This window comes from Exiguobacterium sp. AB2 (assembly GCF_000696055.1).
Lineage (GTDB): Bacteria > Bacillota > Bacilli > Exiguobacteriales > Exiguobacteriaceae > Exiguobacterium > Exiguobacterium alkaliphilum.
This window is the reverse complement of sequence record NZ_JNAA01000019.1, coordinates 1-57671: the sequence shown is the minus strand read 5'-3', so window position 1 is coordinate 57671 and position 57671 is coordinate 1. Positions and strand designations below refer to the sequence as shown.

The window sequence follows — 57671 nt, the reverse complement described above, 5'->3', positions numbered from 1 at the left end:
CTCGTAATAGCCGTCCCCGGTCGTACGTGGACCGTCAAGTCGCTCATAGCCGTCGTCGACGAGACGTCGCGTCATCACATCGACCGCTTCTTTGCTACCGAGACTGATGGCGAGGTGGGCATAACCGAGCGTCTGTTGCCCTAGGTCTTGAATATCTGACCGACGCATCAGTTCAAGTCGGCAGTCTGACTGTGGGAACGTCAAAAAGTACGAAGCGAACTGTTTTTGTTCATTCTGATAAAGGTCATTCGCCTTCGCCTCAAAATATGTTTCATAAAAACGACGCATGACGTCGAGGTCGTTCACCCAGATGGCGAGATGGTCAATTTTCATACGGTTTCCTCCTTATGTTTAGCTAAGATCCGGTTGAGTCGTTCCGTGTTCAGCAGCATGAAGAGCATGATGAACAAGAGGACGATTGGGAAGATGCCGAGTGACAACTTCGTGGCGATCAAGCCGAATAGTGGAGGCAAGAACGTGCTCCCGATATAGGCGAACGCCATTTGGTAACCCATCAAGTGTTTCGCCCGCTGTCTACCGAATCGAACGGGCGTCTCATGCAACATACTCGGATAGATCGGGGCAAGGCCGAGACCGACTAGAATGAGACCGACAATCATCGCACCGTTGAGCGGAAGGACGAATACGAGACTTCCTATTAAGGCGAGGCATTGACCGAGACGAATCATCTGACGATTCGTAAAACGGAACGACAAAAACCCGCTCAACAATCGTCCGACTGTGATACTGCCGTAGTAAATCGACACCCACGTCGCGGCCGTTGCAATCGAGAACTGCTTCATTTGGACGAGATAGCTGCTCGCCCACAAACCGACGAGCGCCTCGACGCCGCAGTATAAGAGAAACGTGACGAGCGCATAAGACAAGCCGCGCGGAAGCGTGTGGTCCAGTTTGGTCACGGCCGCCTCATCCTGATGATTGGATTTGTCGCGTTTTACTTCCTGACGCCACAAAGGAAAGGATAGTAACAGTAAGAATGCCAGACCGAATTGAATCAAAGCGACGACGAGATAGCCGTCGCGCCATCCGTTCTCATCCAACAAGGAAGCCATGATGAGCGGGCCACCGGTCGCCCCGACTCCCCAAAAACAGTGGAGCCAGTTCATATGATGTGCCGCGTAATGCTCGGCCACATAATGATTCAACGCGGCATCGACGGCACCGGCGCCAAGGCCGAGCGGAATCGACAGGGCGAATAACCACGGGAGCGACGGGGCGGTAGAGAAACCGAATAGACAAAGGGCCGTCAAGACGCCTGAACCAAACGTGACTTGTTTCGTGTCGAACCGCTCGAGCAGTTTCCCGCTGAACAAACTCGATATAATCGTTCCTGCCGCGATGGTCATGAAAATCCAGCCCGCCATCGCCAGAGGCGCATCCAATTCTACACGCATCGATGGCCAACCAACTCCGAGTAACGCATCGGGGAGGCCTAAGCTAATAAAGGCGATATAAATCACCGTCAATAATAAAAAGCCGCTCATGTGTCACCTCATTCAAATCGTTTCAAGTAGTGTCTCGACACAAAAGGTGATGAGACCTTGGAAGTAATGTTCTTCCCATAGACCGCGTGTCAAATCGGGCAAATGTGTCGCCGCGATGTAGCGTTCACTTCGTTTACGAACCCGGCGGATATCTTCCTCAGTCACATCGATATCCGAAAAGACGATCGTATGCGGATTGAGCGTCGCAGTGAACGTCGTGACGAGCCGGGCAAGCGCATCGCATGCTTGATCCGTCAGCGGCGTTCCGCGTTGGTGATTGCGAATGCGATCGTAAAACGTGTGATGCGCATAAAACGGTAGAAACGAAATCTCCCCCGTGAAATTCGTCTTTCCACGAAGTAAACGACCGTTAAGGAGAATGCCCGACCCCGGCCCGTTCTTGCCTAAATAGACGTAAACGATCGTTTCATCTGCATACGTCGGTACAGACCGACCGTAGCCGTATACAGCTGCGTTCATGTCGTTCTCGACTACAACGGGCACATCGAACGTCGACTCAAGTAACGTGGTCAGCGCAACGTCAGAAAGGGTCGGGTAATCCGGTGCATAGATAATCTCACCGTCTGCGACGGCGGCAGCGACGCCGATCGTGATGGCTTGTATCGAATGTGACGCCAGTTGGCTAGCCAACAAGTCGAACAGCGTCTGTAGATGATTTCCGTGTCGGATCGCCATCCGGCCCTTTTCGAGCGTCGTACCGATCGCGTCAATGCGACGGTAGGCGATGACATCTTGCTCGATGTAGGCACATAGTCCGTTCGCCGCAGACGGATTGAATACATAGCGTGTGGCGGGTCTCCCTCCTGTTGACGGGGTAAGCCCTTGTTCGTTGACTTCTCCAGCCGTGCGCATCCGTTCCAAATGTTTTTTTACCGTCGGAAAACTATGGCCGGTCGCTTCGCTAATATCCGCGACTGTCTGGCGGTCATGAAAGACGAGTTCGCGTCGAATCGCAATCGACAACGACGTCGCATTTGGTTTCATCTTTGTCGTCCCTTCTAACTTTTTAAACATTTTTAATAAGTCATTGTCAGTTTAGCAAATTATTTTATTTCCAGCAAATTAAGTTCCAAAACGATCGCAAGATTCTGTACAAAAAACGGTCACAAAAAAGCTATAAAAAAATGAAGTCAGACGTCTTCACAACGGTTTACATAAGTGATATGATGTAAGCGTATTCAGGTGTAAACGAGAAAGGAGGGGGATGTCATGCGTTCGCAAGTCGAGTCTTTTCTGCAGTATATGACCGTTGAGAAACGGATGTCTTCGAACACGAGGCAAGCCTATGCGAGCGATTTGACGCAATACTTATCGACATTGACACAGCTCGATGTCACCAATTGGAACGACGTGTCACGCGCCCATATTGTCAAACATATGGAAGAGTTATCTCAAGCGGGACGGGCGGCTTCGTCGCTTCGGCGCGCCGTCAGCTCGATTCGCACGTTCCATCACTACTTGAAGATGACGAATGAAACGTCGACAGACCCGTCACTCTACCTTGAGTCGCCGAAAGCAGAGCGGCAATTGCCGGACACGTGGTCGCAAGAGGAAGTCGAGCGGCTGCTCGATAGCGTCCCGACGTCCGATCCGCTCGCGCTTCGTGACCGGGCCATGCTCGAACTGTTGTATGGGACCGGGATGCGGGTCAGCGAACTTCTTGGTCTTGATTTGGATGATTTACAGTTCGAATTGGGGTATTTACAGTGTGAAGGCAAAGGGGAGAGCGCTCGAATCATCCCGGTTTCTTCTGTCGCCCAAGGATTCGTCGAACGGTATATCCAACAAGCCCGTAACGGGATTGGTGGTCGGGAGACGGAAGCACTGTTTTTGAATGGACGGGGTGGTCGCCTCAGCCGTCAAGGATTTTGGAAGATGATCAAGCGACGCGCGAAAGAGGCCGGCATCCAAAAAGAAATTACGCCGCACGTGCTCCGTCATTCGTTCGCCACGCACCTTCTCGAGAACGGTGCCGATTTGCGTGCGATTCAACAGATGCTCGGTCATGCAGACCTCTCTACGACTCAAGTTTACACCCATGTCAATAAGTCCCGGCTTCACGATGTATATCGGAAACATCATCCCCGGGCGTAACACCTTTAAAGGAGGAACTTTTTGTGAAGAAATTTAAACGTATTTTCCTAGTCGTCATGGACTCGGTCGGGATTGGCGAAGCGCCAGATGCCGAACAGTTCGGGGACGCAGGCTCAGACACGCTCGGTCATATCGCCCGTGAGCAAGGTGGGTTGGCGATGCCGCACATGGGCCGTCTCGGTCTAGCGAACATCAAACCGATTGAAGGAATCGAGGCGTCAGACGCACCGAGCGCTTACGGACGGATGCAAGAAATCTCGGCTGGGAAAGATACGATGACCGGACACTGGGAAATCATGGGACTTCATATCGAGACACCGTTCCGTGTATTCGAGGAGTTCCCTGACGACTTGATCAATCGATTGAAAGAGTTCAGCGGGCGTGACATCATCGGCAACAAACCGGCTTCAGGGACCGAGATTTTGGATGAGCTCGGTGAAGAACACGTCAACACTGGCGCGCTCATCGTTTATACATCAGCCGATTCGGTACTCCAAATCGCAGCACATGAAGAAGTCGTTCCGCTCGACGAGTTGTATCGCATCTGTGAGTACGCGCGTGAAATCACACGCGAAGATCCGTATATGCTTGGCCGTATCATCGCGCGTCCGTTCCTCGGCACGCCGGGGGCATGGGTCCGCACTTCGAACCGTCACGACTATGCGCTCAAGCCGTTCGGAAAGACAGTCATGAACACGCTTCAAGCAGCCGGGAAAGATGTGATCGCACTTGGGAAGATAAGTGATATCTATGATGGCGAAGGGGTGACGAAAGCCGTTCGCACGAAGTCGAACATGGACGGCATGGATAAGCTTGTCGAATCGCTCGATGAAACGTTCGAAGGACTTTGCTTCTTGAATCTCGTCGACTTTGACGCGCTCTTCGGTCATCGCCGTGACCCGGCAGGTTATGCGCAAGCGCTCGAAGAATACGATGCGCGTCTACCGGAAGTGTTTGCCAAGTTACGTGAAGACGACCTTTTAATCATCACGGCAGACCACGGGAACGACCCGACGCATCCGGGGACGGATCATACACGTGAATACGTCCCGCTCATCGTGCATCACCACGGAGCGACAGCAATCGACCTCGGCATTCGAGGCACGTTCGCGGATATCGGCGCAACGGTCGCGGATAACTTTGACGTCGACGCACCAGCAATCGGAAAAAGTTTCTTAAACGAAATTTGAGGAGGCCACTTACATGGTAAATTGGAACGAGACAAAAGCATTTTTACAGGAACGCATGAACGGCACACCGGAAATCGGATTAATTTTAGGGTCAGGACTCGGCGTTCTCGCCGACGAGATTGAAAACCCTGTCGCCATCCCTTACGAAGACATCCCACACTTCCCGGTATCGACGGTCGAAGGCCATGCTGGCCAACTCGTATTCGGAGACCTTGAAGGTAAACGCGTCGTCGCGATGCAAGGTCGTTTCCACTTCTACGAAGGCTATTCGATGGAGCAAGTGACGTTCCCGGTACGTGTCCTCAAATTGATTGGTGTCGAGACGCTCATCGTCACAAACGCTGCCGGCGCATGTAATGAGAACTTCAACCCGGGAGATTTGATGATCATCACGGATCACATCAACTTCTTCGGGACGAGCCCGCTCATCGGAAAAAACGCGAACGAATTCGGAACGCGTTTCCCGGATATGTCGGAAGCTTATGACAAACAGCTCGTGAAATTGACGGAACAAGTCGCTTCAGACCTCGGTCTCAACGTCCAAAAAGGGGTGTACTTCGGGAACACCGGCCCGACGTATGAGACGCCTGCCGAAGTGAGAATGGCTCGCCTGCTCGGAGGAGACGTCGTCGGGATGTCGACGGTCCCAGAAGTCATCGTCGCACGTCACTCGGATATGCGCGTTCTTGGCATTTCTTGCGTCTCGAACATGGCGGCCGGTATTTTGGATCAGCCGCTCAATCACGAGGAAGTCATCGAGACGACAGAACGCGTCCGTCAAGACTTCTTGTCACTCGTGCGCGGCACGATTAAAAGCATCTAATTAAATCCCACTTACATCCAACTAGGAGGACGAAACTTATGCGTATGGTCGACTTGATTTTGAAGAAACGTAACGGTGGCGAATTGAACGAGGAAGAGATTCGCTTCGTCGTCGAAGGGTTCACGAACGAATCGATTCCAGATTATCAAATGTCTGCCCTCTCGATGGCGATTTACTTCAACGGGATGACAGAGAAAGAGACAGCTGCCCTCACGATGGAGATGGTGAAGTCTGGGGACGTCATCGACCTCTCGAACATCGAAGGCAAAAAAGTCGATAAACACTCGACAGGAGGCGTCGGCGACAAGATCAGTCTCATCGTCGCGCCACTCGTCGCGTCAATCGGGATTCCGGTCGCGAAGATGAGTGGCCGTGGCCTCGGCCACACGGGCGGCACGATTGACAAGTTGGAGTCGTTCCCTGGTTTTAACGTCGAATTGACGGAAGAACAGTTCACGAAACAAGTGAACGACATCAAGATGTCGATTATCGGCCAGACGGGGAACTTGACGCCGGCTGATAAGCGCCTGTATGCGCTACGTGATGTCACGGCGACAGTTGATTCAATCCCGCTCATCGCGAGCTCGATTATGTCGAAGAAGATTGCGGCCGGTGCCGACAGCATCGTCCTCGACGTGAAGACGGGGTCTGGCGCGTTCATGAAATCGTTCGATGATGCGAAAGCGCTCGCCGAGGAGATGGTCGCGATTGGGAAGAACGTTGGCCGCCAAACGGTCGCTGTCATTACCGACATGGACCAACCGCTCGGTTTTGAGGTCGGGAACGCGAACGAAGTGAAGGAAGCGATTGAAGTATTGTCTGGAAAAGACGTCGAGGACTTGAAGACGATCGCGTTGACGATTGCTGGCCACATGGCCGTTCTCGGCGGGTTCTATCCGACGTTCGATGAAGCGTACGCTGACCTCGAGAAACGGATTGCCGATGGGCACGCCCTCGAGGTGTTCCGTCAGTTCGTAGCGGCACAAGGTGGCGACGCGTCGCTCGTCGATGACTTGTCGAAACTTCCGCAAGCAAAATATGAGACGACGTTCGTCGCGAAGCAGGCGGGCTACGTCGAGTCAATCATCGCCGATGAAGTCGGTGTCGCCGCGATGCTCCTCGGGGCAGGTCGGGCAACAAAAGATGATCAGCTCGACTTCGCGGCCGGCATCACGCTCGAGAAGAAAGTCGGCGACCGGGTCGAAGAAGGCGACGTCATCGCCGTCTTGCGCGCGAACATTGAAGATATGTCTTCGGCGCTCGAACGGATGGATCACGCCTACACAATCGGTGAGGCGAAGCCTGAGGCGCGTCCGCTCATTCACGCGGTCATTCAGTAAGTCAGAACGCCTGTTTCCACAAAACAGTGGAGACAGGCGTCTTTTTTTGATAGAATGGGCAATGTGAGTGATGATAACTATATGAACATAAAGGGGTTTTTGTACATGAAAAAAGGATCGATGAAACTTGAGAACGGTGAAATGATCGAATTCGACTTGTTCCATGACGCAGCACCAATCACGGTAGAAAACTTCGAAAAACTTGCGAACAGCGGCTTCTACAACGGCTTGACGTTCCACCGTGTCATCCCTGGCTTCGTGAGCCAAGGCGGATGCCCACAAGGAACGGGTATGGGCGGCGCAGGCTATACGATTCCTTGCGAGACGTCGACATCGTTCCCATATAAACATGAGGCAGGCTCGCTCTCGATGGCACACGCTGGACGCAACACAGGTTCGTCACAGTTCTTCATCGTCCACGAGCCACAGCCGCACTTGGACGGCGTGCACACCGTATTCGGGAAAGTGACGTCTGGTCTCGAGCATGCAGTCAAGCTCCGTCAAGGCACGAAGATGGCCGAAGTCAAGGTGTGGGACGAGAATTGATTTTTGTATGACCGTTATGGCACAATGAGCCATGTCTCTCACGTGTTCACTTCGTGAAACTTGAATGACTAAAGGTGGTGAAACCAGCAATGCTGGTGAAATATAAACAATCGTACGAAAAGACAGCGATGGGCCTCTTGGCGTTCTCGTGTAGCGACAAGTCCCCGCTCGCGCTGTTAGAGCTCGTCCGCTCTTACGAGGAAGACCCTGCCCGTTTCCTTTATCTATGGAAAGTCGGGGAAGACTTCGTCGGAATCATCGGGATGGAACAACAAGATACGACGATGCATATTTTGCATATCGCCTTGTCGCCATCGTTCCGGGGCGAGAAACGCTCTTATGAACTGCTCGATGAGACTCGAAATTTGTTGCCGCTTGACTTGACGCTAACGGGTCAAGGCAAGACAGGTGAACTGCTTGATAAATGGAATCAAGTGGCCATATAAAAAGCTAGGCAGCGTGCCTAGCTACTTGACTGCAGACAACGATGTCTGCAGTTTTTTTGTCCGATCGGGCACAGCTCGCTTTTCTGGGGCCAAGCAGGGAGCAACGCTGCCGGGTCTCACTACTTGCTATTCGCCTAGAAGTCTCGCCGTGCCCTCGATCGGTCTACGCATCAATCCCTCTTCCTCGTACCTTCATTCTTTTTTATAATGAGAGGTGGAGAACCTTCGGTTGCAGACAACGTTGTCTCATTTATTCTCCTTGTTTCGTGCTTCGAGCGCACGAAGCCGTTCTTCGACGACCGGGTTCCGGTCGCGATACAGGTGCTTGTGCACGAGCTCTTCAAAAGAGAGGTCGGTCGGTGCGAACGCGTGTTTCAATCGTTCGATGCGGGCCCTCGTCGTCGGCTCGAGCGGGAGTACGGTCGACAAAGGCCATATAGTCAGGTCGCGTTTGAATTGTGGGATGTCGACGCCGAGCGACTGGAGTTCGTCTGCGGCGAAATCGAGTTTACGGTGCAACGCGGCGATACTCTTTCGTGCACCGATCTCATTGCCGCGTCGGGCGTGATAGTGGGCGACCGCATATTGGATGAGCACCGCATAGCCGAGTGATGCCCGGTTTCCGGCTTGCCATGCCTCTTCGAGCACTTCGTGGCATTCAAAATAATCGGCATGGCACTCGAACAAGAGCGTATACTGGGTAAAAGGGGTAGTCAAATCAAATTTCTCCTTTCGTGGTCGCAGTCCTATAAAACATGTTATACTAAAGCGCAAAAATGTAAAATGGCAGGTGTCTCTATGGAAGCGTATAACGTCAAAATTGATACGTTCGAAGGGCCGCTCGATTTGTTGCTCCACTTGATTGGGAAGATGGAGCTCGACATCGTCGATATTTCTGTTGCGGAAGTCACGGACCAGTATGTCGCCTTCATCCGTACAATGCAAAATTTTGAGCTCGACGTCGCGAGCGAATATTTGGTCATGGCGGCGACGCTCCTACAATTGAAGAGTAAGCAGCTATTGCCCCCTGTACCCGTCGAGGAAGACGACATCCCTGACTTTTCGGATGAACCTACACGCGAAGGGTTGATTCGTCAATTGATTGAATATAAAGCGTACAAAGAAGCGGTCGTCTTCATGCGTGAACAAGAGGAGCAACGGCTCGAACTGTATAGCCGTCCCGGTGACGATTTATCGCGTTATACGTCTGAACATGAGCCGTATGACGGGCCGCTGAACTTTTCTGATTTACTTCACGCCTACTCGAAGATGGTCGAGCGAAAGCGTTGGAAAGAACGGCGTAAGAAAACGATCAAACGTGAAACGCGCACGCTTGAAGAGCAGATGACGCGGCTGCATGAACACGTCGCATCGAAACGGAAGACGTCGTTCTTCGCTTTCTTTGAGGAACGGCCGGACGTGTCCGACCTCGTCGTGACGTTCATGGCGCTCCTCGAGTTGATCAAGTTGCGCGTCGTGACGACTTCGCAAGTCGAGCGTGATATCGAGATCTCGTTCATCGAGACGTCAAAGGAAAGGGATGAAGCCGTTGTTGTCCTATGAAACTATCATTGAAAGTTTACTGTTCGTCGTCGGGGAGGAAGGGATGGAAGTCCGAGCACTCGCCGAGACGCTCGACATCTCGGAAGCCGCCGCCCGTGAACAGTTAACGAAACTCGAGATCTCGTTCAAAGACTCGGGTCGTCCGTTTCAACTGATTGAATCGGCCGGTGTCTATAAGCTCGTGACAATCCCGGACGTGTCGCCTTACATTCAGCGATACGTCGGGACGATGGCGGAACAGGCGCTCTCGCGTGCGGCGATGGAGACGCTCGTCATCATCGCGTATAAGCAACCGGTGACGCGGGCAGACATCGAGGAAGTGCGCGGTGTGAAAGTGGAACGTGTCATTCACACGCTACTCTCAAAAGGCCTCATCGAATCGGCCGGTCGCGCGAAAACGCTCGGTCGCGCAAAGCTTTACCGGACGACCGAGCATTTCCTTGATCATTTCGGGTTTAACTCGCTCGACGAGTTACCACCATTAACATTTGAAGACGAGCTCTCGGACGAAGGCGATTTGTTCTTCGCAGAGCCGGCACGTCATTCGCAAGACAGATTGGAGAAGGATTAATTCATGGAACGTTTACAAAAAGTAATTGCCCAAGCAGGTGTCGCTTCACGGCGAAAAGCAGAAGAAATGATTTTAGACGGCCGCGTCCGTGTCAACGGGAAAGTCGTCCGTGAACTCGGTACGAAAGTTGGACCGAAATCAGAAGTTGAAGTCGATGGTGTCAAAATCGAACAAGAAGAGCACGTCTATTACGTCGTCTACAAACCGAGCGGCTACGTCTCGACGGTCGATGACGATAAAGGACGAAAAGTCGTCACGGACCTCGTCCCACCAGGCTCGCGCGTTTTCCCGGTCGGTCGTCTCGACTACAATACGACAGGGTTGATTCTACTCACGAACGACGGCGAGTTCTCGAACTTGATGACGCACCCGAAGTTCAAGATTCCGAAGCGCTATGTCGCGAAAGTGAAAAATGTCCCGTCGTACATCGCCATCAAAGAACTCGAGTCGGGCGTCAAGCTTGACGACGGCTTCAAGACGGGTGGTGCGAAAGTCCGGATGAAATCGGTCGACCATAAGAAAAACACGGCGATCGTCGAGCTCGTCATCTCCGAAGGTCATAATCGCCAAGTCCGTCGCATGTTCGAAGCGGTCGGCTCGGAAGTGATTAAACTGAAACGTGAACAGTTCGGTTTCTTGACGCTTGACGGGTTGACGACAGGAGAATGGCGTGAACTTTCACGCAAAGAAGTGTCGAAACTTCGCGAACTCGCGAACCCGACCGTCCCGCTCGAAAAACGAGGCAAGAAAAAGAAGAAATGACAATAAAAAAATCGTCCTTTGTAGGATGATTTTTTTGATTGTGGAGATTGTGTGACAAAACAATGAAAAAAGTCTGTTAATGTGCGTTTTTATTGTTTTTTCAGTACAATAGCAACTGAAGGAAGGTGTGATCAATCATGAAGAAAGAGAAGACGGGTGACCGCATGGAGCAAGCGATGGCCCATAAGAAGAAACGGTCGTTTTGGCGGCTCATGGTCATGACGATGGTGCTGTTCGCAGGTGCGGTCGTCATCATGCAACTGATTGAACAAGCAGGAAACGACGGCCGGGTCGAAGCCGGAGATACGGCACCGAATTTCAAGCTTGTCAGCCTCGATGGGGCGACGATGCTCGAACGTGAGAACTACAAGGGCAAGGGACTGCTTTTAAACTTCTGGGGTACGTTCTGTGAGCCGTGCAAGAAAGAGATGCCGGTCGTCCAAGAAAACTATGCGACGCTACAAGACATGGGGGTCGACTTCTGGGCGGTCAACGTCGGGGAGACGCCACTTCGCGTCGACAATTTTGTAAACGGTCTCGGCGTCAAGCTCGACTATCCGATTTTGATGGATACGCGTAGCGAGGTCGAGAAGGCATACGGCATTTATAACTTGCCGGTCACGTTCGTCATCGATGAGGACGGGAACGTGATTGAGAAATATGAAGGTGAACTCACAAAAGAGAAATTGATGGAGTTGGCCGAGAAGTCATTGTAAGGGAACGGGGGGCGCACACATGCTAGATATGAAATATGACGGCGCTGATTTGCGGTCGAAACGACGTCCGAGATCATGGATTGATCGCGTCTGGAGCTTCTTTGCATCGGTAAAGGTCGGGCTCTGGTTGATTGCTGTGATTATCGTCGGTTCCGCTGTCGGTACGATTTTCCCGCAGGAAATGTACATCCCGCAACAATTGCCGGCGAGCCAGTATTACACGCAAGAGTACGGTTCGGCCGGAACGCTCTACTACACGCTTGGATTCCATAATCTTTATACGTCATGGTGGTACATCGGGCTCATCGTCATGTTGACACTGTCGCTCATCGTCGTGTCAATCGATCGGTTCTTCCCGTTGTACAAAGCGTTGAAAAACCAGCCGGTGCGACGTACCGACCGTTTCATGCGTGGGCAACGTCTAACTGGAGAAGGAAAAGGCTCGGACGCACAAATCGATGCGTTCGGTGACGCTTTAAAAGCGAAACGCTATCAAGTGAAGCGTGACGGTGACGCACTGCTCGCCGAGAAACATCGCTTCGGGCGCTGGGGCCCTTACGTCAACCACGTCGGTCTCGTCATCTTCTTCATCGGGGCGATGCTCCGCGTCTTCCCTGCCTTCTATACAGACACGCTCGAATGGGTGCGGGAAGGGGACACGGTCGCGCTCGAGGCGACCGAAGACGAGTATTATTTGCGCAACGACCAATTCATTCTCGAGATGTACGACCCAGAGAACAATGAGGAAGATGCAAAGTTCGCCGATGCGATTGAGAAGGCGGGTGCCGTCCCGAAAAACTATGAGACGGAATTGACGCTCTTCAAGAAGACCGGGACGAACGATGACGGATCGCCTGTTCTCGAAGAAGTCGAGGTCGGTTCGACGAAAGTGAACCATCCGTTCAAGTTTGATAAGTATGAAGTCTATCAAGAGCAGTACTCGAGCCGTCCCGAATTCTTATCGATGTCGTTTAGCGTCGGTGATAAAGAGACGGGCGAACTGTACGGCCCGTTCACGGTCGACTTGGACAACCCGGAGACGACGTATGCGCTCGGAGACGTGACGGTCTCGTTGAAAGACTTATATCCTGACTTTGAAGTGCGAAACGGGGTGCCGGATACGAAATCGCCGCGCGCATTGAACCCGGCGTTCTTCTTCACAATCGATACGCCGGAAGGGACGAGCGAGACGAACTTGATTGGAATCCGGATGAACGTGGCCGACGAAGAGAATCGGTATGCCGTTCAATTCGCAGGGACCGAGATGGCGAGTACGAGTGGTCTCCGGGTGAAGAGCGACTCGACGTACCCGATTTTAATCGTCGGTGGGACGATCTTTATGATTGGGATCGTGATGGGGATGTATTGGCCACACCGTCGCGTCTGGATACGTCGTCACGGTGAGACGGACGTCCTCGTCGCGGGCTTCACGAATAAAAACCCGTCGTCGCTTCGTCGTGAAGTGTCGCCGCTTCTCGAGAAGGCAGGGCTGCCGATTTGGGAAGATCAGGCGATGTTCGAAAAAGAGACAAACGCCAACTCAACAACTGAAAGAGGGGAATCTTAATGGAATGGATTCAATGGAGCAGTCGTCTGCTCCTCATCGCGTTCATTTTATACGCCGTCGCGACCGTGTTGTTCACGATCGCGGTCAGCGGGATGCGTAAAGACCGAAACGTCAACCGTGTCCCATACGGCAAAATCGCGTTCATCTTGGCTGTGATCGGCTTTATCGCCCAGACAGGCTACTTTATTTTACGCTGGGCCGGTGTCGGTTATGCGCCTGTGTCGAACTTGTACGAATATACGACGTTCTTTGGAATGATGATAGTGCTCGGTTTCCTCGTCGTCTATGGGATTTATAAAAATGATGTGCTCGGCTTGTTCGCGATGCCGGTGGCGCTACTCGTCATCGCCTTCGCTTCGATGTTCTCAAGCGACGTGGCACCACTTATCCCGGCACTCAACAGTGTCTGGTTGAAGATTCACGTCACGACGGCCGCCCTCGGGCAAGGCATTCTCGCAATCAGTTTCGCGTCAGGACTCATCTTCTTGTTAAATGAGACATCGATGCGAGAACAATCGAAGTCGCGCACGTGGCTCGAAGTGACGATGTTCGTCCTCGTCTGTACGCTCGGCTTCATCCTCATCTCGATGCTCTTCAAAGGGATTGGTGCCGGTGGTGTCGTCGAGTTCACGAACGACCGAGGCGGCCAAGAGACGTACGAGTACTTCATGCCGATCTTGTTCGCACCAGAAGGCGCACAACTCCTATCTGGGTCGAGCGGCTTGTCACTTGAGCTTCCGAACTTCATCAACACGTTGAAGTTGAATACGCTCGTCTGGTCGGTCATCGCGGGACTCGTGCTCTACGTCTTGCTCCGCTTCGTCATTCTCCGTAAGCGGATCGCAGAGTCGTTGCAGCCGCTCGCGAAGAAGGTCAGCCTCGACCTCGCCGATGAGATCAGTTATCGCTCGGTCGCCATCGGGCTACCGGTCTTCATCCTCGGCGGCCTCATCTTCGCCATGATTTGGGCACAAATCGCCTGGAACCGATTCTGGGGCTGGGATCCGAAAGAAGTGTGGGCGCTCATCACGATGCTCATCTATATCTATTATCTCCATATGCGAATTCAGCGCGGGTGGACGGGAACGAAAGCGGCCTGGCTATGTGTCGGCGGTTTCGCTGTCATCATGTTCAACCTCGTCTTCGTCAACCTCGTCATCGCCGGGTTGCATTCGTACGCGTAATGAAAGAAGTCACTTCGGTGGCTTCTTTTTTCGTAAGGGCATACAACTCACCGTTGTGAAGCCAAATAATAGAGTGGTATAGTTATGAAAGAGAGCGGAATGTTCACAATTGTGCAACAATCGCTACATCTTGCAATGGATCTCTAGGAGGTTTTAGTGGATGGCTGATAAAACGAAAATTCTAGTGGTCGACGATGAGGAAAGAATTCGTCGACTGTTGAAAATGTATCTCGAACGCGAACAGTACGTCATCGAAGAAGCGACGAACGGGGAAGAGGCGCTGCAGCTCGCACTTGAGCGTGATTATGACGTCATCTTGCTCGATTTGATGATGCCTAAGATGGACGGGGTCGAGGTGTGTATGGAACTCCGTAAGTCGAAAGCGACGCCGGTCATCATGTTGACGGCGAAAGGCGAAGAGATTGACCGGGTCCAAGGGTTCGAGGTCGGGGCGGACGATTATATCGTCAAACCGTTCAGCCCACGTGAAGTCGTCCTGCGCGTCAAGGCGCTTCTTCGCCGCTCGGGAGCGACGAAGTTCCTCCGGACGTCAGAGAAGTCGAAAGACTTGATCGTTTATCCGCATCTGACGATTGACAATGACGCCCACCGCGTCACCGTCGATGGCGCAGAGATCGCCCTCACGCCGAAAGAGTACGAGCTCTTGTTCTTCTTGGCGAAACAAGTCGATAAGGTGTTCTCGCGCGAACAGTTGTTAAAAGAGGTATGGAACTATGAATTCTTTGGAGACCTTCGAACGGTCGACACGCACGTCAAACGGCTTCGTGAGAAGCTGAACCGGGTCTCCCCTGACGCCGCCCAAATGATTACGACGGTATGGGGTGTCGGCTACAAGTTCGAAGCCGTCAGTGAGTGATGGTTCGCCGTAACAGTATCGTCACGAAGCTCTGGCTGACGATTCTCGTCCTCGTCAGTCTCGTCTTGTTCATCGTCTCGGTCCTCATGCTCGAGTTCTTCAACTCGTTTCATATCGACCAGGAGCGAGGACACTTGGCCAAGCTCAGTGGACAAGTCCAGTCGGTGTTGCTTCAAGAAGGCGACACGTCGCGCACCGTCGACCAAATCATCGAGGTGTACGGGGCCAACTATATTCTAGAGAATGGTTCTGTCCGTTCGAACTTCGGGACGGAAGTGGACGGACTCATGACCGAGCTCGGACGTCAGGCGTGGGAGCCGTATCAACAAGTCGGCGAGACGGCGATTGGTAATTTTTCTTCCTTCGACGATCAAGCCGCCTTGGCGTACCGGACGACGTTCCCGCTCGAGACGGGTGACTACACGCTCTACTTGCTCGAGCCGCTCGATGCGATTTCAAGCGCCAATGAAGGGGCGCGCACGATCATCTTTTGGACCGTCGCCTCCGCGATTATCGCGACGACCGTGTTCGCGTTCTTCCTGTCGACGCGAATCACGGCGCCGCTTCGGGAGATGCGTGACGCCGTCAACAAGACGGCCGAAGGTCAATTCGATTTACGTCTCGAACAACGGACACATGATGAAATCGGACAGCTCGCCGGATCGTTCAACGCGATGAGCAGCCAGCTCGCGACGTACGTCAATGCGCTCGACCGGGAGCGGCTACAACTCGCCTCGATTTTACGCTCGATGGCCGACGGTGTCATCACGCTCGACCGCCACGCGAACGTCATCGTGACGAATCCGCAAGCCGACCCGTTGTTCATCGACGGGCAGCCGCATGACGTCGTTTTGTCACTCTATGAGGAAGTCGTCGACGGCGCCCCGGAGAAGACGATTGAAGTGAAACAGAACGAGCATTATTATACGCTCACGGTCACGCCGCTCATCGGGGAAGAGGATTTCGAAGGCGCCGTCGTCGTCATCCGCGACACGACCGAGAGCCATCACCTCGACAAGATGCGGACCGATTTCGTGGCGAACGTCAGCCATGAGCTCAGGACCCCGCTCGTGACGCTACAAGGCTATTCGGAAGCGATTATCGACGGGATGACGGAAAGCGATGACGCGACGAAAAAATTCGCCTCCATCATCTACGATGAGTCGCTCCGTCTCGCGAGGCTTGTCAACGATTTGCTCGACCTCGCGAGAATCGAGTCGGGCAAAGAGACGATGCAGTTCATGCCGCTCGACCTCGGTGAGTTCTTGCCGCGCGTCATGCGCAAGTTTAAGCAGATGGCGAAAGAGAAAGGGATTGAACTCGATGCGAGCGCACCGAGCCGGATGCTTGAAGCAGACGGCGACCGTCTCGAGCAAGTGTTCACGAACTTGATCGGCAACGCCATCGCCCATACGGACAGCGGATCGATTCGCCTTGACGCGGTCGAGGAGGAAGACGGGGTAGTGATTCGCCTCATCGACACCGGTACGGGTATCCCGAAAGAAGACTTGCCGTTCGTGTTCGAACGGTTCTATAAAGCCGACAAGGCGCGGACGAGCGGTGGCAAGACCGGCACCGGAATCGGCCTCGCCATCGTCAAAAACGTCATCGATGCCCATCACGGATCGGTCGACGTCTCAAGTGTGCTCGGTGAGGGGACGACGTTCACGATTCGACTCCCGTACACCCAGCCCGATGCATAATGACAATGGTGACTCCTATGGGTCACCATTTGTGGCATAAAGGAGGAAATGACATGAAACTGTACACTCGAGGCGGTGACAAAGGCGAGACGTCTCTTATCGGGGGACGCGTCTTAAAAGTTCATCCGCACATTCAGGCGATGGGGTTGTTAGATGAACTGAACAGTCATATCGGCCTCGCGCTCGCCCATCAAACCGATGATGTGCTTCGTGCCCAGCTGACGAAGATTCAACACGACTTGTTCGACCTCGGTTCAGAGCTCATGTACACTGAGACCCCACCGAAACTCGTCGATCTGGTCATCGTCACCGAGCTCGAGACATGGATTGACGAGCTCGAACCGAAATGCCCGAAACTGAAACGGTTCATCTTACCGGGTGGGAGCGTCGCTGCGGCGAGCCTGCACGTGGCGCGCACCGTCTGTCGACGTGTCGAGCGAGAGCTCGTCAATGTCGATGCGGCCTCACGCCAACTCCCATTTTATAACCGGCTGAGCGATTACTTGTTCACTGCGGCCCGTTACGCGAACGTCGTGGCCGGTGTGCCCGACCAAGAATATGCCCGTGGCGCCGACGTGTTCAAAACGAAAAAGAAAAAGGAGTAGGTCTACTTATGAAAGGAATCGAACAATTCCAACAGCGTTTGCACTATTCGGTCTATCCGACCGATAAGTTTAAGACGACGACGTGCCTCGTCTCGTTCTCGGCACCGCTTTCGAAAGAGACGATTGCCGACCGTGCGTTGTTGCCGTATATCATGGATAAGTCGACAGCGAACTATCCATCGATTGAAGCGTTCCATACGCCGTTAGAAGAACTGTACGACGCCGCGCTCTACGCCGGCGCCTCGAAAGTCGGGGCCGAACATGTCATCCAGTTCCAACTCGAGGTCGTGAACGACAGTCTCGTCGGGGAAGCCGTACTCGCGAAGGCGATCAAACTACTAGAAGAAGTGCTGCTTCGCCCGAACGCGTTCGATGGCGCATTCCAACCGTTGATTGTGGAACAGGAACTGCGTCTTCAACGACAGCGCATCGAATCCGTCTACGATGACAAGATGCGTTTCGCCCAACAACGCCTGCAGGAGATGCTCGGCGGCGAGCTCGCCATCCCGTCGCTCGGTACGCTCGAGCAGTTGGCGGAAGTGACGCCGCGCTCGTTATTCGAGGCGTACGAGGCGATGATTCAACACGACCGAATCGACGTCTACGTCGTCGGCGATGTCGACCGGGCTCAAGTGACGGAAGCGTTCGCGCCGATTGAAACGCTCGGCGCCGCGCTACCGCGCCGCTACCCAGAATCCGTCGTGCGCGAGTTCCAACGTCTCGAGGAAGCCCAGTCCATCAACCAGAGCAAACTTCACCTCGCCTATGCCGTCGATGTCGACCCGACGAGCGAGGATGCGGTCCGGATGCAAGTCGTCAACGGGTTGTTCGGTGGGTTCCCACATTCGAAGCTGTTCATGAACGTGCGCGAGAAGGAGAGCTTGGCGTACTACGCGGCCTCGCAATATAGCTCGCTTAGCCGCATGTTGTTCGTCTACGCCGGCATCGACATGACGAATCAAGCTAAGACCGAACAGATTATCGCCGACCAGCTCGTTGACTTGCAGGCGGGTACGTTCGAAGTGGAGACGCTCGAGCAGACGAAAGAGATGCTCTACCACCAGCGCCGTCAGCTCGGAGACAACCCGCGTCAATTGATCGCCTGGATGAGCGGGTCGGATATCCGCCCGTTCACACTCGAGGAAGAGATGGCGATTATCGGACGGACATCGCGAGACGATGTCGCGAAGCTAGCACAACGAATCGATTTGAAGGCAGTGTATTGTTTAAAGGGGGAGACGACATGAGAGTAGAGTTTCCGCACGTCGGTGAGACGCTGCATCATACCGTGCTCGACAACGGATTGACCGTCTATTTATTGAAAAAAGTCGGCTATGAGAAGACGTACGCCACGTTCACGACGAAATACGGGTCGATTGACCGCCGCTTTAAGACGGAAGAATGGGTGGACGTGCCGGACGGGATTGCCCATTTCCTCGAGCATAAGATGTTTGAAAAAGAAGACGGGGACGTCTTCCAGAAGTTCGGGCGATTCGGGGCGTCGGCGAACGCATTCACCTCGTTCACCCGGACGGCGTATTTGTTCGGAGCGACCTCGAACGTCGAAGCGAACTTGACGACGTTGATCGACTTTGTCCAAGCACCTTATTTCACCGAGGCGTCGGTCGAGAAAGAGAAAGGGATTATCGGTCAAGAGATTCAAATGTATCAAGACAATCCCGGGTGGCGTCTATACTTTGGATTGATTGGGGCGATGTACGCCGAGCATCCAGTGAACATCGATATCGCCGGAACGATCGAATCGATTGGCAAAATCACGGCGGACGACTTGTACACCTGCCACCGCGCCTTCTACCACCCGAGCAACATGGTGTTGTTCGTCGTCGGGAACATCGATCCTGAAGGCGTGCTCGAGCAGATTAAAGCAAATCAAGCCGCGAAGACGTTCGAAGCACCCGTCTTGACGGCACGGGAACAAATCGAGGAACCAGAAGCGGTCCATCAGTCCGAACGAATCATCGAGATGGACGTCTCGGTGCCGAAAGTGATGATTGGTTATAAAGACACGCCACGTGCCGGTGCGGCGGGCATGAAGCAGGAGCTCATCGTCGAGTTGCTCCTCCACAGCCTGTTCGACACGACGGCGCCCCTTTACGCGGAACTTTATGCGGAAGGATTGATTGACGATGCGTTCTCGTTCGATTATACGTCGGAAGACACGTTCGCGTTCGCCGCGCTATCGATGGAGACGCCTCACGTCGACACGTTCGTCTCGCGCATTACGGCCGCGCTTGAACGTCCGCTCAACTTAGACGAGGCGACGCTCGACCGCAAGAAACGGATGATGAAAGGGCAATTTTTTAAAAGCGCTCAACTCACCGGAGTTTATCGCCAACCAGTTTTCACGGTACGCCCTTAGCGGTGGCAACATGTTCGAGATGCCGGACGTGATCGATGAAATCACGCTCGATGACCTATACGAGGCGTACGGCCGACTGTTCCAGTCTGACAAACGAGCCGTCTCGATCGTCAAAAAGCCGTGAGAACGCTCATTACCGGTGCGAGCGGGGCGATCGGCCAAGCGGTCGCGAGAGCGTTTCGCGGTGACGCACTCATCTTGCAGGCGAATCGAAACGGCGCCACGCTCGAGGCGTTCGTGAAAGCGGAACGACTCGATGCCCGAGTCGACACGTGCGACCTCGAAGACGAAGACGCGCTCGAAGCGTGGATGACGTCAATCGAGCAAATCGACCGTCTCGTCTACGTCGCAGGGAACCACGTCCACGGCCTCGTCGTCGACCAACCGATTCACGACCTCGATCGTTTATACCGTGTCCACGTCCGTGCGCTCACACGTCTCGTTCAACGGGCCGTCGCAGCGAAACCGTATAACGCCCCGCTCGACATCGTCGTCGTCTCGAGCGTCTGGGGCGAGGTCGGGGCAGCCGGTGAAGTGTTTTACTCGACCGTCAAAGCGGCGCAGCTCGGTTTCGTCAAAGCGTTCGCCCGCGAGGCCGGACCGTTCCATGTACGCATCAACGCCGTCACGCCGGGCTGGATAGATACGCCGATGAATGATACGGTAGAAGAGACGAAAGACGAGGCGATTCAGGCGATTCCGCTCGGGCGTCTCGGCCATGTCGACGAAGTGGCCCGGACGATTCGCTTCCTCTGTTCTGAGGAGGCAGGATATATGACCGGCGCCATCCTGCGAATCGATGGAGGTTGGCAGTGACGACTTCGTGAAATGGAAAAACGAGTTCTTTTCAATTCTTCTAAAATAATTTAGAATGAACAAGGTAGTGAACGTGTAGCGGAAAGGGTGGACCGGATGGATCATAAGTTCGAAGAATGGTATCTCGAGTATGAACTTTGCCAAAATCGACCTGGTATTCTCGGTGACATCGCATCACTCATGGGAATGCTCCAAATCTCAATCGTGACGATTAACGGGGTCGACCTGCAACGCCGTGGGATGCTGTTAAAAGCGCCGGCAGCCGATCACGTCCACCGGCTCGAACATATCCTCCGCAAGATGGAAGCGATCGCTGTCATCAAGCTGCGTCGGCCGAAACTTCGCGACCGTATCGCGATTCGGCACGGGCGCTATATCGAACATGATAACGATGACAAAAAGACGTTCCGGTTCGTCCGCGAGGACTTAGGTGTCCTCGTCGACTTTGTCGCCGAACTGATGAAAGAAGAGCGTCATCTGTTGATTGGTGTCCGCGGCAATCCGCGTGTCGGGAAGACCGAGTCGATTGTTGCGGCCAGCGTATGTGCCAACAAGCGCTGGCTCTTCCTCTCGTCGACGCTCATGAAGCAGACGGTTCGGACATCGTTGTTTGAAGAAGAACGGGAAGGCGATCACGTCTACATAATCGACGGCGCCGTCTCGACAAGGACGATGGACGAGCGGCACCGTCAACTGATTCGAGAAGTCATGCGGCTCCCGGCCGTCAAAGTGATTGAACATCCTGACCTATACGTCCGGAACACGGACTGCGTGTTCGAGGACTTTGACTATATTATCGAGTTGCGCAACAATCAAGATGAAGTCATCATCATCCCGCAAGAAACGCATCGTGAAGCAGAATGGTTTGAATAATTATTTGAATGGAAGGTGTGGACCCCTGTGACAGAACTAGGGACTTTTTTGAAACAAAGGCGTGAGGCGAGCGGCTTGACGCTCGACCAAATCCAGCAGACGACGAAGATTCAAAAGCGCTATATCATCGCGATCGAGGAAGGTGATTATAAAAATCTCCCTGGTTCGTTCTATGCACGGGCGTTCATCAAGACGTATGCCGAGTCGCTCGGTCTAGACGTCGACGAGTTGTACGAAACGTATGCGAAAGACTTGCCGAAAATCGAACCGCAACCGACGGCGCAGTTGTCTCGCAAACAGACGTACTCGAAAGCATCGGAGACGTCGAGCCGCGTCTCACGTTGGGTGCCGAAAGTGATGCTCGTTCTCGTCGCCTTCTTGCTCATGACGGCCGTGTGGTACGTGGTCCGGAGCCTTGATTTTGGCGGGCAAGACGCTTCACCGAACGAGGCGCCGAGCTCTGGCGTGTCAATCAACCAAAATGAAGAAGTGCCAGAAGAAGAGCCGGCTGAAGAAGCGCCGGTCGAGGAAGAGCCAGTCGAGGAAGAGCCGGTCGAAGAGACAGGCCCAATCGCCGTCACCGAGACGAACGGAGCCGACTTGACGTATGAGATTGCGACCGATGAGCGATTGACGACCGAGATTCATGTGAAGGAGTCACCGGCGACGTATGTCGGGGTCCGCGATACGTCGCTTGAAGGACCGTTCCTCGCACCTGAGTATCCGAACCAATCGAAACAAAATCCAATCGTCATCGAAGACGCCGAGACGGACACGCTACGCATCCGAATTGGCTTGATCGGTGGCGTCGAGAAAATCGTCGTCAACGGTCGAGAGCTCGAACTAGCCGATTCACCGGTCACACAAAATATTTTTGTGAAGAGAGTCGATGCTGAATAAGCCGACGCTCTTCTAGAGGAGGAGTTCTCGATGAACCTACCTAACCGCTTGACGATGTTACGGGTCGTATTGATTCCCGTCTTCGTCGTCTTGCTCGCAGTAGACTTTGAGTGGGGAAACATCGCTTTCCTCGGAGCGGAAGTCCCGCTCCATCAATTTTTAGCCGCCGTCGTCTTCACGGTCGCGGCCATCACCGATTGGCTGGATGGCCATTTGGCGAGAAAGCACAATTTGGTGACGAACTTTGGGAAGTTCATGGATCCGCTCGCAGACAAGTTGCTCGTCACCGCGGCGCTCGTCTTGCTCGTCGAGATGAATCTCGTCGCGGCGTGGGTCGTCGTCGTCATCTTGTCGCGTGAGTTTGCCGTGACCGGGCTGCGACTCGTCGCAGCCGATGAAGGCATCGTCGTCGCGGCCGGTAAGTCAGGCAAGGCGAAGACGTGGGTCCAGCTGTTTGCCATCATCTTCTTATTGTTCGGGAACCCGATTTTCAGTTACGTCGGCATCCCGTTCGGAGAGTGGGCGATGTGGCTCGCTCTCGCCTTGACGATTTATTCGGGAGCCGAATATTTCGCCCAAAACTATAAAATCATTGTAAAGTCGATGTGAATCGAGGAGACGAGTTGTGGTTGCAACTCGTCTTTTTTGAATCGTGAGGAGGAGAATCCATGCAACGGACCGAAATCATTGCGGTAGGTTCTGAACTACTGCTAGGCGAAATCACAAACACGAACGCGCGTTACATCTCACTTCAATTGTCGAAGCATGGCATCCCCGTCCTGTATCATGTAGTCGTCGGGGATAACGCCGCGCGCCTTAAAGAGACGTTCGCCAAGGCGCGGGAGCGCAGCGACTTCGTCATCGTCACCGGCGGGCTCGGCCCGACGAATGACGACATCACGAAGACGGTTCTCGCCGACTTACTCGGCCGTCGAATCACCCGGGACGAAGCCTCGCTCGACACGATTGCGCGATTCGTCCGCTCGCGAGGACGTGAACTGAACGAAGGGGACCGTCGGCAAGCCGACGTGTTAGAAGGTTGTGAGGTGCTCGCCAACCCGGTCGGTCTCGCTCCCGGGATGTGGCTAGACGATGGGGGGACGACGTGGCTCCTCTTGCCGGGCGTCCCTCGGGAGATGAAGGCGCTCGTCGAAGCGACGTTTCCGCAAAAGTTTTCGGGGGCGACACTCGTATCCGAGTCGCTCCGTTTCTATGAGATAGGCGAATCGGCACTCGATGACGCCGTGTCGCACTTGATGACCGGATCGAATCCGACCGTCGCCCCGTATGCGGAGTCCGGGGAGGCGCGGCTACGGATCAGTGCGAAGGCGACAACGGAAAGCGAGGCAAACGAGATGATTGCCGCCGTGAAGCAAGATATTTTGAACCGTGTCGGCGCCTATTATTTTGGGTCGGATGAGGATACGTTGGCGACCGCGTTGCTTCGCGAACTCGAACGTCGACAGTCCACGTTGTCCGTCGCCGAGTCGTTGACGGGCGGACGCGTCCAAGCGATGCTCACCGCCGTCCCGGGTGCGTCGAACGTGTTTCGAGGTGGCGTCGTCACGTACTCCGACGAGCTAAAAAATAGGTGTTTAGGGGTGTCTCTTGCTACAATAAAGTCTCACTCGGTCGTCTCAAAAGAAGTGGCTTCTGAGATGATCCACGGCTTGATTCAACTGACGTCGACCGATTATGGGTTGGCTTATACAGGAGAGGCCGGTCCCGTCTCAAGTTCCGGACGGCCTGTCGGGACGGTATATATCGGCGTGAAGACGAGACGTGGCATTGATGTGATTGAACGCTACTATCCGCATCAAGAACGACACGTGATTCAAGAACGGGCCGCAAAAGATGGATTATGGGCATTATTGAAACGAGTAAAAAAAGGCGAATAAACGTTCGCAAAAAACTTGTGTATGTGATGTCGTTAGCTTATAATAGGAGTATCAATCAAAGGAGGCTCATTTATCTATGAGTGATCGTAAACAAGCGTTAGACATGGCGTTACGCCAAATCGAGAAACAGTTCGGTAAAGGCTCAATCATGCGCCTTGGTGAAAATACAGATCAACAAGTATCGGTCACACCGTCAGGGTCGATCGCCCTCGACATCGCCCTCGGCGCCGGCGGCTATCCGCGGGGACGCGTCATCGAAGTGTACGGACCAGAATCTTCAGGTAAGACGACAGTAGCCCTCCACGCGATCGCCGAAGTACAAAAACGCGGAGGTCAGGCAGCGTTCGTCGATGCCGAGCACGCCCTCGACCCGAAATACGCGAAGAACCTCGGCGTCAACATCGACGAGCTTCTCTTGTCACAGCCTGATACAGGGGAGCAAGCGCTTGAAATCGCTGAGGCGCTCGTCCGTTCAGGTGCGGTCGACATCCTCGTCGTCGACTCGGTTGCGGCACTCGTCCCGAAAGCCGAGATTGAAGGGGAAATGGGGGACTCGCACGTCGGTCTCCAAGCCCGTCTCATGAGCCAAGCGCTCCGTAAGTTGTCTGGGGCGACGAACAAGTCGAAGACGATCGTCATCTTCATCAACCAAATCCGTGAGAAGATTGGGATCATGTTCGGGAACCCGGAAACGACTCCAGGTGGACGTGCCCTCAAGTTCTACTCGTCTGTCCGTCTTGAAGTGCGTCGTGCTGAGACGCTCAAGCAAGGACAAGACATGGTCGGGAACCGGACGAAGATTAAAGTCGTCAAAAACAAGATCGCACCACCGTTCAAAACGGCGGAAGTTGACATCATGTACGGAGAAGGAATCTCACGTGAAGGGGAGCTCATCGACATCGGGGCCGACCTCGATATCGTTCAAAAGAGCGGTGCGTGGTACTCATACAATGAAGAACGTCTCGGTCAAGGCCGTGAGAATGCCAAACAGTTCATGAAAGAGAATCCGCACGTCGCGGCAGCTGTCGAAGAACAGATTCGCGATCATTACGGGTTGAACGGCGAAAAAACGGTCACCGTCGCTGCGGAAGACGATGAAGTGCTCTCGCTTTTAGATGAGGAATAAGTGACACGTCTCACTCAGAGGATTCTGAGTGAGATTTTTTTAGTATAATTTTTTTATGAATTGGTAGTTCTATCCTGTCCGCGCATTGCATTCTCCTATGTAAATAAGTACAATAAAGCTATACGCGGGCTCGCTCGCGTATTCATTCATGAAAAAATAAAATAACCTTGCGAAAGGGAGGTGAACATGATGGAATGGCTATTAGAGCTTATTCTGATCCTCCTTTTGCCGATAGCTTTTGTTGCAGGTTTTTTTGTGCGTAAATCGATCGCCGAAGCGAAGATTCAAGGTGCTGAGACGGAAGCGACCAAGATTGTAGAGCAAGCGCGACAACAATCGGAAGCGATGCAAAAAGAAGCACGGCTTGAAGTAAAAGAAGAGATGATTCAACTTCGCAACGAGACGGAGCAAGAACTGCGCGAACGTCGCGAAGAGCAAAAGGTGAAAGAGAACCGCCTCGTTCAAAAAGAAGAGGTCCTCGACCGGAAAGCAGACATGCTCGAACGGAAAGAAGACTCACTCGACGAACGGGAAGCGACACTCGCGAAACGCAAACGCGAAGCCGAGACGCTTGAGAGCAAAGTGGAGGAACTGTACGAGGAAGCGCGCCAAGAACTCGTTCGCGTCGCAGCCTTGTCGAAAGAAGAAGCACGGACCATCATCATGGACGAAGCGAAGCAGGAAGCGCTTCACGATGCTGCTCTCCTTCAAAAAGAAATCGAGCAAAAAGCAAAATTTGAAGCTGATAAAAAAGCGAAGCACCTCTTGTCGCTCACGATGCAACGTTACGCCGCCGAGCATGTGGCCGAGACGACGGTATCGGTCGTCAACTTGCCGAGCGATGAGATGAAAGGCCGCATCATCGGGCGCGAAGGACGTAACATCCGGACGCTCGAGACGCTCACAGGTATTGACCTCATCATCGATGACACACCGGAAGCGGTCATCCTATCCGGATTCGACCCGGTCCGTCGTGAAATTGCCAAGATGACGCTCGAGAAACTCGTCCAAGACGGTCGGATTCACCCGGCCCGAATCGAAGAGATGGTCGAGAAGTCACGCCGTGAAGTCGATGAGCGCATCCGTGAATACGGGGAAGAAGCGACGTTTGAGGCCGGCATCCACGGTGTCCATCCAGACCTCGTCAAGACGCTCGGTCGCATGCACTACCGGACGAGCTACGGTCAAAACGTACTCGCCCACTCGGTCGAAGTGGCACATCTCGCCGGCATGATGGCCGCCGAGCTCGGAGAAGACGTGACGCTCGCGAAACGAGCGGGTCTCCTCCACGACATCGGGAAAGCGATTGACCATGAGGTCGAAGGCAGCCACGTCGAGATTGGCGTCGAGCTGGCCACGAAGTACAAAGAGCATCCGGTCGTCATCAATTCGATCGCCTCGCACCACGGAGACGTCGAAGCGACATCGACGATTGCAGTGCTCGTCGCTGCGGCCGACGCGTTGTCAGCGGCACGGCCTGGTGCCCGCCAAGAGACGCTCGAAAGCTACATTCGTCGCTTAGAGCGCCTCGAATCGATTTGTGAATCGTTCGATGGCGTCGAGAAATCATACGCGATTCAAGCAGGTCGAGAAGTGCGCATCATCGTACGTCCGGACGTCGTCGACGACGTCGTGGCAAGCAAGATGGCACGCGATATCTGTAAGCGGATTGAAGATGAACTCGATTATCCAGGACAAATTAAAGTGACGGTCATCCGCGAAACGCGGTCCGTCGATTATGCGAAGTAAAAAAGCGGAGACCTTCTCCGCTTTTTCTATTGATGGAGGAGGAACAGCATGAAGATTTTATTTATCGGTGACGTCGTCGGGAAACCGGGACGGGACATTTTGGCCGCGCAAATCGGTCGTTTGAAAGACAAGTACAACCCGACGTTCATGCTCGTCAACGGCGAGAACGCGGCGAATGGGCGCGGCATCACGAAGAAGATTTACCAACAGTTTTTAGAGCTCGGTTTCCATGGTGTGACGATGGGGAACCATACGTGGGACAACCGCGACATCTTCGATTGGATTGATGATGCCGACCGCATCGTCCGCCCGGCCAACTATCCGGACGGGACACCAGGCGTCGGGGTGATGGTGTTGAAGCAGCGCGGGAAGAAGCTCGCCGTCATCAATGCGATGGGGACGGTCTTCCTCCCGTCGCTCAACTGTCCGTTTCGAACGGTCGATGCATTGATTGAAGAGGTGAAAGATGACGTCGACGCTATCTTCGTCGATATGCACGCCGAGGCGACGAGCGAGAAGATTGCGATGGGCTACCACTTAGACGGTCGTGTCCAAGCGGTCGTCGGCACACACACGCACGTCCAGACGGCCGATGAGCGCGTGCTCGCGGGTGGGACGGCCTATATCACAGACGTCGGCATGACGGGACCGCTCGACGGTGTGCTCGGTATGGACGCGGACGTCGTGTTGAAAAAATTCCTGACACAACTGCCGGTCCGGTTTGAAGTTGCCGAGGGACGGGAACAACTAAATGGAGTTTTAATCACAATCGATGACCAATCGAAGCGAGCCACAAAAATCGAACGCATACACCTAGACGATCAGACCGTTTGGTTTGACTGAACAACCTACCCGAGGGGGAAACAAGAATGGACGTACTCAAAGTTTCGGCAAAATCGAATCCCAACTCCGTTGCGGGTGCACTCGCTGGCGTACTTCGTGAAAAAGGAACGTGTGAAATTCAAGCAATCGGCGCCGGAGCGCTCAATCAATCGATTAAGGCGGTCGCCATCGCGCGCGGTTTCGTCGCGCCGAGCGGTCTCGACTTGATTTGTATTCCGGCGTTCACGGATATTTTAATCGACGGGGAAGAACGAACTGCGATCAAGCTCATCATCGAACCGAGATGAGCTTGCGGTCGGGACATAGGTCCTATTCTTGTAAAGAGAAGCCATCGGCGCGGATGGCTTCTCTTTTTTTGGTTGAAATCCGACGTTCTGTCTTCTCAGTTTCGTCATTTTATGACAAGATGAAAGAGAACGTGAAGTTCGATTAAGAGACAAGAGGGGGACGTTTTCGATGGAACAGCTCGTGTCAACGACAGAGAAGGAAACAACGACACCTGTTATGAAAGCGATTCAAAAACATACGGCCGGATTCGGGGCAAAATTGGTCGAGGTACCTATTCCGACACCGGGTCCGGGTGAAGTGTTAATCAAAGTGACGGCGACATCGATTTGTGGGACCGACGTTCACATTTATGAATGGGACGATTGGGCGAAGAGCCGGGTCAAGCCGCCGTACGTGTTCGGTCACGAGTTCTCGGGGGAAGTCGTGGCGCTCGGGGAAGGGGCGAAGCGCATCAAAATCGGCCAAGCCGTTTCGGCCGAGACACATATCGTCTGTCACCAGTGCAAACAGTGTTTAAGAGGGCAGTATCACATCTGTAAAAACACGAAGATCATCGGCGTAGACACACAAGGGTGCTTCGCCGAGTACGTCGTCATGCCAGAAGAGAACTTGTGGGTCAATCCCGTGGCGATGCCGGCGAAGCTCGCCTCGATTCAGGAACCGCTCGGCAACGCCGTCCATACGGTGCTCGCGAGCGATGTGTCAGCAAAATCGGTCGCTATCGTCGGTTGCGGACCGATCGGGCTCATGGCCGTCGGTGTCGCCAAGGCGGCCGGTGCGAGCCGCGTCTATGCGATCGATGTTAACCCGTATCGGTTAAAGCTCGCCGAAGATATGGGGGCGGACGTCGTCATCAACAGCATGGAGCAGAATCCGCTCGAGTTGATCATGAACGAGACGGACATGGACGGGATCGATGTCGTCTGCGAGATGAGTGGGCATCCCGTCGCGATTGATCAAGCGTTCAAGATGGTCACGGCAGGGGGCGACGTCAACGTGTTGTCCCTTCCGGCGAAACCGGTCGCCATCGACTTGACGCGCGACGTCGTCTTTAAAGGGGTCCGAGTTCAAGGAATCACCGGGCGCAAGATGTATGAGACGTGGGGCCAAGTGTCGACGATGCTTGCGACCGGGCAATTGAACGTCGAACCGATCATTACCCACGTGTTCAAGCTCGAGGAGTTCGAGCAAGGTTTCGAGCTCATGCGGGCCGGGAAATGTGGAAAGGTCGTCTTATTACCATAAACAGGGGGAATCGATATGGCATTTGAACATATTACAGAAGCAGTCAATGAGATGAAGCAAGCGGGCACGTTCCGCTCGCTCGTGCCGCTCGAGTCGGCGCAAGGGAACGAGGTCACGATCAACGGCAAGTCGCTCGTGCAACTGTCGTCCAACAACTATCTCGGTCTCGCCAACCATCCGCGTTTGAAACGAGCGGCGATTGAAGCGGTCGAACAGTTCGGCGCCGGCACCGGTTCGGTCCGGACAATCGCCGGTACGTTCGAGATGCACGAAGCGTTCGAGCGCGAGCTCGCCGAGTTCAAACATACGGAAGCGGCGCTCGTGTTCCAGTCTGGGTTCGCGACGAACCTTGGCGTCTTGTCGGCGCTCCTCGGGCCAGAAGACGTCGTCATCAGCGACGCGCTCAACCACGCCTCGATTATCGACGGCATCCGTTTGACGAAAGCGGCACGTCGCATCTATAAACACGTCGACCTTGAAGACTTAGAGGCAGCGTTGAAAGAGACACAAGACTACCGGACGCGCCTCATCGTCACGGACGGCGTCTTCTCGATGGACGGCAATATCGCGCCGCTCCCAGAGATCGTCGAACTTGCCGAGAAGTATGATGCGGCGGTCATGGTCGACGACGCGCACGCCTCGGGCGTCCTCGGTCAGAACGGCCGCGGGACGGTCAACCACTTCGGACTCGACGGACGGGTCGCGCTCCAAGTCGGGACGCTCTCGAAAGCAATCGGTGTCCTCGGCGGTTACGTCGCCTGCTCGAACGACGTCCGCGACTTCTTGATCCAAAAAGGACGCCCGTTCCTTTTCTCGACGTCGCACCCGCCAGCGGTCGTCGCCGCGAACCAGGAAGCGATTCGCGTCATGAAGGAAGAGGAAGACCTGTTCGACAAGCTTTGGGCGAACACGGAGTTCTTCAAGACGGGTCTCCGTGACCTCGGTTTCGACATCGGTCACGCGACGACGCCGATCACACCGGTCATGCTCGGCGAAGAGACGCTCGCGCACACGTTCTCGGACAAGTTGAAAGACCACGGCGTGTTCGCACAGAGCATCGCTTTCCCGACGGTCGAGAAAGGCAAGGCGCGGATCCGGACGATCGTGACGGCGGAACATACACGTGACGACCTCGAACGCGCGCTCGCTGCCTTCAAGGCGGTCGCAGAAGAATTGAACGTGACGCTCCACGCGTAAACTTGAGACTGCAGACGAACTGTCTGCAGTTTTTTTGTGTCTTAGTAAGTGCAGGATTGTTCTCGATTTTTCAATCAATCGTGCAGCCCGACCGATCGAGGAGTGGGCGATTAGTGTTTTAAACAAGGTAATGCGTTTCATCTTGAAAATTTTGGTAGACATTTCAAAGGAGAGACTATAAAATTTGAAGAGGAATATTTAAAAAAGTCTTTTTATTTCAAATACCGAATTAAAATTAAAAGTTTGGAGAAATATTGGGATGATTGATCATATTTTAACGATAGTAGGCGAGAATTCTCCCTCCTCTAAGCGTCTCGGGGCGAAGCCCAGCATAGGTGGGAGATGAATCGCCTATGTTAGCAAGATTGTATGCGCTTGGTATAATGGATGTAACCAATCAAAAGGACTGATATATCAATGAAAATGGATACAAACAAACATTCAGTCTTCCTTCTGAATTACCACCTCGTCCTGGTGGTCAAATACAGACGCAAGGTGATTGACGACGCCATCTCGGAGTTCGCGAGACAGACGTTCGAACGGATCGGCGCGTCATACCGTATCACACTGACCGAATGGAATCATGACGGTGATCATATCCATGTGTTGTTCAAAGCTCACCCGAACACAGAGATGTCGAAGTTTCTGAACGCCTACAAGAGCGCCAGCAGCCGACTGATCAAACGAGACTTTCCGCACGTCAAGAAGCAACTGTGGAAAGAGATGTTCTGGTCTCGAAGCTACTGTCTCGTGACGACTGGCGGTGCGACGATCGACGTCATCAAGCACTACATCGAAAAACAAGGAGAGGAGTGATATCTTTGCTGAAGGCATATAAGTTTCGATTGTCCCCGACAAAGCCACAACAAGAATATTTCATGAAAACATTCGGGTGTGTACGTTTCGTCTACAATAAGATGCTCGAAGAACGTATCCGACTGTATGAAGAGTCGAAGCTGAACCCTGACGCAAAGCAGAAGCTGCCTACTCCTGCGAAGTATAAGCCCGAATTCCCTTTCTTGAAAGAGGTCGATAGCTTGTCTCTGGCGAATGCACAGATGGATTTGAACAAGGCATATGCCAACTTCTTCCGCGACAAGTCTGTCGGGTTCCCGAAGTTCAAATCGAAGCATAGAGACCGTTCCTCCTATACGACCAACAATCAGAACGGGAGCGTCCGGATCGAGGACGGGAAGGTGAAACTTCCTAAGATCGGATTCGTGAAGTTCAAACAACATCGTTCTTTCGAGGGAATCATCAAGTCCGCGACAATCTCGATGACGAAGACAGGCAAGTTCTTCGTCTCTATTCTTGTAGACCAAAAGGAAGAAGAATGGATTCCTGCTAAAAACAAAGTGGGTATCGACCTCGGGTTGGAACACTTCGTCATCATGACAAATGACGAGATGGTGTCTAAGGAGATCGACAACCCTCGCTTTCTTCGCAAGTCCGAAGAAAAGGTCAAGAAGGCGCAGCGCGCTTTGTCTCGCAAGAAGGTTGGGAGTAAAAATCGAGAGAAGGCCAAGCTGATCCTCGCCAAGAAACACGAGAAGATCGCAAATCAACGCAAAGATTTTCTTCATAAGTTGTCAAAACGTATCGTTGACGAGAACCAAGTCATCGTCGTGGAGACATTAAAATCGAAGAACATGATGAAGAACCACAAGGTCGCCAAATCGATCGCCGACGTCAGTTGGTACGAGTTCGTCCGCCAGTTAGAATACAAGTGTAAGTTCTACGGACGGACGCTCATCAAGGCCGACCAATGGTACGCATCGACACAAATCTGCTCTTCCTGCGGTGAAAAAGGCGAGAAGAAAACAGTGGATGTACGCGAATGGACGTGTACGTGCGGCGCTCATCATGACCGCGACATCAATGCGAGCATCAACCTGTTGATGTTGGCTGACTGAAAAACCCTTCAGGGCAGGGACTTGCCCGACGAGCTTGGTAAACAACCGTGGCTAGTAAAAGTACGGTCTTCCCAAGAAGCTCCCACTTCAATTTGCGAAGCGAATAAGTGGCGAGTAGTTCACTCGCCATTTGTATCATCGACGTGGAGTCGTGGAAAGAATTTTTCATATTTTTATGGATGACGATTTGGGCATCGCTGTTCGTATCAGTTTATGCGATGGCGTGGTACGTACGCATTAAATATGATACGTCGCCGGATTTCACGGCATCGTTTGGGATCGATTCATTCCCTGGATGGGGAGCTTACTTTAGTCAAATGCTGCATGGTTCAAACGTCACACAGAATGCACTGCTTCACGCCCTCTTTTTGTTCTGGATGCGTAAAGACAATGCCTGGTATATGTGGTTGCTAAAAGTACCCTCGCTCTTTTTCGTAAGCCTCTTCTTTATCAGATACATTCCGGTCGTCTTTCAGTGGCTCTTCAAGTAAAAGAGCAAGGCACTTGGCCTTGCTCAAATCTTGAACATCCCACGAAATCCACGGGCCGCGTAATACGAATCGGCACCGTTGTGATAAACAAAGGTGTGGTCATAGCGGCGGTCGCAGAACAAGGCGCCGCCTTTTTGACGAATCGTCTCTGGCGTTACAATCCAACTCGACGTCTTTGAGTCGAACGTACCGAGCGTCTGCAAATGGCGATACGTCGCTTCGTCAAGTAGCTCAAGCCCCATCTGTTCAGCCAAGGCGATGGCACTCCCATCCGGCTTGTTCTTCTTCCGGCCCGCTAGCGCCTGCTCATCGTAACAAAGACTACGGCGTCCGCTCGGACTTTCCGGTGAGCAGTCACAAAAGGCGAGGTCACCGTTTGGAAGTCGAATCACGTCCGGTTCGCCGCCGGTCCGTTCCATTTCAAAGAGTGTGAGGAGCTTGTCCGGATTCGTCTCAAGCTTCATTACCACATCTGACCAGACGACATCCGGATGTCGCTCCATGTGGCTATCAAAGCGCGATTCGATGATCGCAAATAATTCGTTTTTGTCTTCAGTTGAGAGGTCGGTCACGATGCTTCACTCCGTTTCAGTAGTTTCTATCAGTATAAGATATTTTTTCGCCATCCATTCATAATTCATTGAGCGAAAGGGGAATGTACGTTGAACTTTGATGAAGTGAATGTCCAGAAGCTACACGAGCAGACGTTCCAGACGATTGATTTGTTTCAAATCAAAACGATTTGGTCTGATTGTCTGCTGAATGATTCTTATCGTGTGACAGATTATTCAGAGCTGAACTTACATATGACGAAGCAAGAATTACTTCAGCTTCGATGGATCGATTTGACGTTACCGATTGGCATCTATTCGAATGAAAAACTAGTCTTTTTGTATAATTCGTATCATCGCAAATTATATACAGAAAAAGTTGTGTCCATCGCGCTAGCCGGACACGATGCTTCCTTCCTCGATTTTTTATTAGCACACAGTCAGACATTTCATTATCCAGATTCATTCTCTGCACAAATGGAATCTCTCTATGATTTTTCGTGGGACAATTTGTGGGACAGCCAATGGAGGGAGTTTTATTTACCGAAGTTGAAAGAACCTACATCATTTATTACTTATTTGTTGGTCACGCTTGGTGCTCAATCATTTCATATCGTTTCATCAAAGAATGAATTTTTGTTCGGTTTTGAAATCTGGGCGAAGCGGACGGGATGCGATCATTCGATGGAACGCATCGGGAAATGGATGTGGTCGAAGACATATAAGGTGAGAGGTGAGATGTCACAACTTTCAGAACATTCCTTGCATCAGCTTGTCTCATTAGTAAACCAATCTGAAGAGTGGAAAGGCATTCGATTCCTCATCCCGACCGCGACAGAAACCGTCTCATTGTTCATCGGAGGCGATTTGACGCAAGGGGATGGGTACGGTGCGTTTCAGTATAAACTTGCGGGAGAAGTGATTTCCAATGAGATTTGAAGATTTATTCTTGTATGACGGGATGATGCACGTGTTTGCTTTCAATTATGACATCGGTCCGAAACGCCTGATGTTCCAGCTTCAGCTTCTCGACCACCGCAAGAAACAGAACACCTCTTTCCGTGAGCGCCTCGAGACGAATGGGGTTCATCCGCAAAGCGAGATGGTGAACGTGAAGCTCCGCTTTGAAGACATCATCTACATGGAAGTCATCGATGAATCGTATGCCGATGGGGTGGTGGTCACGTCTCACGACCACTTTGAAGGGAATCAAGTCGTTCGTTATACAAAGTCCGGTTATCTCGACCAGCTACAACAGACGCGATTTCAGTTGTGGGCGTTCATCAAACCGGATGATGCCATGTTGTATCATTATCGGATTTACGGTTTGGACACGGTACTTGAGATTATCACGATGTCGGACCCGACTATCGAGGCGGCGATTGGGTTAACTTGTATCCGTCGCGGAAGCCCGAGCTTTTACTTTGATTGGTAAACTAAAGTACGCATGACAGTAAACAGGCGCCCTCTCAGAAGCGAGAAGGCGCCTATTTGTTAAGTTGATTGAACTACATCTTCCGTCAAATCGATTTGTCGACCGAGCCAGACGAGTGGGACGGTCAACGCTGCACCAATCAAATAGACGACAGCGATCGGCAATCCGTCCGCGAGTAGCCCGAACGTCAGACTGCCGATGCTGAAGGCGAGGGTGTAGGCCGTCTGTTGGACGCTATAGACGTATGGCAGTTGCGCGGCCGGCATTGTCTCTTGGAGCACCGTGTTCGTCTGGATGATCCGGAGTTGGGTGGCGTATCCTTGAACCGCGAGCGCGATGAGTGCGAATACGATATGAGACGTCACGCCGAACAACAAGGCCGTCCCGACCGACAGCATGGAGCTGATCCCAAGCGAACTGCTTCGTTGAGCGCGATACAGATACGCACTGGCCAGAATCATGCTGATCAAGAAGCTCGCGTTCATCGTCCCCCACCAGCTCGTATCGATGTGGAGCTGACGTTCCAGATAGACGAGTAGGAGCGCCGAGATCCAGAGCGTGCTGACGAACGATTCGAGCGTGACGAATACCGTCAGTAACCGAACGAAAGGCGCCGTTCGCACGATGGCGAGGCTGTCTCTTAGGGAAATGTCTGATTCGCCATCTTCTATCGTCACGTCGCGCTCAAGGGAACGGACGAATTGATACGTGACGAGCGTCGAGAGCATGAACATCATCAACGCAATCATCAGAGCAAGTGCGCTAGAAAACGAGGCGACAACAATCGTACCGAGCGGCCACATCGCCAGCTGGATGAACTGGTTCGACCCTTGGACGAGACTGTTGGCTCGTTGGCGATTCGTCGTTAGCCGCGGGATGAACGAAGCCTGGACCGGACGAGCGAACCCGTCTAAAAAGGCGATGAGCACGACGAGTCCGAGGACGAGAATTCTCCTCCAGAACTATTCAATTTTGGGTGGATGACATGATGTCGATTTACATACTTTCACCGCTTTCAAATTATTTACAAATAGTTTACGATAAAATGATTAAGAACACAATAAATGGAAAGTGACAGGGGGAAACGACATGTTACACTATGACATCAATGACCAGCTTCAACTACGAATGTTTACCATCGATGATGCGGAGGCGTTGTTCCAATTGACGATGGCGTCGAAGCCATACCTTCGCGAGTGGCTCGGTTGGCTCGATTATACCGAGACGGTCGAGGATTCGCGACAAAATATCGAAGGGCGAATCAAAGGATTGCTGGAGACGGGCGGCTATCCGAAATCGTTCGCGATTGTGTATCAGGGCGAGCTCGCCGGGACGATCGGCTTCAACGATATCGACCGGGGCATTAAGTGCGGCACGGTCGGCTATTGGCTCGGCCAAGACTTTCAAGGGAAGGGCATTATGAGTCAAGCGCTCGAGACGCTCATCGAGTATGGGTTCTGCGACCTCGGGCTCAATAAAATCGAGATTCGTGTCGCGACGGGGAACGTGAAAAGCCGGGCGCTCCCGGAACGACTCGGATTCAAACAAGAAGGCGTGCTCCGCGACGCCGAATGGCTATACGACCGCTACGTAGACCATGTCGTCTATGGGCTGTTGCGAGCGGAATGGACCGGTTGATTATGAGGTTTTGAAATAATGATCGAGCAGCTGATCGATGATGAAAAAGACGGCTGCGCTCAACACACCGAGTAAGGATGCGAAGTTGAACACTCCCGTCTCGAAAATCGATAGGTCGAACAACAGGCCGTATGGAAGCACGAACAACCAGCCAGCGATAAGGTGGAACATCAAAGACGTCATCCGTTTCGAGCGGAATGGCGTCTTTTCGCTGAGGTATGCCGACAATAGCGACATCGTCGTCCCGTACAGAAACACGACGGGGAGGGCGAACAAGGCATAGACGAGGACGCTCTGCCAATACGGTAATTCGAATGCGTCCGGGAGTACGAGCGGTAAGACGAACGGGATGATGAACAGACTGAACAATGCGGCTTGAATCTTTTGGAACAACATGGCCTCTCCTCCTTGAAATCATCAGTCGAAAAGCCGACATGCGTTCATGCCGGCTCGTTACAGAATCGTTTTTGATGCATAGAGCGTCTCACCGAACTCGGCATACGCCTGCTCATAACGGCGAAGCGACGACTCCTTATGCATGCACGTGACGTTCATGCGCTCGATTGGGGTCATGTCTTCCGCATACGTCTTCAAAACATGGGCGTTCCGGAGCATTGACGGTGTGACCGAGCGGGCGAGACCGCTCCGTTCGTTCAACTGGCGCATCATCTTCGTGATCATGACGATTGTCAGCTGCTTCGGCTGGTTCTTCGCATACACCCAGCGGAACGTCATCCGGGCGAAATCGAACGAGACGAAGACGGGGTCGTCCGAGTACCAGCGCGGGCGCACCGGTGTCGGGATGTCGGCGAGATAGTTCATGAGGAGCGACTGGTCCGCTTGGCTGAGTTTCAACGTGAATTTGTTGCCGAGCCGGTCGTAGACGTCGAACGCATGGCTCGCGAGATGCAAATCATTCATTCGCAGCCGGATGATATGGTGGACGCGGAGCCCGTATTTATAGAAGAGCGTCACAATCAGCTCATTCCGGTTGACAAGATACGGATGCGCTTGCAGTTGGTTCTCGCTCAATCCTTTCGTCGAACGAATCGTCTTGACGAGCCGGTCGAACTCCGTCTCGAGTGCGATTTGGTCAATCGTCAGCGTATGCGCCGGTTGCGCGTAGTGGAGCATCTTTTTACGGAGCGGGTTCAAAAATGTCGTCAAGCTGTTGATGACCGTGACGATGCGGGCGACCGTCGCCTGTTGGTACAGTTTCTCTTCGATGAGGAAGTCGTTGACGAACGTCTTCCACGATTCGAGCGGGACGGCAAGCCAGTCGTTCGGTGTGTCGAGTTCGACGTTGTGGTCACGGAAGTATTTATGGACGTCGATCAAGTCGTAGCGGTAGCGTTTCAGCGTCGACGGTTGCCGTCCGCTCGCCCCGAGGTGATACAAATACGTCTCGATGTATTCCGGGAGTGGATAATCTTTCGTTCGTTTCGTCATCGTCGTTCCTCCTTCTCTTCTTATCGTACCACAAACGGACGTTCTCCATTCCTCGATTCGTGGTAAGATGGGAGGTGAGATTCAAAAAGGAATGAGGAATGGATATGCAACGAGAGAAAGTAATCATCGTCGGCTGTCAGCTACCGACGGTCGATGATTGGACATATGAACAGTCGATGGGCGAGCTCGTCGAACTCGTCGACACCGCGAAGGGTGAAGTCGTCGCGAGACTCGATCAAAAGCGGCAACAAGTCGACCGCCGCACGTTCATCGGCAAAGGGAAAATCGAAGAGCTCGCCATGCTCGTCGAACAGTTCGAGCCGGACATCGTCATCTTCAACGCCGAGCTGTCACCGGCGCAATCGAAGAACATCCGCATCTCGCTGAACGATCCCGAAGAGATGAAATTGATTGACCGGACCCAGCTCATCCTCGACATTTTCGCAGGACGCGCCCAATCGAAAGAAGGGAAGCTCCAAGTCGAGCTCGCACAGATGAACTATCTGTTGCCACGCCTAATCGGACAGGGCACGCAGTTGTCACGTCTTGGAGGCGGCATCGGGACACGCGGACCGGGTGAGACGAAACTCGAATCGGACCGTCGTCACATCAAGCGTCGAATCGATGAGATCTCGAAGCAACTCGAAGGGACCGTCGCGCACCGTGACCGTTACCGAGAACGCCGGAAAGAGAACCGCGTCTTCCAAATCGCCCTCGTCGGATATACGAACGCCGGGAAGTCGACAATCTTTAACCGTTTGACCGAGGCGGACACGTATGAGCAAGACGAACTGTTCGCGACGCTCGATCCGCTCACACGTGAGCTCGAACTGCCGCGGGGCGGAAAAGTGCTCATTACCGACACGGTCGGATTCATCCGCGACTTGCCGACGAAACTCGTCGCGGCGTTCCGGTCGACACTCGAAGAAGTCGTCGGGGCTGACTTGGTGCTACACGTCATCGACGCGTCGAACCCGCACTACTTGAACCAAATCGACACGACGAACTCCGTTCTTTCAGAGCTCGGGGCGAGCGAGGTGCCGCAACTCGAGGTGTACAACAAGAAAGACCGGTTGACCGAGGACTTCCTCGGTGGGCCGCTCCTCATCTCGGCGATTGACCCGAGCGACATCGAGACGCTCATCGGCGCGGTCGAAGATAAGATTTGTGACGTGTTGACGCGCGTCCACGTCGTCTTGCCGGTCAGTTCGTTCGAGCACTATCATCCGGCGAAAGAGGCGATGTATCGGCTTGAAGAGGAGTTTTTAGATGACGGTTCGGTCGAACTCGTCGGATATATGAGAGAAGACACGCGTCTATATGCGACGCTGAAACAATTTGAGGTGTGACGTATGTGGCAGGAAAAGATTGAACATTATGAAGAGATTGCGCCGTTCGTGAAAGCGGCGGAAGCGCGAATCAAACCATTCGTGGAACGAATCGAGGAGACGGCGGAATACAACCAGTTCCGCGTCCTCGAATCGTTCAAAAAACATAAAGTGTCGGATTTCCATTTCAATCCGACGACGGGCTACGGCTATGACGACATCGGTCGGGATACGCTCGAAGCCATCTATGCCGACGTGTTCGGTGCCGAGCTCGCGCTCTGCCGGCCACAAATCATCTCAGGGACGCACGCCATCGGGATTGCCTTGTTCGGTGTGCTCTTGCCTGGAGACGAGTTGCTCTATATCACCGGGAAGCCATACGACACGCTCGAGGAAATCGTCGGGATTCGCGGCGATGGTCGCGGTTCATTGAAAGAGCTCGGCGTGACGTATGACAAAGTCGAACTGAGAGACGACCGGATTGACGTCGATACCGTCATCGCGCGGATTCGTCCCGAGACGAAGCTCGTCGGCATCCAGCGCTCAAAAGGCTACGCCAACCGGCGCAGCATCCCGGTGCAGGAGATTGGGGAGGCGATTACAAAAATCAAGGCGGCCCATCCGCACGTGTTCGTCTTCGTCGACAACTGTTACGGCGAGTTCGTCGAGACGTTGGAGCCGACACATGTCGGAGCCGACCTCATGGCCGGTTCCCTCATTAAGAACCCGGGAGGTGGGCTCGCGAAGACGGGCGGCTATATCGCCGGGACACGTGAACTCGTGGAACGTTGTTCGTTCCGAATGACGACCCCTGGTATCGGCAGCGAGGCCGGCCCGTCGCTCTATTCGCTCCAAGAGATGTACCAAGGCTTCTATATGGCCCCGCACACGGTCGCCCAGGCGTTGAAAGGGGCGCATCTGTCAGCAAGCCTGCTCGCGTTGCTCGGTTTCGAGACGACGCCGCACCACGCCGAGCGTCGGACCGATTTGATTCAATCGGTGACGTTCCGAGACCGCGACAAGATGATCGCTTTCTGCCAAAGCATCCAGATGGCCTCGCCCGTGAACGCGCATGCGCTCCCGGTGCCGGCGTATATGCCAGGCTATGAGGATGACGTCATCATGGCGGCCGGGACGTTCATCCAAGGGTCGTCGATCGAGCTATCAGCCGATGGACCGCTCCGCGCACCGTATACGGCTTACGTTCAAGGCGGCTTGACGTATGCGCATGTCAAGGTCGCATTGATGCTCGCCTTGAGCCAGTTACGCACGAAAGGACTCGTCACGTTTGACCAGACTAAACTCACAACTGCATTGTAACCGAAATGTCATGTTAACTTTCTTAACATCTCTTGACAGGAAAACTGTCATGTATTATTCTCACAGTGTAAGACAGCAAAGGAGGGGTAAGGGATGGCCGATCAATTTCGTCGCTCCAACCCGTTGTTTCCGATTGGAATCGTCCAAGATTTAACGCAACTGACAGGTAGGCAGATTCGGTATTATGAAGAACAGGGTCTGATTTCGCCTAGTCGGACGGAATCGAAACGACGACTTTATTCCTTCAATGATGTCGAACGTCTACTCGCGATCAAGGACTTCATCGACCAAGGGTTCAACTTGGCGGCGATTCGCCACATGTTGGACAATGAAGAGCCGAAAGAGGCGGAAGCTTCCGCCGCACCGGCACCGGTCAGTGATGCGCCGAAAATCTCGGAAAAAGAATTGCATCAACTGTTAAAGACACAACTGCAAGAAGCCGGACGCTTCAATAAGACATCGCTCATCCAAGGTGAGCTTTCGCGCTTTTATCGCTGACGGCAACACATCAACCATTACACAATGTGAGAGGGGACATTTCACCATGGCCAGAAAAACGTTCACAAAAGAAGACATTAAACGGATCGCACAAGAAGAGGACGTACGCTTTATTCGTCTTCAATTCACAGACATCCTCGGAACAATCAAAAACGTCGAGGTGCCAATCAGCCAATTGGACAAAGCACTCGACAACAAGATGATGTTCGACGGTTCTTCAATCGAAGGTTTCGTCCGCATCGAGGAGTCAGACATGTACCTTTATCCAGACCTTAACACGTGGGTTGTCTTCCCGTGGACAGATGGCAGCGGAAAAGTCGCCCGCTTGATTTGTGATATTTATAACCCAGACGGCACACCGTTCAGCGGTGACCCGCGCGGTACGCTCAAACGCAACCTTGAGCACATGCAAAAGCTTGGCTTCACGGCGTTCAACGTCGGTCCTGAGCCAGAGTTCTTCCTCTTCAAAAAGGATTTGAACGGTCAACCGACGCTCGAATTGAACGACCAAGGCGGCTACTTCGACTTGGCGCCGGTCGACCTCGGTGAGAACTGCCGTAAAGAGATCGTCATCGAGCTTGAGAACATGGGCTTTGAAATCGAAGCGTCACACCACGAAGTCGCACCAGGGCAACACGAGATCGACTTCAAATATGCGGATGCCGTGACGACAGCCGATAACATCCAAACGTTCAAGCTCGTCGTCAAGACGATTGCGGCGAAGTACGGTCTTCACGCGACATTCATGCCGAAGCCGCTCTTCGGCGTCAACGGTTCAGGGATGCACGCGAACATGTCGCTCTTCAAAGGCGACACGAACGTCTTCTACGATCCGAACGGCGAAATGGAGCTTTCAGACACGGCCCGCGCCTTCACGGCGGGAATCCTCGAGCACGCTCGTGCGTTCACGGCCATCTGTAACCCGACGGTCAACTCGTACAAGCGTCTCGTCCCAGGTTACGAAGCACCTTGCTACGTAGCGTGGAGCGCCCGCAACCGTTCACCACTCGTTCGTGTCCCGGCGGCCCGTGGCCTCTCGACGCGTATCGAAGTACGTTCGGTCGACCCGGCGGCGAACCCGTACCTCGCGCTTTCGTCACTCTTGGCTTCTGGCCTCGACGGAATCGAGAAAGATTTGGTTGCTCCAAAACCAATCGACAGCAACATCTACGTGATGGACAAGCCTGAGCGTGTCGCGAACGGAATCGATGATCTTCCAGCGACGCTCTTCGACGCACTCGAAGTACTTCGTGGCGACAAAGTCGTCATGGATTCACTCGGCGAGCATATCGGCGAACATTTCCTCGAATTGAAAGAGATCGAGTGGGACATGTTCCGTATGCAAGTGACAGAGTGGGAACGCGATCAGTATATGACGCTCTACTAATCCAAGCAAAAAAGCGCTCGTGCCTTCTTCGGAAAGCATGGGCGCTTTTTTTGCGCGTTTAAAAGGACGTCCCCGAGTGGAGACGTCCTGATTAGAACGCACGTTTGAAAAACGTGGACGTATAGTCGAGTGTCGTATGTAACGTCGTCGCGAACGTGAGCCCGAGGAAGAACGACAAGCCGAACTCGTCGAGCCAGGCGATCGCCGCCGTCTCGTACGGCGTGAAAGTGAGCAGAATGACAAGCGGGAAACCGAGATAGATGACGCGAATCAAGTCGCTCAGTACCGGTAAGTGCGAAAACAACGACCGGTGCGGCATGAGTTTCACGTAAGGCAACCAAAATCCACGGAGCGGCCCCCAACGGAAATAGGCGTCCGATTTCAAATCGAGGTCCGGGGAGAGCCAGAGCGTCCCGACGATCGCGCCGAGAAGGAGGGCGAGCGGGACATCGAGTTCAATAAAAGGCGTGGCAATCGCTAAAGCTCCGATTGCCACGAAATTCGTACGCGTATGCGTCTTACCACTCGCCATTAATGAATCGTCCGGTATACACCGATGACCTTCCCTAAAATCGACACGTTATCAAAATACATCGCCTCGAGCTCGTCGTTCTCTGGTTGCAGTCTGATTTTCGAAGCTTCTTTATAGATGCGTTTGACGGTCGCCTCGCCTTCGTCGGTCATCGCGACGACAATCTCTCCATTGTCAGCTGTGCTTTGTTGACGCACGAGCACCCGGTCTCCATCTAAGATTCCGGCGTTCACCATCGAATCTCCTGAGACAGAAAGCATATAGACGTTATCGGCGCCGACCATGTGTGTCGGGAGCGGGAAATGTTCTTCCACGTTCTCGATTGCAGTGATCGGTGTACCGGCCGTGACTTTTCCGATGACCGGGACGTACGTGACGGCCTCATGGTCTTCGATGACGACCGTGTCATCGCTCAAAATCTCGATTGCCCGCGGTTTCGTCTTGTCACGGCGGATAAGGCCGCGCTTTTCAAGACGGTCCAAATGACCGTGCACCGTCGAGCTCGATGCCAAACCGACGGCTTCGCCGATTTCACGGACCGAAGGCGGATAACCTTTGGCACGGACCTCGTCTTTTATAAAATCAAGTATCTGCTGTTGTCTTGCTGACATTTTTTTCAATGGAAGTCACCTCGATTATGTCGAATATCCTGCGAACGCATCCTATTCTTTATGGTCTAAGTTTAACATAGAACACATGAGCGCACAAACATTCGTTCGTTTTTTTAGCTTGACCGAACAGAAGTTCCTGTTTTATGATGAGAACAGATAAACGAACAAACGTTCTTGGGAACGTGTATTCCTATGATACGGAGGCGAAATATAATGAGAGATACAGTGAATGGAATCATCTTAGTCGGGATGTTGGTATTAGGGATGTTCGCATTTTATATGGTCGGCGAAATGAGACAAGTGGACGTGGCGGCACCAGCCGTCGAAGACACGCGCAGTATCGAGGCGGAAGTCGCCAAGACGGAAGCGGAGACGCTTGAAGCGCGAATCATCGCTGAACGGGCTGAAAAGAATGAACGGAAGACGACCTGGTTCGCCTCGGAATAATCGTTTCTGTTTGCGAAACGACCCCGTTCCTGTGTATCGTAGAAAGGGAATGGAAAGAAAGGGAGTGACGAGATGCGAGTCGTCATTTATTGTCGCGTATCGACGAACAAGGCGGCGCAAGAGACGTCTCTCGATCGCCAAGTCGACGAATTGACGCGGATGGCGCGTCGGCTCGAGGCCGACGTCGTCGATGTCATCACCGAACAAGAGAGCGGATACGAAGTGAACCGTGGCGGGCTCCTCGACTTACTCGAACACGTATCCGCCTCGAACCTCGACGCCGTCCTCGTGACCGACGATAGCCGTCTCGGGCGAGGGAACGCTAAAATCGCGATTTTGCACACGCTCATGAAGCATGACGTTCGGCTCTTGACGATGCAATCACCAGACGAATATATCGTATCCGATGCCGAGAAGATGGTGCTCGAGATTGTGAGCGTCGTCGAGGAGTATCAGCGGAAAATCCATAACGCCAAAATCTCACGCGGGATGCGCCGGGCCGTCGCGAACGGGTTCAACCCACAGCGAAACATTCAGCACCACGACCAAGGCGGTCGGAGCCGCATCGAAGTGCCGATTGAGGAGATCGTCCAGCTACGCGAACGAGGCCTGACGTTCGCCGAAATCGCGGCCACGTTGCGCGGGTTCGGTTACGAAGTGTCGAAAGCGACCGTGAACCGGCGTTACCTCGAGCACGTCTCAGGATTGAAAACTTGATTCCTCGCCGCTGATTTTGTACAGTAGAAGAACAAATTCAGTAGAGAGGGGGCGAGCCTGATGCTAGCACCTGAACAGTTAGAACGAATCAATTTCCTCGCCAACAAAGCGAAGACAGACGGTCTGTCACAACAAGAGATGGACGAGCAACAAGCGCTTCGTCAGCAATATTTGAAAGCGTTCCGACAATCGTTCAAGTCCCAGATGATGGGCATGAAGGTGGTCGATCCGGAAGGAAACGACGTGACGCCACAAAAACTAAAAGAAGAGCAAGATCGACAACGCTCCGAGTGACTTCGAATGCACATCCTATTTCATATAGGATGTGCATGTTTGTTATACACGAACAAGGATAAGGTTCGACGATTGACGGGTAAACAAAGCGAAGGAAGTAAACGATTTCAATCAATGTGTTATACTAATTAATTAGTTGTGACACACGAATGAGTGTGCTAAAATATGACGGGTAGAAACTTTGTAACAACAGAGAGGATGAAATTAGTGGAAACAACTACTAAAGAATTATTAGCGATTAACTCGATTCGGACGCTCTCGATTGATGCGGTCCAAAAAGCGAACTCTGGTCACCCGGGTATGCCGATGGGTGCGGCTCCGATGGCGTTCACGCTTTGGACAGATAAGATGCGTCACAACCCGAAAAACCCGAACTGGTTCAACCGCGACCGGTTCGTGCTTTCAGCGGGACACGGTTCGATGCTCTTGTACTCGCTCCTTCACTTATCTGGTTACGACCTTTCACTCGACGATCTCAAATCGTTCCGTCAAATGGATTCGAAGACGCCTGGACACCCAGAGTACCGTCACACGGCCGGTGTCGACGCGACGACTGGACCGCTCGGCCAAGGGATTGCCATGGCAGTCGGGATGGCGATGGCAGAGAAACATTTGGAAGCGACATACAACCGTGATGAGTTCAAAGTGGTTGACCACTTCACATACGGGATTTGCGGAGACGGTGACTTGATGGAAGGCGTGTCGGCAGAAGCTGCCTCACTCGCTGGTCACTTGAAGCTCGGCAAGCTCGTCGTCCTTTATGATTCAAACGACATCTCACTCGACGGTGACCTTCACAAGTCGTTCTCGGAGAGCGTCGAAGACCGTTTCAACGCATACGGCTGGCAAGTCATCCGTGTCGAGGACGGAACGGACATCGACACGATCGCGAAGGCGATCGATGAAGCGAAAGCGGAGACGTCGAAACCGACGCTCATCGAAGTGAAAACGGTCATCGGCTTCGGTTCACCGAACAAGTCAGGGAAATCGGCGTCGCACGGCGCACCACTCGGCGAAGCCGAAATCGAGCTCACGAAACAGTTCTACAAGTGGGAAGGCGAGAACTTCTACGTGCCGACTGAAGTGTATGACTTGTTCAACGAGAAAGTCATCGAGCCGGGCGCGAAGTATGAGTCGGACTGGAACGAACTCGTCGAAGCTTACAAATCGGCTCATCCAGAGCTCGGTGCCCAATTCGAGCGTGCGATGAACAACGAACTCCCAGAAGGTTGGGACAGCGAGTTGCCGACGTTTGAAATCGGCTCGAAGAAAGCGACACGTCAGACGAGCGGAGAAGTATTGAACGCGATTGCGAAAGTCGTTCCGACGCTCTTCGGTGGGTCGGCTGACCTCGCCGGTTCGAACAACTCGATGATTAAAGGTGCGGCGGACTTCGACGAAGATCCGGCTGGTCGCAACATCTGGTTCGGTGTCCGTGAGTTCGCGATGGCAGCTGCCGTCAACGGCATGGCCCTCCACGGTGGCGTCCTTCCTTACGGCGCGACGTTCTTCGTCTTCTCAGACTACCTCCGTCCAGCGGTCCGTTTGGCTGCCCTCATGGGTCTCCCGTCGACGTTCATCTTGACGCACGATTCGATTGCGGTCGGTGAAGATGGTCCGACACACGAACCGGTCGAGCACTTGATGAGCTTCCGCGCGATGCCGAACGTTTCAGTTCTCCGCCCAGCGGATGGGAAAGAGACGATCGCGGCTTGGAAACAGGCGGTGACGACGACATCGACACCATCACTTCTCGTCTTGACGCGTCAGGCGCTTCCTGAGCTTGAAGGGACGTCAGTCGAGCAGGCGGCGAAAGGTGCATACGTCGTCGCGGGCGACTCGAACGGGGCGGACGTGCTTCTCCTCGGTACGGGTTCTGAAGTCCACGTCCTCGTCGAAGCGCGCGAACAACTCGCTTCAGAAGGCGTGAACGCGGCTGTCGTGTCGATGCCTTCTTGGGAATTGTTCGAAGCACAATCGGCTGAATACAAAGAGTCTGTCCTTCCGTCATCTGTGACGAAGCGCGTCTCGCTCGAAGCGGGATCGACGCTCGGATGGTACAAATACGTCGGCTTCGGCGGTAAAGTACTCGGAATCGACAAGTTCGGGGCCTCGGCTCCTGGCGACCTCCTCATGAAGGAGTATGGCATGTCGGTCGAGAACGTCGTCGACGCTGTCAAATCGCTTTAAATCAAGAACCGTCGTGATGTCATCCGTTTCTGGAGGGCATCACGATTTTTTTTCTGACGACTAGCGAATTAGCGTAATATAGTGTATAGTAAAAAACGATGTTTCATATGGTAGAGGAGGTAAAAACCTTGAGTACATTGTTCTGGATTCTTATCGTCGTAGCAGCACTCATCGGAGGTATCGCGATCGGTTTCTTCATCGCTCGTAAATACATGATGAACTACCTCGAACAAAACCCGCCAATCAATGAAGACATGATTCGCACGTTGATGATGCAGATGGGTCAAAAACCGTCACAGAAGAAAGTCAACCAAGTGATGCGTGCCATGAACGTTCAAATGAAGAACGAAAAGAAATCATAATGTTTGTGTTTGAGACACTCCGCCATCGCGGAGTGTTTTTTCGTACCCATATTTTGTTAGACAATCGAACAAACTTTCGCTACCATAAATGAATAGTCTTATTTCAAGATAAGGGGGCGATTCACATTCGTGTATTTAAACAATTATCATGGTTTTTCAAGCTTGAATGGCGAACGTATGCGCTCGGGATCGTGCTGCTCATGTTCGTCGCCGCACTCGAGCTCGTACCGCCACGCATCATCGGCCGCATCGTCGACGAGATGAACGAAGGGTCGCTTGAGCGAAACCTATTATGGCTCCTCCTCGGTGGACTCGCAGCCGTCGGGATTGGCAACTATGTCGCGCGCTTCTTCTGGCGCTACTTCATCTTCGGTGCCTCGATTCGGCTCGGGCGATTGCTCCGGAGCCAGCTCTATCGACATTTCACCGATTTGGATCAACGGTTTTATAAGAAGTCCCGTGTCGGCGATTTGATGGCCCACGCGACGAACGACGTGCAAGCCGTCTCGATGACGGCCGGTGCCGGGATTTTGACGCTCGTCGACAGTGTGACGATGGGGACGTTCGTCATCATCACGATGGTGACGACGATCAGTTGGAAGTTGACGGTCGTCGCGCTCTTACCGCTACCAATTATGGTCGCCTTGACGACACGTTACGGAAAGTTACTACATAGCCGCTTCGGCGTCGCGCAGGCGGCGTTCTCGGAGCTAAACGACAAAGTCCAAGAGAGCGTCAGTGGCGTCCGTGTCTTAAAGTCGACCGGGGAAGTCGGGCGTGACGTTGATTCGTTCGAGACGCTCTCGGACGAGGTCATGTCAAAGAACGTCCGCGTCGCCAAAATCGACGCCCTGTATGACCCGACCATCTTCGGTATCGTGGGGTTATCGTATATCCTCTCGATCGGTTACGGCGCATACTTGATTGAACAAGGCGAACTGACAATCGGACAAATCGTCAGCTTCACCGCTTACCTCAGTTTACTCACGTGGCCGATGCTCGCCTTCGGCTGGCTATTCAACATCGTCGAACGTGGTCGCGCTTCATACGACCGAATCGAGCGTATGCTCGCCGTCAAACCTGAGATTCAAGACGATCCGGTCGCGGCGACGAAGCTCGCGCACTCGGAGGTTGAGGCGGACATCCGTTCGTTCGCCTATGACGAACATGCCGTCCTTACAGACGTCTCGTTCCGGCTCGAACGTGGGAAGACGCTCGGCGTGGTCGGTCGGACCGGTTCCGGGAAGACGACGCTCGTCCGTCTGTTGACGCGTGAGTACGATGTGAGCGAAGGGAAAGTCAAAATCGGGGGCATCAACATCCGACAAGTGCAGAAACAGGTCCTGCTCGAGCGGGTCGCGCTCGTCCCGCAAGACCATTTCTTATTCTCAGACTCGATCGCAAGCAACATCGCGTTCGGTCGCCCGGACGCAAAAATGGATGAAATCATGGAGGCGGCGAAAATCGCAGAGGTCCATGACGACATCATGCGCCTCCCGGACGGATATGCGACGCTTGTCGGGGAACGCGGCGTCACGCTGTCTGGCGGACAGAAGCAGCGTATCTCAATCGCGCGGGCGCTCATGGTCGAGGCGGACGTGCTCATCCTCGATGATGCGTTATCTGCCGTCGATGCGAAGACAGAGGAAGCGATTATCGACCATTTTCGAACCGGCAATCCGGATCAATCGCGTCTCATTGTGGCGCATCGACTGTCGGCCGTCGAACATGCGGACGAGATTCTCGTCCTCGAAGCAGGACGCGTCATCCAAAGGGGGAGTCACGCCGACTTGATTCGACAAGACGGTTGGTATAAAGACACGTATGATCGTCAACAGCTCGAGGCGATTGTAGAAGGAGGTGGCCATCATGAAGCATGATATTCAGGAATGGGCGGTCATCAAGCGGCTACTTGGCTATACGAAACGGTATGGTCGACCGCTCGGCCTCGCGTTCGTCTTCCTGTTGCTCGCGACAGGCGCGAAGCTCGCCGGACCTTTTTTAATCAAGGTGTTCATCGATGAGTTCGTCACGCCGGGCGTCTATCCGACGAACTGGGTCGTCACACTTTTCGTCGTCTATATGGTGCTCCACGTGTCGGCGATCGTATTCGATTATTTGCAGTCCATCTCGTTTCAAAAGATTGCGCTTAAGATCGTCCAAAACATCCGAATCGACATTTTCAAACATGTGATGGGAATGCGTCTCGCCTACTTCGACCGGACCCCGGCCGGCGTGCTCGTCTCCCGGATCACGAATGACACGGAAGCCGTCAAAGAGTTGTACGTCGGTGTCATGAGTACGTTCGTTCAGTCAGGGGTGCAGTTGCTCGGGACGTACATTTTCCTTTACATCCTCGAGCCGACGCTCGCGACGATGGGGCTCGTGCTCGTCCCGTTGTTTTGGCTCATCATCTGGGCGTACCGCCGATACTCGACGAAGTATTTCGCGCAAGTGCGCGATTTGTTGTCTCAATTGAACGCCCAATTGAACGAGTCGATTAACGGCATGGGCATCGTGCAACAGTTCCGTCAAGAAGAGCGGTTGATTCGCCAGTTTGAAGAGACGAACGAAGCGCATCAAGAGGCGCGTTACCGCAACTTGAAGCTCGATAGCATGTTGCTGCGCCCGATCATCGAACTGCTGCTCGCCTTCTCGATTATCGGTCTGCTCGGCTACTACGGTGTCTTGTCGACGACCGAACAAGTCCAAGTCGGGGTCGTCTATGCGTTCATCAGCTATATCGAGCGTATCTTCCGCCCGGTGCTCGATATTATGCAACGGTTGAGCGAGTTCCAACAGGCCGTCGTCTCGGCCGACCGCGTCTTCAAGATTCTCGACACGGACGAGCCGGCCCCTGGGAAGAGGCTTCCGGGAGAAGCGGAAGTCGCCTCGGGAGAGGTCCGCTTCGACAACGTCACGTTCAGTTATGACGGCGAAGTCGACGTGCTGAAGAACATCTCGTTTGTCGCGAAGCCAGGGGAAACGGTCGCGCTCGTCGGCCACACCGGCAGCGGAAAGAGCTCGATCATCAACTTGCTGACGCGGTTCTATCCGTATCAATCCGGTCAAATCACGATTGATGGGCAACCGATTGAACAGTTTGAAGAGGCGGAACTACGGGACAAGGTCGGCCTCGTCCTTCAAGACCCGTTCTTGTTCACGGGGACGATTGAAGACAACTTGAAGCTGTTCAATCCTTCGATTGATTCGGACCGGGTGCGCGAGGCGGCCGAATTCGTCCAAGCCCACACGTTCATCGAAAAACTAGATGCCGGCTACGGTCATCAAGTCGGAGAACGCGGGGCGACGTTCTCGAGCGGGGAGCGGCAGTTACTCGCTTTCGCCCGCACTGTCGCGCGGGACCCGAAAATCCTCATCCTGGATGAGGCGACGAGTTCGATCGATACGGAAACGGAAGAACGCGTCCAACTCGCGCTCGACCGGATGCGTCGCGGACGCACGACAATCGCGATCGCCCACCGACTCTCGACAATTCAAGATGCGGATTTGATTCTCGTCTTACATCGAGGGGAAATCGTCGAGCGAGGCAACCATCAGGCGCTGCTCCGCCAGGACGGACTCTACAAGAAGATGTACGAGTTACAGTCCGGTCAACGTCTGATGTCATAAAATTGAAAAGATACCGTTTGGCGTATCGAGTTTCCAAAAAAAGCTCGTCCCTCATGTCGAGGGACGAGCTGTTGTGTTCAACGAATCAATTGTTCTTCCGGGTGTTTCAATAGGACGTGCCGTGTAATCAACGTATCTAATTCCTGGCTGATATGAATCACTTCAGGAGACGTCCAACTGTGTTGCGACGCGATTTCGTATAGTTCATCGCGTTTTTGTTCAATGGCATGGTGTAAGTTTTCAGCTGTGATGACCGCCACTTTGTTTCCCCCATCGTTATAAAATAGAAACTGGCATACTTGAATATCCAAATGTTAGCATCTAACTCTACGTATGACAAGTTTCATTTCCATGTCAAACATTACAAAAAAAGTGACGCTTACCACAAACAAAAGATACGAGCATTTTGAAAAGGTTTTCGCTATAATGGGGCTGAAAGGTGGAAGATCGCATGGAAGTCACTCTATGGCTCGCTTTTGGGGCGGGCGTCTTATCATTTTTATCTCCGTGTACACTCCCGCTTTATCCCGTCTTCTTGTCTTATATTACCGGAGTATCGGTCTCTGACTTGAAGAATGAAGGATTGCGGCAACGGAAAGCTTGGTTTCATACATTCGCGTTTTTGTTCGGGTTCTCGATCGTCTTCCTCGTCCTCGGACTATCAACCTCACTGATCGCCGACGTCTTTATCCAGTATAAGGACAGCTTGCGCATGTTCGGCGCCATCCTCATCTTCGTATTCGGTGTCTTTTTGGCGGGGATTTGGCAACCGAGCTTCATGATGCGGGAGAAAAAGCTGTCGCTCGGGGAACGGAAGAGCGGTTATTTCGGTACGGTCTTGATTGGAATCGGTTTTGCGGCAGGGTGGACACCGTGCACAGGACCGATCCTCGCCGGGGTCATCGCGCTCGCGGCATCGAATCCGAGTCAAGGGATGGGCTATATGCTCGCTTACGTCATCGGCTTCGCGATTCCGTTCCTCATCATGGCCGGTTTTGTCGGGAAGATTAAGTATTTGGCAAGAAACAGCGCGACCGTCGCCAAATTCGGCGGCTATCTCATGATGGCGTTCGGCGTCTTGTTATATTTTGATGGTATGAACCGATTCGCTGCGTGGATGAGCGAACTCGTCGGCTTCACCGGATTTTAAAGGGGTTGACCATATGTCGATATTTTGGGGATCGACCATCGTCGCGTTGCTCATGGGGCTCGTCGCAAGTTTCGTTCGGGTCAAAGCCTCGGCCTATCCGACGAACGCGAAGAAGATTTTAATCCCGCCACTCGCGATGTCGACCGGGATGCTCCAATTTCTAGTTCCCGCTTTTCGGCTCACGTGGCTCGAGGTCGGAGAGGCGCTTCTCGTCGGTTTGATTTTTAGTGTGTTCCTCATCAAGACGTCAAACTTCGAGAAACGGGACGGGGAAGTCTATCTTTCCCGTTCGAAAGCCTTCTTCATCGTCGTCTTCGTCCTGCTCGCCATCCGGACCGCGATGAAGGCGTTCATCGGGGCGGAAGTGAACATCTTTGCGACCGGGGGGCTGTTTTACTTAATCGCCTGGGGCATGATCGTGCCGTGGCGAATCGCGATGTATCAAAAGTACAAACAGATCATGGCCACATGAAAAGCGTACCTGATGAGCGAATCAGGTACGCTTCTTTTAATCTACTTTCGAGGCGGCAGCTTCCGTCTCGGCATCGATGCCGGTGTTCGCCTTTACGAGAATCCGTTCATAGTTCCCGATCGCTTCGTCTGACTTGGTCAAATACGTCCCGACAATGGCAGCGAGGAAGCCGAGCGGAATCGAGACGATCCCCGGGTTCGTGAGCGGGAAGAGCGCTTCGCCGATAAAGATAGCGGAGCCGTCTGGCGCCCAAATGTTCGGACTGATGGCGACGAGGAACAAGGAAGAGAACAAGCCGACGACCATCCCGAAGATGGCACCACCCGTGTTGAACCGTCGCCAGAAAATCGTGAAGAGGATGACCGGCAAGTTCGCACTCGCCGCGACAGCGAACGCGAGCGAGACGAGGAACGCCACGTTCATCGACTGGGCGAAGAAAGCGAGGCCCATCGACACGACGGCGACGGCGACCGAAGCGATGCGAGCCGCAGCCACTTGTTCTTTCTCCGTCGCTTCGCCTTTACGGATAATATGACCGTAAAAATCGTGGGCGAACGCGGAGGCGGCCGATAAGACGAGACCGGCGACGACAGCGAGGATCGTCGCGAAGGCGATCGCGGCGACGAAGGCGAACAATAAGTCTCCGCCGAGCACTTGTGCAAGGAGCGGAGCGGCCATATTTCCGGCCGGATTGGCAGCGATGATGGCGTCAGACCCGACGAAGGCGGCGGCACCAAAACCAAGGAAAATGGTCAATATGTAAAACGCGCCGATGACCCACGTCGCATAGACGACCGATTGACGCGCGGTCGGTGCATCTTTGACCGTAAAGAAACGGATCAAAATATGCGGGAGACCGGCCGTCCCGAGGACGAGCGCCAAGTTGAGCGAAATCGTATCGAGCGGTAGTTTGAATTTGTTGCCCGGATTCAAGAAGCTCTCACCGAGCGGGGTCGCCTTGCTCACTTCCGAGAACATCTTGAAGACGGAGAAGTCGAACTTGGCGAAAACGAGGAACGAGATGATGGCCGTCCCGATCATCAAGAGGACCGCCTTCGTAATTTGAACCCACGACGTGGCCGTCATCCCACCGAAGACAACGTACACCGTCATCAAAATTCCGACGACGACGACGCTCGTCGTGTAAGGGATGCCGAGCAATAGCTCGATGAGCGCACCGGCGCCGACAAGTTGGGCAATCATGTAAAAAATGGAGATGACGATGGCGTTCATCGCGGCGACGCCGCGGACGCGCGGCTTATTGAAGCGAGCGGCAATCATGTCGGCCATCGTGTATTTCCCTAGGTTTCGAAGCGGCTCGGCGACGAGATATAAGACGACGAGGTAGGCGACGAGAAACCCGATTGAATAGAAGAATCCGTCGAAGCCGGCGAGGGCAATCATTCCGGCAATACCGAGGAACGAGGCGGCCGACATATAGTCCCCGGCGATGGCGAGACCGTTTTGAAAACCGGTCAGTCCGCCGTCGGCCGTATAAAAGTCGCTGGCCGTCTTCGTTTTGCGGGCGGCAAAAAATGTGATGACGAGCGTCAATCCGACAATGGCGAGAAACAAGAGTACGGCAGTCAAGTTCATCGTGTTTCCTCCTGCTTAATTTGTTCGACGAGCTCATCGAAGCGACGGGCGCGTCGGCTGTAGAGGACGCAGAACGTCCATGTCATGAAGAACTGGGCGAAGGCGAGTACCCACGCCCATGTGATGTACCCGGCGACTTGATTGTTTAAAAATGTAAAATAACTCGTCGAAACCGGTAACGTAAAATAAAAGATAAGTGAGAAAATAATCGATGGGAGAATGAAGCGGTTCTTCTCCCGCATGAGTTGAATGAACGTCGGACTCTCGACGATCGCCTCAGCAGAACGGCTACTCTCAGTCTGGGTTGCTTGCGTGACGTCATGCATAAGTGTACCTCCTTCATATTCGAGATACGTACATTATAGAAACGAGAATAAAGGAAAAGCTATCCATTTTTTCACTACTGAAATCCAAACGTTATACTAATATTGGTCATACCAATTTATTGTAAGCGTTTTCAATATTGTCTAAATGTTGAACGTTATTCCGTAATAATTAATGCGTGGAAAAATAGTTCTTTAGACTTACTAGTCGTATGACACAATTTACAAACGATGCCATACAAAAAGTCCTCGAAATCGAGGACTACTGTTGAAAATAATGTTTGTATCTCGTCCAATCGATCTGTTCTTGCTCGAGCGCTTTCTTTAAAAACTTGTGGTCGCGTTTCGGTGTCGCGGCGATGTAGCCTTTCACGACGAGTTCGGTCGTCATCTCGTTCGCCCGCGATTCGAGCGCGAACTGTCCGATTTTACCGGCGATTTTCCGAATCGCGACGTCACGGAACAGTTCCGGCACCGGCGTGACGAGCCGGTCCAACAGTGTGCGCGTCTCTGGCGTCCACATGTGCCGGGTGCGGTCGATATAATCGTCTTCGATATCGAGCAGGGACAGCCCGTCCTCTTTTGGCATTCGCTTTAAAAATTTGCGGAACATGAAAAATCCGCCGATGGACATTAAGCCGATCATCACGAAACCCCAAAAGACAATGAAATACATGACCAGACTTTCTGGCATCGTCTTTCCCCCGTTCTATTTACAGTCATTCAAGCTTAGTATACAAAAAACTGTTCGATTGCAAAAGTATCCGCTTTGACTCAGGATGGACGAACCGGGCACATTTCGTTAGAATAGATAGCGTTGCAAAATGAACGAATCAGGAACGTCTTGAATCAGAAAGGATCACATATATGAGCCAATTGAAACACGAAGTAGAAAAACGTCGGATCTTCGGTATCATCTCCCACCCGGATGCCGGTAAGACGACTTTAACAGAAAAACTGCTCCTACACGGAGGGGCCATCCGTGAAGCGGGGACGGTCAAGGCCCGCAAGAACTCAAAACACGCCAAATCCGACTGGATGGAAATCGAGAAGCAGCGTGGCATCTCGGTCACATCTTCGGTCATGCAATTTGTCTATCAGGACAAAGTTGTCTCGATCATGGATACGCCGGGGCATAACGATTTCGGTGAGGACACGTATCGCGTTTTGACGTCGGTCGACAGCGCCGTCATGGTCATCGATGCCGCGAAGGGGATTGAGACGCAGACGAAGAAACTGTTCCAAGTTTGCCGCATGCGTGGAATCCCAATCTTTACGTTCATGAACAAACTCGACCGCCAGGCGAAAGATCCGCTCGAGTTGATGGAAGAACTAGAAGAAGTACTCGGTATGCCTTCAGTCGCCGTCACTTGGCCGATCGGTAGCGGGATGCAGTTCGAAGGGGTGTATGACCGCATCAAGAACGAAGTGCATTTGTTCCGAGGCGACAAGTCGACGCTCACGCTAAACGAAGACGGTGTGAACGACCCGGTGCTCGCCGACTATTTGACGGAAGAGAACTTGACGAACTTACGTGATGAGATTGACCTGTTAGACGGTGCCGGCAACGAGATTGACGTCGAGGCGATTCAACACGGGAAATTGACACCGGTCTTCTTCGGGACGGCCCTCGTCGATTTCGGTGTCACGTCGTTCCTTAACCACTACCTCGACATGTCACCGGCGCCAGAAGCACGCAAATCGAACGTCGGTCCAATCGACCCGACGTCAGAAGAGTTCAGTGGTTTCGTCTTCAAAATCCAGGCGAACATGAACCCGGCCCACCGTGACCGTATCGCGTTCGTGCGCATCTGTTCGGGTGTGTTCGAGCGGGGCATGGATGTGACGCTTACGCGGACGGGCAAGAAAATCAAGCTCAGTCAATCGACACAGCTCATGGCGAACGACCGGGAAACGGTCGACAAAGCGTTCGCCGGAGACGTCATCGGGATTTACGATTCGGGCACGTATCAAATCGGGGACACGATCACGACGGCGAAGCAAAAGATTGCGTTCGAGGCGTTGCCGACGTTCCCGCCAGAGCTGTTCATGCGTGTGTCGCCAATCAACTCCCTCAAGTCGAAGCACTTCCACAAAGGGGTCGAGCAGCTCGCGCAAGAAGGTGCGATTCAGGTGTATCGCAACGAATATAACGAGATTTACCTCGGTGCGGTCGGCCAACTCCAATTCGAAGTGTTCGAGTACCGCTTGAATAACGAGTATGGTGTCGACATCCGCATGGAGCCGGTCTCTTACAGTGTCGCACGTTGGGTGAAGGACAAGGAGTTGAAGGCGCTCAAGCCGTTCCAGGACTCACGTAACATGCTCGTGACGGACCGCTGGGAACGACCGGTGTTCTTGTTTGCCAATGAATTCACGTTCGACCGCTTCAAAGAGCGTTACGAAGACGAACTCACGCTCGTCGATGCGCTCGACGTGAATGCGGAAATCGGTGTAGAGTAAGTTCGGCTGTCAAAGCGATTCCGTTATGGAGTCGCTTTTTTCA

At 53.2% G+C, this 57671-nt stretch carries 60 protein-coding genes and 1 pseudogene (1 of these 61 running past the window's edge); 47 read left to right on the top strand and 14 right to left on the bottom strand.

Annotated elements, in window-relative coordinates:
* The 3 genes in view from DI14_RS03135 to DI14_RS03125 are tightly spaced (at most 12 nt apart) and all read right to left on the bottom strand, a layout consistent with a single transcriptional unit that may run on beyond the window.
* Positions 1-333: the 5' portion of a VOC family protein gene (locus DI14_RS03135; protein WP_034805110.1), read on the bottom strand. The gene continues 48 nt to the left of window position 1, outside the view; 333 of the gene's 381 nt are visible here — the first part of the coding sequence; it begins with the start codon at positions 331-333; its stop codon lies beyond the left edge, outside the window.
* Positions 330-1505, bottom strand: a complete 1176-nt coding sequence (locus DI14_RS03130; protein ID WP_034805108.1) for a sugar MFS transporter — start codon at positions 1503-1505, stop codon at positions 330-332. The genes DI14_RS03135 and DI14_RS03130 overlap by 4 nt, the downstream gene beginning before the upstream one ends.
* 12 nt (positions 1506-1517) lie before the next feature.
* Positions 1518-2510, bottom strand: coding sequence for an ROK family protein (locus tag DI14_RS03125; RefSeq protein ID WP_034805106.1), 993 nt, complete (start codon positions 2508-2510; stop codon positions 1518-1520).
* A gap of 225 nt (positions 2511-2735) precedes the next feature.
* On the opposite strand from DI14_RS03125, the gene xerD reads away from it, so the two are divergent.
* The 6 genes from xerD to DI14_RS03095 all read left to right on the top strand — a co-directional run bounded on the left by xerD (position 2736) and on the right by DI14_RS03095 (position 7965).
* Entirely contained in the window at positions 2736-3620 is an 885-nt protein-coding gene (gene xerD / locus DI14_RS03120) for a site-specific tyrosine recombinase XerD (RefSeq protein ID WP_034805103.1), read from the top strand.
* 23 nt (positions 3621-3643) lie between these two features.
* Positions 3644-4810 (top strand): phosphopentomutase, encoded by a 1167-nt coding sequence (gene deoB, locus DI14_RS03115; protein WP_034805100.1) that lies wholly within the window; start codon positions 3644-3646, stop codon positions 4808-4810.
* Between the two features lie 13 nt (positions 4811-4823).
* Positions 4824-5633, top strand: coding sequence for a purine-nucleoside phosphorylase (locus DI14_RS03110; protein ID WP_034805097.1), 810 nt, complete (start codon positions 4824-4826; stop codon positions 5631-5633).
* A 38-nt stretch (positions 5634-5671) separates the two neighbouring features.
* A complete protein-coding gene (locus DI14_RS03105) occupies positions 5672-6973 on the top strand; it encodes a pyrimidine-nucleoside phosphorylase (protein WP_034805095.1) in 1302 nt (433 codons plus the stop codon).
* 105 nt (positions 6974-7078) lie between these two features.
* The gene (locus tag DI14_RS03100; protein WP_034805093.1) at positions 7079-7519 is read left to right on the top strand and encodes a peptidylprolyl isomerase; all 441 of its coding nucleotides are present in this window, start codon (positions 7079-7081) and stop codon (positions 7517-7519) included.
* An 89-nt stretch (positions 7520-7608) separates the two neighbouring features.
* Entirely contained in the window at positions 7609-7965 is a 357-nt protein-coding gene (locus DI14_RS03095; protein ID WP_034805092.1) for a GNAT family N-acetyltransferase, read from the top strand.
* Between the two features lie 246 nt (positions 7966-8211).
* Here the strand turns inward: DI14_RS03095 and DI14_RS03090 are convergent, their stop codons facing one another.
* Positions 8212-8682 (bottom strand): DUF309 domain-containing protein, encoded by a 471-nt coding sequence (locus tag DI14_RS03090; RefSeq protein ID WP_034805090.1) that lies wholly within the window; start codon positions 8680-8682, stop codon positions 8212-8214.
* Positions 8683-8763: 81 nt separating this feature from the next.
* On the opposite strand from DI14_RS03090, the gene DI14_RS03085 reads away from it, so the two are divergent.
* From DI14_RS03085 to tnpB, 24 genes and pseudogenes are all read left to right on the top strand, one after another.
* A complete protein-coding gene (locus DI14_RS03085) occupies positions 8764-9528 on the top strand; it encodes a ScpA family protein (protein WP_034805088.1) in 765 nt (254 codons plus the stop codon).
* Entirely contained in the window at positions 9506-10099 is a 594-nt protein-coding gene (gene scpB / locus DI14_RS03080) for an SMC-Scp complex subunit ScpB (RefSeq protein WP_200871096.1), read from the top strand. Before DI14_RS03085 ends, scpB begins: the two co-directional genes overlap by 23 nt.
* 3 nt (positions 10100-10102) lie before the next feature.
* Positions 10103-10861: a pseudouridine synthase gene (locus DI14_RS03075; protein ID WP_034805086.1), complete on the top strand. Its 759-nt coding sequence runs from the start codon at positions 10103-10105 to the stop codon at positions 10859-10861.
* Positions 10862-10998: 137 nt separating this feature from the next.
* Positions 10999-11577: a redoxin domain-containing protein gene (locus DI14_RS03070; protein WP_034805084.1), complete on the top strand. Its 579-nt coding sequence runs from the start codon at positions 10999-11001 to the stop codon at positions 11575-11577.
* A 19-nt stretch (positions 11578-11596) separates the two neighbouring features.
* The gene (locus DI14_RS03065; protein ID WP_034805081.1) at positions 11597-13144 is read left to right on the top strand and encodes a cytochrome c biogenesis protein ResB; all 1548 of its coding nucleotides are present in this window, start codon (positions 11597-11599) and stop codon (positions 13142-13144) included.
* Positions 13144-14328, top strand: coding sequence for a c-type cytochrome biogenesis protein CcsB (ccsB, locus tag DI14_RS03060; protein WP_034805078.1), 1185 nt, complete (start codon positions 13144-13146; stop codon positions 14326-14328). Before DI14_RS03065 ends, ccsB begins: the two co-directional genes overlap by 1 nt.
* 160 nt (positions 14329-14488) lie before the next feature.
* Positions 14489-15205 carry a response regulator transcription factor gene (locus tag DI14_RS03055; protein ID WP_034805076.1) on the top strand — a complete coding sequence of 239 codons (717 nt, stop codon included), beginning with the start codon at positions 14489-14491 and terminating at the stop codon, positions 15203-15205.
* Positions 15205-16908, top strand: coding sequence for an ATP-binding protein (locus DI14_RS03050; RefSeq protein ID WP_034805072.1), 1704 nt, complete (start codon positions 15205-15207; stop codon positions 16906-16908). Before DI14_RS03055 ends, DI14_RS03050 begins: the two co-directional genes overlap by 1 nt.
* Positions 16909-16961: 53 nt before the next feature.
* Positions 16962-17513: a cob(I)yrinic acid a,c-diamide adenosyltransferase gene (locus DI14_RS03045; protein WP_034805069.1), complete on the top strand. Its 552-nt coding sequence runs from the start codon at positions 16962-16964 to the stop codon at positions 17511-17513.
* 8 nt (positions 17514-17521) lie between these two features.
* A complete protein-coding gene (gene yfmF / locus DI14_RS03040; protein WP_034805066.1) occupies positions 17522-18760 on the top strand; it encodes an EF-P 5-aminopentanol modification-associated protein YfmF in 1239 nt (412 codons plus the stop codon).
* A pseudogene (yfmH, locus tag DI14_RS03035) lies at positions 18757-20017 on the top strand (EF-P 5-aminopentanol modification-associated protein YfmH). The gene yfmF and the pseudogene yfmH overlap by 4 nt, the downstream one beginning before the upstream one ends.
* Entirely contained in the window at positions 20014-20709 is a 696-nt protein-coding gene (locus tag DI14_RS03030; RefSeq protein WP_034805063.1) for an SDR family NAD(P)-dependent oxidoreductase, read from the top strand. The pseudogene yfmH and the gene DI14_RS03030 overlap by 4 nt, the downstream one beginning before the upstream one ends.
* A gap of 96 nt (positions 20710-20805) precedes the next feature.
* A complete protein-coding gene (locus DI14_RS03025; RefSeq protein ID WP_024371601.1) occupies positions 20806-21582 on the top strand; it encodes a YmfK family protein in 777 nt (258 codons plus the stop codon).
* Positions 21583-21609: 27 nt separating this feature from the next.
* Entirely contained in the window at positions 21610-22482 is an 873-nt protein-coding gene (locus DI14_RS03020; RefSeq protein ID WP_034805060.1) for a RodZ family helix-turn-helix domain-containing protein, read from the top strand.
* A gap of 30 nt (positions 22483-22512) precedes the next feature.
* Entirely contained in the window at positions 22513-23091 is a 579-nt protein-coding gene (gene pgsA / locus DI14_RS03015; protein ID WP_034805057.1) for a CDP-diacylglycerol--glycerol-3-phosphate 3-phosphatidyltransferase, read from the top strand.
* 59 nt (positions 23092-23150) lie between these two features.
* Positions 23151-24380, top strand: a complete 1230-nt coding sequence (locus DI14_RS03010) for a competence/damage-inducible protein A (protein ID WP_034805054.1) — start codon at positions 23151-23153, stop codon at positions 24378-24380.
* A gap of 76 nt (positions 24381-24456) precedes the next feature.
* Positions 24457-25506: a recombinase RecA gene (gene recA, locus DI14_RS03005; RefSeq protein ID WP_034805051.1), complete on the top strand. Its 1050-nt coding sequence runs from the start codon at positions 24457-24459 to the stop codon at positions 25504-25506.
* Between the two features lie 186 nt (positions 25507-25692).
* Positions 25693-27255 carry a ribonuclease Y gene (gene rny, locus DI14_RS03000; RefSeq protein WP_034805048.1) on the top strand — a complete coding sequence of 521 codons (1563 nt, stop codon included), beginning with the start codon at positions 25693-25695 and terminating at the stop codon, positions 27253-27255.
* 48 nt (positions 27256-27303) lie between these two features.
* A complete protein-coding gene (locus DI14_RS02995) occupies positions 27304-28098 on the top strand; it encodes a TIGR00282 family metallophosphoesterase (protein WP_034805045.1) in 795 nt (264 codons plus the stop codon).
* Between the two features lie 26 nt (positions 28099-28124).
* Positions 28125-28385, top strand: a complete 261-nt coding sequence (locus tag DI14_RS02990; protein ID WP_024371608.1) for a stage V sporulation protein S — start codon at positions 28125-28127, stop codon at positions 28383-28385.
* A gap of 169 nt (positions 28386-28554) precedes the next feature.
* Positions 28555-29631, top strand: coding sequence for an L-threonine 3-dehydrogenase (tdh, locus tag DI14_RS02985; RefSeq protein ID WP_034805042.1), 1077 nt, complete (start codon positions 28555-28557; stop codon positions 29629-29631).
* A 15-nt stretch (positions 29632-29646) separates the two neighbouring features.
* A complete protein-coding gene (locus DI14_RS02980) occupies positions 29647-30828 on the top strand; it encodes a glycine C-acetyltransferase (protein ID WP_029334870.1) in 1182 nt (393 codons plus the stop codon).
* Positions 30829-31245: 417 nt separating this feature from the next.
* Entirely contained in the window at positions 31246-31644 is a 399-nt protein-coding gene (gene tnpA, locus DI14_RS02975) for an IS200/IS605 family transposase (protein WP_034805039.1), read from the top strand.
* 5 nt (positions 31645-31649) lie between these two features.
* A complete protein-coding gene (gene tnpB, locus DI14_RS02970; protein ID WP_034805037.1) occupies positions 31650-32741 on the top strand; it encodes an IS200/IS605 family element RNA-guided endonuclease TnpB in 1092 nt (363 codons plus the stop codon).
* Between the two features lie 514 nt (positions 32742-33255).
* Here the strand turns inward: tnpB and DI14_RS02960 are convergent.
* Positions 33256-33804, bottom strand: a complete 549-nt coding sequence (locus tag DI14_RS02960) for a DUF4256 domain-containing protein (RefSeq protein WP_034805031.1) — start codon at positions 33802-33804, stop codon at positions 33256-33258.
* A gap of 90 nt (positions 33805-33894) precedes the next feature.
* Between DI14_RS02960 and DI14_RS02955 the strand changes: the two genes are divergently transcribed.
* Positions 33895-34722 (top strand): hypothetical protein, encoded by an 828-nt coding sequence (locus DI14_RS02955; RefSeq protein WP_034805029.1) that lies wholly within the window; start codon positions 33895-33897, stop codon positions 34720-34722.
* Positions 34712-35218, top strand: a complete 507-nt coding sequence (locus tag DI14_RS02950; protein WP_034805027.1) for a hypothetical protein — start codon at positions 34712-34714, stop codon at positions 35216-35218. The genes DI14_RS02955 and DI14_RS02950 overlap by 11 nt, the downstream gene beginning before the upstream one ends.
* A 59-nt stretch (positions 35219-35277) precedes the next feature.
* Here the strand turns inward: DI14_RS02950 and DI14_RS02945 are convergent, their stop codons facing one another.
* The gene (locus DI14_RS02945) at positions 35278-36147 is read right to left on the bottom strand and encodes a hypothetical protein (RefSeq protein ID WP_034805025.1); all 870 of its coding nucleotides are present in this window, start codon (positions 36145-36147) and stop codon (positions 35278-35280) included.
* A gap of 160 nt (positions 36148-36307) precedes the next feature.
* Here DI14_RS02945 and DI14_RS02940 point away from each other — a divergent pair, with 160 nt between their 5' ends.
* Positions 36308-36856 (top strand): GNAT family N-acetyltransferase, encoded by a 549-nt coding sequence (locus DI14_RS02940; protein WP_034805023.1) that lies wholly within the window; start codon positions 36308-36310, stop codon positions 36854-36856.
* Here DI14_RS02940 and DI14_RS02935 read toward each other — a convergent pair whose 3' ends face one another.
* Positions 36857-37252 (bottom strand): hypothetical protein, encoded by a 396-nt coding sequence (locus DI14_RS02935; protein ID WP_034805022.1) that lies wholly within the window; start codon positions 37250-37252, stop codon positions 36857-36859.
* A gap of 57 nt (positions 37253-37309) precedes the next feature.
* Positions 37310-38305 carry a tyrosine-type recombinase/integrase gene (locus DI14_RS02930; protein WP_034805020.1) on the bottom strand — a complete coding sequence of 332 codons (996 nt, stop codon included), beginning with the start codon at positions 38303-38305 and terminating at the stop codon, positions 37310-37312.
* A gap of 104 nt (positions 38306-38409) precedes the next feature.
* Here DI14_RS02930 and hflX point away from each other — a divergent pair, with 104 nt between their 5' ends.
* The 4 genes from hflX to glnA all read left to right on the top strand — a co-directional run bounded on the left by hflX (position 38410) and on the right by glnA (position 42838).
* Complete coding sequence (hflX, locus tag DI14_RS02925) at positions 38410-39654, top strand: GTPase HflX (protein WP_034805019.1); 1245 nt, start codon at positions 38410-38412, stop codon at positions 39652-39654.
* A 3-nt stretch (positions 39655-39657) separates the two neighbouring features.
* The gene (locus tag DI14_RS02920) at positions 39658-40953 is read left to right on the top strand and encodes a methionine gamma-lyase family protein (protein WP_034805017.1); all 1296 of its coding nucleotides are present in this window, start codon (positions 39658-39660) and stop codon (positions 40951-40953) included.
* A gap of 93 nt (positions 40954-41046) precedes the next feature.
* Positions 41047-41451 (top strand): MerR family transcriptional regulator, encoded by a 405-nt coding sequence (locus DI14_RS02915; protein WP_034805014.1) that lies wholly within the window; start codon positions 41047-41049, stop codon positions 41449-41451.
* 46 nt (positions 41452-41497) lie between these two features.
* Positions 41498-42838, top strand: a complete 1341-nt coding sequence (gene glnA, locus DI14_RS02910; RefSeq protein WP_034805011.1) for a type I glutamate--ammonia ligase — start codon at positions 41498-41500, stop codon at positions 42836-42838.
* A gap of 91 nt (positions 42839-42929) precedes the next feature.
* Here the strand turns inward: glnA and DI14_RS02905 are convergent, their stop codons facing one another.
* Positions 42930-43370, bottom strand: coding sequence for a metal-binding protein (locus tag DI14_RS02905; RefSeq protein WP_034805008.1), 441 nt, complete (start codon positions 43368-43370; stop codon positions 42930-42932).
* Positions 43370-43990 carry a transcriptional repressor LexA gene (lexA, locus tag DI14_RS02900; protein WP_034805005.1) on the bottom strand — a complete coding sequence of 207 codons (621 nt, stop codon included), beginning with the start codon at positions 43988-43990 and terminating at the stop codon, positions 43370-43372. Before lexA ends, DI14_RS02905 begins: the two co-directional genes overlap by 1 nt.
* Before the next feature lie 204 nt (positions 43991-44194).
* Here lexA and DI14_RS02895 point away from each other — a divergent pair, with 204 nt between their 5' ends.
* The 7 genes from DI14_RS02895 to DI14_RS02865 all read left to right on the top strand — a co-directional run bounded on the left by DI14_RS02895 (position 44195) and on the right by DI14_RS02865 (position 51624).
* A complete protein-coding gene (locus DI14_RS02895; RefSeq protein ID WP_034805002.1) occupies positions 44195-44428 on the top strand; it encodes a hypothetical protein in 234 nt (77 codons plus the stop codon).
* A gap of 72 nt (positions 44429-44500) precedes the next feature.
* Positions 44501-45145, top strand: a complete 645-nt coding sequence (locus tag DI14_RS02890; protein ID WP_034805000.1) for a recombinase family protein — start codon at positions 44501-44503, stop codon at positions 45143-45145.
* Between the two features lie 60 nt (positions 45146-45205).
* Positions 45206-45439: a DUF896 domain-containing protein gene (locus DI14_RS02885; RefSeq protein WP_034804998.1), complete on the top strand. Its 234-nt coding sequence runs from the start codon at positions 45206-45208 to the stop codon at positions 45437-45439.
* A gap of 198 nt (positions 45440-45637) precedes the next feature.
* A complete protein-coding gene (tkt, locus tag DI14_RS02880) occupies positions 45638-47629 on the top strand; it encodes a transketolase (protein ID WP_034804996.1) in 1992 nt (663 codons plus the stop codon).
* A 128-nt stretch (positions 47630-47757) separates the two neighbouring features.
* Entirely contained in the window at positions 47758-47991 is a 234-nt protein-coding gene (locus tag DI14_RS02875; RefSeq protein ID WP_024372458.1) for a YneF family protein, read from the top strand.
* Positions 47992-48116: 125 nt separating this feature from the next.
* Positions 48117-49871 (top strand): ABC transporter transmembrane domain-containing protein, encoded by a 1755-nt coding sequence (locus DI14_RS02870; protein WP_034804994.1) that lies wholly within the window; start codon positions 48117-48119, stop codon positions 49869-49871.
* Positions 49861-51624 carry an ABC transporter ATP-binding protein gene (locus DI14_RS02865; protein WP_034804992.1) on the top strand — a complete coding sequence of 588 codons (1764 nt, stop codon included), beginning with the start codon at positions 49861-49863 and terminating at the stop codon, positions 51622-51624. The genes DI14_RS02870 and DI14_RS02865 overlap by 11 nt, the downstream gene beginning before the upstream one ends.
* A gap of 77 nt (positions 51625-51701) precedes the next feature.
* Here the strand turns inward: DI14_RS02865 and DI14_RS02860 are convergent, their stop codons facing one another.
* Positions 51702-51884 (bottom strand): aspartyl-phosphate phosphatase Spo0E family protein, encoded by a 183-nt coding sequence (locus DI14_RS02860; RefSeq protein WP_034804990.1) that lies wholly within the window; start codon positions 51882-51884, stop codon positions 51702-51704.
* 191 nt (positions 51885-52075) lie between these two features.
* On the opposite strand from DI14_RS02860, the gene DI14_RS02855 reads away from it, so the two are divergent.
* Both DI14_RS02855 and DI14_RS02850 read left to right on the top strand, forming a co-directional pair.
* Complete coding sequence (locus DI14_RS02855; protein ID WP_034804988.1) at positions 52076-52774, top strand: cytochrome c biogenesis CcdA family protein; 699 nt, start codon at positions 52076-52078, stop codon at positions 52772-52774.
* A 19-nt stretch (positions 52775-52793) separates the two neighbouring features.
* Complete coding sequence (locus tag DI14_RS02850; RefSeq protein WP_034805147.1) at positions 52794-53246, top strand: CcdC family protein; 453 nt, start codon at positions 52794-52796, stop codon at positions 53244-53246.
* Between the two features lie 36 nt (positions 53247-53282).
* On the opposite strand, the gene DI14_RS02845 is transcribed toward DI14_RS02850, so the two are convergent.
* The 3 genes from DI14_RS02845 to DI14_RS02835 form a co-directional block, all read right to left on the bottom strand.
* Entirely contained in the window at positions 53283-54842 is a 1560-nt protein-coding gene (locus DI14_RS02845; RefSeq protein ID WP_034804986.1) for a cation acetate symporter, read from the bottom strand.
* On the bottom strand, positions 54839-55168 hold the full coding sequence (locus DI14_RS02840; protein WP_034804984.1) for a DUF485 domain-containing protein: 330 nt from the start codon (positions 55166-55168) through the stop codon (positions 54839-54841). Before DI14_RS02840 ends, DI14_RS02845 begins: the two co-directional genes overlap by 4 nt.
* Before the next feature lie 259 nt (positions 55169-55427).
* The gene (locus DI14_RS02835) at positions 55428-55859 is read right to left on the bottom strand and encodes a DUF2621 family protein (protein ID WP_034804980.1); all 432 of its coding nucleotides are present in this window, start codon (positions 55857-55859) and stop codon (positions 55428-55430) included.
* A gap of 173 nt (positions 55860-56032) precedes the next feature.
* Between DI14_RS02835 and DI14_RS02830 the strand changes: the two genes are divergently transcribed.
* A complete protein-coding gene (locus tag DI14_RS02830; RefSeq protein WP_034804977.1) occupies positions 56033-57628 on the top strand; it encodes a peptide chain release factor 3 in 1596 nt (531 codons plus the stop codon).
* Positions 57629-57671 lie beyond the last annotated feature (43 nt).

What these genes read in the sequence shown, in the direction of transcription:
- DI14_RS02990 (WP_024371608.1), top strand. Translation starts at nt 28,125, where the DNA reads ATGGACGTACTCAAAGTTTCGGCAAAATCGAATCCCAACTCCGTTGCG.
- DI14_RS03070 (WP_034805084.1), top strand. Translation starts at nt 10,999, where the DNA reads ATGAAGAAAGAGAAGACGGGTGACCGCATGGAGCAAGCGATGGCCCAT.
- DI14_RS02855 (WP_034804988.1), top strand. Translation starts at nt 52,076, where the DNA reads ATGGAAGTCACTCTATGGCTCGCTTTTGGGGCGGGCGTCTTATCATTT.
- DI14_RS02930 (WP_034805020.1), bottom strand. Translation starts at nt 38,305, where the DNA reads ATGACGAAACGAACGAAAGATTATCCACTCCCGGAATACATCGAGACG.
- ccsB (WP_034805078.1), top strand. Translation starts at nt 13,144, where the DNA reads ATGGAATGGATTCAATGGAGCAGTCGTCTGCTCCTCATCGCGTTCATT.
- rny (WP_034805048.1), top strand. Translation starts at nt 25,693, where the DNA reads ATGATGGAATGGCTATTAGAGCTTATTCTGATCCTCCTTTTGCCGATA.
- DI14_RS02940 (WP_034805023.1), top strand. Translation starts at nt 36,308, where the DNA reads ATGTTACACTATGACATCAATGACCAGCTTCAACTACGAATGTTTACC.
- DI14_RS02895 (WP_034805002.1), top strand. Translation starts at nt 44,195, where the DNA reads ATGAGAGATACAGTGAATGGAATCATCTTAGTCGGGATGTTGGTATTA.
- DI14_RS02935 (WP_034805022.1), bottom strand. Translation starts at nt 37,252, where the DNA reads ATGTTGTTCCAAAAGATTCAAGCCGCATTGTTCAGTCTGTTCATCATC.
- DI14_RS03025 (WP_024371601.1), top strand. Translation starts at nt 20,806, where the DNA reads ATGGATCATAAGTTCGAAGAATGGTATCTCGAGTATGAACTTTGCCAA.
- xerD (WP_034805103.1), top strand. Translation starts at nt 2,736, where the DNA reads ATGCGTTCGCAAGTCGAGTCTTTTCTGCAGTATATGACCGTTGAGAAA.
- DI14_RS02995 (WP_034805045.1), top strand. Translation starts at nt 27,304, where the DNA reads ATGAAGATTTTATTTATCGGTGACGTCGTCGGGAAACCGGGACGGGAC.
- DI14_RS03110 (WP_034805097.1), top strand. Translation starts at nt 4,824, where the DNA reads ATGGTAAATTGGAACGAGACAAAAGCATTTTTACAGGAACGCATGAAC.
- DI14_RS03105 (WP_034805095.1), top strand. Translation starts at nt 5,672, where the DNA reads ATGCGTATGGTCGACTTGATTTTGAAGAAACGTAACGGTGGCGAATTG.
- hflX (WP_034805019.1), top strand. Translation starts at nt 38,410, where the DNA reads ATGCAACGAGAGAAAGTAATCATCGTCGGCTGTCAGCTACCGACGGTC.
- DI14_RS02950 (WP_034805027.1), top strand. Translation starts at nt 34,712, where the DNA reads ATGAGATTTGAAGATTTATTCTTGTATGACGGGATGATGCACGTGTTT.
- tnpA (WP_034805039.1), top strand. Translation starts at nt 31,246, where the DNA reads ATGAAAATGGATACAAACAAACATTCAGTCTTCCTTCTGAATTACCAC.
- DI14_RS03130 (WP_034805108.1), bottom strand. Translation starts at nt 1,505, where the DNA reads ATGAGCGGCTTTTTATTATTGACGGTGATTTATATCGCCTTTATTAGC.
- DI14_RS03075 (WP_034805086.1), top strand. Translation starts at nt 10,103, where the DNA reads ATGGAACGTTTACAAAAAGTAATTGCCCAAGCAGGTGTCGCTTCACGG.
- DI14_RS02830 (WP_034804977.1), top strand. Translation starts at nt 56,033, where the DNA reads ATGAGCCAATTGAAACACGAAGTAGAAAAACGTCGGATCTTCGGTATC.
- DI14_RS02915 (WP_034805014.1), top strand. Translation starts at nt 41,047, where the DNA reads ATGGCCGATCAATTTCGTCGCTCCAACCCGTTGTTTCCGATTGGAATC.
- pgsA (WP_034805057.1), top strand. Translation starts at nt 22,513, where the DNA reads ATGAACCTACCTAACCGCTTGACGATGTTACGGGTCGTATTGATTCCC.
- glnA (WP_034805011.1), top strand. Translation starts at nt 41,498, where the DNA reads ATGGCCAGAAAAACGTTCACAAAAGAAGACATTAAACGGATCGCACAA.
- DI14_RS03010 (WP_034805054.1), top strand. Translation starts at nt 23,151, where the DNA reads ATGCAACGGACCGAAATCATTGCGGTAGGTTCTGAACTACTGCTAGGC.
- DI14_RS03125 (WP_034805106.1), bottom strand. Translation starts at nt 2,510, where the DNA reads ATGAAACCAAATGCGACGTCGTTGTCGATTGCGATTCGACGCGAACTC.
- yfmF (WP_034805066.1), top strand. Translation starts at nt 17,522, where the DNA reads ATGAAAGGAATCGAACAATTCCAACAGCGTTTGCACTATTCGGTCTAT.
- DI14_RS03100 (WP_034805093.1), top strand. Translation starts at nt 7,079, where the DNA reads ATGAAAAAAGGATCGATGAAACTTGAGAACGGTGAAATGATCGAATTC.
- DI14_RS02920 (WP_034805017.1), top strand. Translation starts at nt 39,658, where the DNA reads ATGTGGCAGGAAAAGATTGAACATTATGAAGAGATTGCGCCGTTCGTG.
- DI14_RS03045 (WP_034805069.1), top strand. Translation starts at nt 16,962, where the DNA reads ATGAAACTGTACACTCGAGGCGGTGACAAAGGCGAGACGTCTCTTATC.
- DI14_RS02905 (WP_034805008.1), bottom strand. Translation starts at nt 43,370, where the DNA reads ATGGCGAGTGGTAAGACGCATACGCGTACGAATTTCGTGGCAATCGGA.
- DI14_RS03065 (WP_034805081.1), top strand. Translation starts at nt 11,597, where the DNA reads ATGCTAGATATGAAATATGACGGCGCTGATTTGCGGTCGAAACGACGT.
- DI14_RS02890 (WP_034805000.1), top strand. Translation starts at nt 44,501, where the DNA reads ATGCGAGTCGTCATTTATTGTCGCGTATCGACGAACAAGGCGGCGCAA.
- DI14_RS03050 (WP_034805072.1), top strand. Translation starts at nt 15,205, where the DNA reads ATGGTTCGCCGTAACAGTATCGTCACGAAGCTCTGGCTGACGATTCTC.
- DI14_RS02885 (WP_034804998.1), top strand. Translation starts at nt 45,206, where the DNA reads ATGCTAGCACCTGAACAGTTAGAACGAATCAATTTCCTCGCCAACAAA.
- DI14_RS02835 (WP_034804980.1), bottom strand. Translation starts at nt 55,859, where the DNA reads ATGCCAGAAAGTCTGGTCATGTATTTCATTGTCTTTTGGGGTTTCGTG.
- DI14_RS03095 (WP_034805092.1), top strand. Translation starts at nt 7,609, where the DNA reads ATGCTGGTGAAATATAAACAATCGTACGAAAAGACAGCGATGGGCCTC.
- DI14_RS02865 (WP_034804992.1), top strand. Translation starts at nt 49,861, where the DNA reads ATGAAGCATGATATTCAGGAATGGGCGGTCATCAAGCGGCTACTTGGC.
- recA (WP_034805051.1), top strand. Translation starts at nt 24,457, where the DNA reads ATGAGTGATCGTAAACAAGCGTTAGACATGGCGTTACGCCAAATCGAG.
- DI14_RS03085 (WP_034805088.1), top strand. Translation starts at nt 8,764, where the DNA reads ATGGAAGCGTATAACGTCAAAATTGATACGTTCGAAGGGCCGCTCGAT.
- scpB (WP_200871096.1), top strand. Translation starts at nt 9,506, where the DNA reads ATGAAGCCGTTGTTGTCCTATGAAACTATCATTGAAAGTTTACTGTTC.
- DI14_RS03055 (WP_034805076.1), top strand. Translation starts at nt 14,489, where the DNA reads ATGGCTGATAAAACGAAAATTCTAGTGGTCGACGATGAGGAAAGAATT.
- DI14_RS02845 (WP_034804986.1), bottom strand. Translation starts at nt 54,842, where the DNA reads ATGAACTTGACTGCCGTACTCTTGTTTCTCGCCATTGTCGGATTGACG.
- DI14_RS02840 (WP_034804984.1), bottom strand. Translation starts at nt 55,168, where the DNA reads ATGCATGACGTCACGCAAGCAACCCAGACTGAGAGTAGCCGTTCTGCT.
- tkt (WP_034804996.1), top strand. Translation starts at nt 45,638, where the DNA reads ATGAAATTAGTGGAAACAACTACTAAAGAATTATTAGCGATTAACTCG.
- DI14_RS02980 (WP_029334870.1), top strand. Translation starts at nt 29,647, where the DNA reads ATGGCATTTGAACATATTACAGAAGCAGTCAATGAGATGAAGCAAGCG.
- tdh (WP_034805042.1), top strand. Translation starts at nt 28,555, where the DNA reads ATGGAACAGCTCGTGTCAACGACAGAGAAGGAAACAACGACACCTGTT.